This window comes from Paraburkholderia caribensis, from assembly GCF_002902945.1.
Taxonomy (GTDB): Bacteria; Pseudomonadota; Gammaproteobacteria; order Burkholderiales; family Burkholderiaceae; genus Paraburkholderia; species Paraburkholderia caribensis.
The window spans coordinates 979,076-1,035,361 of sequence record NZ_CP026101.1 but is presented as its reverse complement, the minus strand read 5'-3'; the positions used below and the strand labels follow the sequence as shown (position 1 = coordinate 1,035,361).

General features: G+C 64.5%; 52 protein-coding genes, 2 tRNA genes and 1 pseudogene (1 of these 55 running past the window's edge). 30 read left to right on the top strand and 25 right to left on the bottom strand.

Annotation, left to right across the window (positions count from 1 at the left end; translation table 11 throughout):
- Positions 1–115: 115 nt before the first annotated feature.
- From acpP to C2L66_RS04605, 7 genes are all read right to left on the bottom strand, one after another.
- Positions 116–355 (bottom strand): acyl carrier protein, encoded by a 240-nt coding sequence (gene acpP / locus C2L66_RS04640; protein WP_004197638.1) that lies wholly within the window; start codon positions 353–355, stop codon positions 116–118.
- 148 nt (positions 356–503) lie between these two features.
- Positions 504–1,253: a 3-oxoacyl-ACP reductase FabG gene (gene fabG, locus C2L66_RS04635; protein WP_054934184.1), complete on the bottom strand. Its 750-nt coding sequence runs from the start codon at positions 1,251–1,253 to the stop codon at positions 504–506.
- 66 nt (positions 1,254–1,319) lie between these two features.
- A complete protein-coding gene (gene fabD / locus C2L66_RS04630) occupies positions 1,320–2,252 on the bottom strand; it encodes an ACP S-malonyltransferase (RefSeq protein WP_060601711.1) in 933 nt (310 codons plus the stop codon).
- 95 nt (positions 2,253–2,347) lie between these two features.
- Positions 2,348–3,337 (bottom strand): beta-ketoacyl-ACP synthase III, encoded by a 990-nt coding sequence (locus tag C2L66_RS04625; protein ID WP_054934144.1) that lies wholly within the window; start codon positions 3,335–3,337, stop codon positions 2,348–2,350.
- A complete protein-coding gene (gene plsX / locus C2L66_RS04620) occupies positions 3,337–4,467 on the bottom strand; it encodes a phosphate acyltransferase PlsX (protein ID WP_035990171.1) in 1,131 nt (376 codons plus the stop codon). Before plsX ends, C2L66_RS04625 begins: the two co-directional genes overlap by 1 nt.
- Positions 4,468–4,603: 136 nt before the next feature.
- A complete protein-coding gene (gene rpmF, locus C2L66_RS04610) occupies positions 4,604–4,783 on the bottom strand; it encodes a 50S ribosomal protein L32 (protein WP_007741736.1) in 180 nt (59 codons plus the stop codon).
- Positions 4,784–4,896: 113 nt separating this feature from the next.
- Positions 4,897–5,535: a DUF177 domain-containing protein gene (locus tag C2L66_RS04605; protein ID WP_060601714.1), complete on the bottom strand. Its 639-nt coding sequence runs from the start codon at positions 5,533–5,535 to the stop codon at positions 4,897–4,899.
- 252 nt (positions 5,536–5,787) lie between these two features.
- Here C2L66_RS04605 and C2L66_RS04600 point away from each other — a divergent pair, with 252 nt between their 5' ends.
- Both C2L66_RS04600 and C2L66_RS04595 read left to right on the top strand, forming a co-directional pair.
- Positions 5,788–6,405, top strand: a complete 618-nt coding sequence (locus tag C2L66_RS04600; protein WP_060601716.1) for a Maf-like protein — start codon at positions 5,788–5,790, stop codon at positions 6,403–6,405.
- Positions 6,402–7,121: an SAM-dependent methyltransferase gene (locus C2L66_RS04595; protein ID WP_035990164.1), complete on the top strand. Its 720-nt coding sequence runs from the start codon at positions 6,402–6,404 to the stop codon at positions 7,119–7,121. Before C2L66_RS04600 ends, C2L66_RS04595 begins: the two co-directional genes overlap by 4 nt.
- 52 nt (positions 7,122–7,173) lie before the next feature.
- Here the strand turns inward: C2L66_RS04595 and C2L66_RS04590 are convergent, their stop codons facing one another.
- The 4 genes from C2L66_RS04590 to C2L66_RS04575 are packed head-to-tail and all read right to left on the bottom strand — an operon-like array spanning position 7,174 to position 10,321.
- Complete coding sequence (locus tag C2L66_RS04590) at positions 7,174–8,184, bottom strand: S49 family peptidase (protein WP_054934140.1); 1,011 nt, start codon at positions 8,182–8,184, stop codon at positions 7,174–7,176.
- A 46-nt stretch (positions 8,185–8,230) separates the two neighbouring features.
- Positions 8,231–8,623: a Rieske (2Fe-2S) protein gene (locus C2L66_RS04585; protein ID WP_054934139.1), complete on the bottom strand. Its 393-nt coding sequence runs from the start codon at positions 8,621–8,623 to the stop codon at positions 8,231–8,233.
- Positions 8,620–9,279: an HAD-IA family hydrolase gene (locus tag C2L66_RS04580; RefSeq protein ID WP_035990160.1), complete on the bottom strand. Its 660-nt coding sequence runs from the start codon at positions 9,277–9,279 to the stop codon at positions 8,620–8,622. The genes C2L66_RS04585 and C2L66_RS04580 overlap by 4 nt, the downstream gene beginning before the upstream one ends.
- A complete protein-coding gene (locus C2L66_RS04575) occupies positions 9,272–10,321 on the bottom strand; it encodes an RluA family pseudouridine synthase (RefSeq protein ID WP_060601719.1) in 1,050 nt (349 codons plus the stop codon). The genes C2L66_RS04580 and C2L66_RS04575 overlap by 8 nt, the downstream gene beginning before the upstream one ends.
- Before the next feature lie 753 nt (positions 10,322–11,074).
- On the opposite strand from C2L66_RS04575, the gene C2L66_RS04570 reads away from it, so the two are divergent.
- From C2L66_RS04570 to C2L66_RS04545, 6 genes are all read left to right on the top strand, one after another.
- Positions 11,075–14,356, top strand: coding sequence for an Rne/Rng family ribonuclease (locus C2L66_RS04570; protein ID WP_060601722.1), 3,282 nt, complete (start codon positions 11,075–11,077; stop codon positions 14,354–14,356).
- Between the two features lie 163 nt (positions 14,357–14,519).
- Positions 14,520–15,632: a GTP 3',8-cyclase MoaA gene (gene moaA, locus C2L66_RS04565; RefSeq protein WP_054934136.1), complete on the top strand. Its 1,113-nt coding sequence runs from the start codon at positions 14,520–14,522 to the stop codon at positions 15,630–15,632.
- Positions 15,633–15,645: 13 nt separating this feature from the next.
- Positions 15,646–16,269, top strand: coding sequence for a molybdenum cofactor guanylyltransferase MobA (gene mobA / locus C2L66_RS04560; protein ID WP_060601725.1), 624 nt, complete (start codon positions 15,646–15,648; stop codon positions 16,267–16,269).
- 84 nt (positions 16,270–16,353) lie between these two features.
- Entirely contained in the window at positions 16,354–17,667 is a 1,314-nt protein-coding gene (moeA, locus tag C2L66_RS04555; protein WP_060601728.1) for a molybdopterin molybdotransferase MoeA, read from the top strand.
- Positions 17,668–17,724: 57 nt separating this feature from the next.
- Positions 17,725–18,000 (top strand): hypothetical protein, encoded by a 276-nt coding sequence (locus C2L66_RS04550; protein ID WP_007741774.1) that lies wholly within the window; start codon positions 17,725–17,727, stop codon positions 17,998–18,000.
- Positions 18,000–18,485, top strand: coding sequence for a GNAT family N-acetyltransferase (locus tag C2L66_RS04545; RefSeq protein ID WP_060601730.1), 486 nt, complete (start codon positions 18,000–18,002; stop codon positions 18,483–18,485). Before C2L66_RS04550 ends, C2L66_RS04545 begins: the two co-directional genes overlap by 1 nt.
- A gap of 102 nt (positions 18,486–18,587) precedes the next feature.
- On the opposite strand, the gene C2L66_RS04540 is transcribed toward C2L66_RS04545, so the two are convergent.
- From C2L66_RS04540 to pncB, 5 genes are all read right to left on the bottom strand, one after another.
- Positions 18,588–20,072 (bottom strand): DNA recombination protein RmuC, encoded by a 1,485-nt coding sequence (locus C2L66_RS04540; RefSeq protein ID WP_060601733.1) that lies wholly within the window; start codon positions 20,070–20,072, stop codon positions 18,588–18,590.
- On the bottom strand, positions 20,069–21,058 hold the full coding sequence (locus C2L66_RS04535) for a 2-hydroxyacid dehydrogenase (RefSeq protein ID WP_054934183.1): 990 nt from the start codon (positions 21,056–21,058) through the stop codon (positions 20,069–20,071). Before C2L66_RS04535 ends, C2L66_RS04540 begins: the two co-directional genes overlap by 4 nt.
- A gap of 53 nt (positions 21,059–21,111) precedes the next feature.
- Positions 21,112–22,512, bottom strand: a complete 1,401-nt coding sequence (locus C2L66_RS04530) for a sodium:proton antiporter (RefSeq protein WP_060601734.1) — start codon at positions 22,510–22,512, stop codon at positions 21,112–21,114.
- 43 nt (positions 22,513–22,555) lie between these two features.
- Positions 22,556–23,218, bottom strand: a complete 663-nt coding sequence (locus C2L66_RS04525; protein ID WP_060602762.1) for a LutC/YkgG family protein — start codon at positions 23,216–23,218, stop codon at positions 22,556–22,558.
- A 207-nt stretch (positions 23,219–23,425) separates the two neighbouring features.
- On the bottom strand, positions 23,426–24,625 hold the full coding sequence (pncB, locus tag C2L66_RS04520) for a nicotinate phosphoribosyltransferase (RefSeq protein WP_054934130.1): 1,200 nt from the start codon (positions 24,623–24,625) through the stop codon (positions 23,426–23,428).
- A 346-nt stretch (positions 24,626–24,971) separates the two neighbouring features.
- Between pncB and fdxA the strand changes: the two genes are divergently transcribed.
- The 8 genes from fdxA to C2L66_RS04475 all read left to right on the top strand — a co-directional run bounded on the left by fdxA (position 24,972) and on the right by C2L66_RS04475 (position 29,408).
- Complete coding sequence (gene fdxA / locus C2L66_RS04510) at positions 24,972–25,295, top strand: ferredoxin FdxA (protein WP_035990147.1); 324 nt, start codon at positions 24,972–24,974, stop codon at positions 25,293–25,295.
- A gap of 112 nt (positions 25,296–25,407) precedes the next feature.
- A tRNA-Asn gene (locus C2L66_RS04505) sits at positions 25,408–25,483 on the top strand.
- Positions 25,484–25,547: 64 nt separating this feature from the next.
- Positions 25,548–25,623 (top strand) — tRNA-Asn (locus C2L66_RS04500).
- A gap of 194 nt (positions 25,624–25,817) precedes the next feature.
- A complete protein-coding gene (locus tag C2L66_RS04495) occupies positions 25,818–26,318 on the top strand; it encodes a CreA family protein (protein ID WP_054934129.1) in 501 nt (166 codons plus the stop codon).
- 77 nt (positions 26,319–26,395) lie between these two features.
- Positions 26,396–27,223, top strand: a complete 828-nt coding sequence (locus C2L66_RS04490) for an AraC family transcriptional regulator (protein ID WP_060601737.1) — start codon at positions 26,396–26,398, stop codon at positions 27,221–27,223.
- Positions 27,224–27,340: 117 nt separating this feature from the next.
- Positions 27,341–28,096 (top strand): AzlC family ABC transporter permease, encoded by a 756-nt coding sequence (locus C2L66_RS04485; RefSeq protein ID WP_409372587.1) that lies wholly within the window; start codon positions 27,341–27,343, stop codon positions 28,094–28,096.
- A complete protein-coding gene (locus C2L66_RS04480) occupies positions 28,093–28,416 on the top strand; it encodes an AzlD domain-containing protein (protein ID WP_060601742.1) in 324 nt (107 codons plus the stop codon). The genes C2L66_RS04485 and C2L66_RS04480 overlap by 4 nt, the downstream gene beginning before the upstream one ends.
- A gap of 227 nt (positions 28,417–28,643) precedes the next feature.
- Positions 28,644–29,408 (top strand): DUF4088 family protein, encoded by a 765-nt coding sequence (locus C2L66_RS04475; RefSeq protein WP_035990141.1) that lies wholly within the window; start codon positions 28,644–28,646, stop codon positions 29,406–29,408.
- A gap of 54 nt (positions 29,409–29,462) precedes the next feature.
- On the opposite strand, the gene C2L66_RS04470 is transcribed toward C2L66_RS04475, so the two are convergent.
- The 3 genes from C2L66_RS04470 to C2L66_RS04460 form a co-directional block, all read right to left on the bottom strand.
- The gene (locus C2L66_RS04470; protein ID WP_060602764.1) at positions 29,463–31,709 is read right to left on the bottom strand and encodes an ATP-dependent helicase; all 2,247 of its coding nucleotides are present in this window, start codon (positions 31,707–31,709) and stop codon (positions 29,463–29,465) included.
- Positions 31,710–31,830: 121 nt separating this feature from the next.
- Complete coding sequence (locus C2L66_RS04465) at positions 31,831–32,097, bottom strand: hypothetical protein (RefSeq protein ID WP_060601746.1); 267 nt, start codon at positions 32,095–32,097, stop codon at positions 31,831–31,833.
- 80 nt (positions 32,098–32,177) lie between these two features.
- Positions 32,178–32,624 carry a hypothetical protein gene (locus C2L66_RS04460; RefSeq protein ID WP_060601749.1) on the bottom strand — a complete coding sequence of 149 codons (447 nt, stop codon included), beginning with the start codon at positions 32,622–32,624 and terminating at the stop codon, positions 32,178–32,180.
- A 318-nt stretch (positions 32,625–32,942) separates the two neighbouring features.
- Here C2L66_RS04460 and C2L66_RS04455 point away from each other — a divergent pair, with 318 nt between their 5' ends.
- The 5 genes and pseudogenes from C2L66_RS04455 (at position 32,943) to fumC (ending at position 40,178) form a co-directional block, all read left to right on the top strand.
- Positions 32,943–33,161: an RNA-binding S4 domain-containing protein gene (locus tag C2L66_RS04455; protein ID WP_054934124.1), complete on the top strand. Its 219-nt coding sequence runs from the start codon at positions 32,943–32,945 to the stop codon at positions 33,159–33,161.
- Positions 33,162–33,377: 216 nt separating this feature from the next.
- Positions 33,378–34,760, top strand: coding sequence for an MATE family efflux transporter (locus tag C2L66_RS04450; RefSeq protein ID WP_054934180.1), 1,383 nt, complete (start codon positions 33,378–33,380; stop codon positions 34,758–34,760).
- Between the two features lie 1,010 nt (positions 34,761–35,770).
- Positions 35,771–36,729 (top strand): annotated as a pseudogene (panS, locus tag C2L66_RS04445) (ketopantoate/pantoate/pantothenate transporter PanS).
- Between the two features lie 264 nt (positions 36,730–36,993).
- Positions 36,994–38,682 (top strand): phospholipase D family protein, encoded by a 1,689-nt coding sequence (locus C2L66_RS04440; RefSeq protein ID WP_060601751.1) that lies wholly within the window; start codon positions 36,994–36,996, stop codon positions 38,680–38,682.
- 95 nt (positions 38,683–38,777) lie between these two features.
- Positions 38,778–40,178 (top strand): class II fumarate hydratase, encoded by a 1,401-nt coding sequence (fumC, locus tag C2L66_RS04435; protein ID WP_054934121.1) that lies wholly within the window; start codon positions 38,778–38,780, stop codon positions 40,176–40,178.
- Between the two features lie 58 nt (positions 40,179–40,236).
- Here fumC and C2L66_RS04430 read toward each other — a convergent pair whose 3' ends face one another.
- The 4 genes from C2L66_RS04430 to C2L66_RS41165 form a co-directional block, all read right to left on the bottom strand.
- Positions 40,237–40,743: an acyl-CoA thioesterase gene (locus C2L66_RS04430; RefSeq protein ID WP_035990128.1), complete on the bottom strand. Its 507-nt coding sequence runs from the start codon at positions 40,741–40,743 to the stop codon at positions 40,237–40,239.
- Positions 40,744–40,875: 132 nt separating this feature from the next.
- Positions 40,876–41,955: a GlxA family transcriptional regulator gene (locus C2L66_RS04425; RefSeq protein WP_060602767.1), complete on the bottom strand. Its 1,080-nt coding sequence runs from the start codon at positions 41,953–41,955 to the stop codon at positions 40,876–40,878.
- Between the two features lie 32 nt (positions 41,956–41,987).
- Positions 41,988–43,244: an MFS transporter gene (locus C2L66_RS04420; RefSeq protein ID WP_060601754.1), complete on the bottom strand. Its 1,257-nt coding sequence runs from the start codon at positions 43,242–43,244 to the stop codon at positions 41,988–41,990.
- 148 nt (positions 43,245–43,392) lie between these two features.
- On the bottom strand, positions 43,393–43,533 hold the full coding sequence (locus C2L66_RS41165; protein WP_007588226.1) for a hypothetical protein: 141 nt from the start codon (positions 43,531–43,533) through the stop codon (positions 43,393–43,395).
- Between the two features lie 188 nt (positions 43,534–43,721).
- On the opposite strand from C2L66_RS41165, the gene C2L66_RS04415 reads away from it, so the two are divergent.
- Together C2L66_RS04415 and C2L66_RS04410 are read left to right on the top strand one after the other, a co-directional pair.
- Complete coding sequence (locus tag C2L66_RS04415; protein ID WP_060601757.1) at positions 43,722–44,435, top strand: ArsR/SmtB family transcription factor; 714 nt, start codon at positions 43,722–43,724, stop codon at positions 44,433–44,435.
- 153 nt (positions 44,436–44,588) lie between these two features.
- Positions 44,589–47,318 carry a DUF6600 domain-containing protein gene (locus C2L66_RS04410; RefSeq protein WP_060601760.1) on the top strand — a complete coding sequence of 910 codons (2,730 nt, stop codon included), beginning with the start codon at positions 44,589–44,591 and terminating at the stop codon, positions 47,316–47,318.
- Between the two features lie 87 nt (positions 47,319–47,405).
- On the opposite strand, the gene C2L66_RS04405 is transcribed toward C2L66_RS04410, so the two are convergent.
- Both C2L66_RS04405 and C2L66_RS04400 read right to left on the bottom strand, forming a co-directional pair.
- Positions 47,406–48,377, bottom strand: coding sequence for a thymidylate synthase (locus C2L66_RS04405; RefSeq protein ID WP_054934116.1), 972 nt, complete (start codon positions 48,375–48,377; stop codon positions 47,406–47,408).
- A 253-nt stretch (positions 48,378–48,630) separates the two neighbouring features.
- On the bottom strand, positions 48,631–50,025 hold the full coding sequence (locus C2L66_RS04400) for a sigma-54 dependent transcriptional regulator (RefSeq protein WP_035990122.1): 1,395 nt from the start codon (positions 50,023–50,025) through the stop codon (positions 48,631–48,633).
- A 549-nt stretch (positions 50,026–50,574) separates the two neighbouring features.
- Between C2L66_RS04400 and C2L66_RS04395 the strand changes: the two genes are divergently transcribed.
- The 7 genes from C2L66_RS04395 to C2L66_RS04365 all read left to right on the top strand — a co-directional run.
- Complete coding sequence (locus C2L66_RS04395) at positions 50,575–51,084, top strand: hypothetical protein (RefSeq protein ID WP_060601764.1); 510 nt, start codon at positions 50,575–50,577, stop codon at positions 51,082–51,084.
- An 81-nt stretch (positions 51,085–51,165) separates the two neighbouring features.
- A complete protein-coding gene (locus C2L66_RS04390) occupies positions 51,166–51,717 on the top strand; it encodes a hypothetical protein (RefSeq protein ID WP_060601767.1) in 552 nt (183 codons plus the stop codon).
- On the top strand, positions 51,714–52,346 hold the full coding sequence (locus C2L66_RS04385; RefSeq protein ID WP_060601770.1) for a hypothetical protein: 633 nt from the start codon (positions 51,714–51,716) through the stop codon (positions 52,344–52,346). Before C2L66_RS04390 ends, C2L66_RS04385 begins: the two co-directional genes overlap by 4 nt.
- A gap of 29 nt (positions 52,347–52,375) precedes the next feature.
- Complete coding sequence (locus C2L66_RS04380; RefSeq protein ID WP_060601773.1) at positions 52,376–53,773, top strand: hypothetical protein; 1,398 nt, start codon at positions 52,376–52,378, stop codon at positions 53,771–53,773.
- Between the two features lie 82 nt (positions 53,774–53,855).
- On the top strand, positions 53,856–54,575 hold the full coding sequence (locus C2L66_RS04375) for a C39 family peptidase (protein ID WP_054934111.1): 720 nt from the start codon (positions 53,856–53,858) through the stop codon (positions 54,573–54,575).
- A 6-nt stretch (positions 54,576–54,581) separates the two neighbouring features.
- Positions 54,582–55,388, top strand: a complete 807-nt coding sequence (locus C2L66_RS04370) for a hypothetical protein (RefSeq protein WP_054934110.1) — start codon at positions 54,582–54,584, stop codon at positions 55,386–55,388.
- A gap of 110 nt (positions 55,389–55,498) precedes the next feature.
- Positions 55,499–56,286, top strand: the 5' portion of a protein-coding gene (locus C2L66_RS04365) for a hypothetical protein (RefSeq protein ID WP_054934109.1). The gene runs 679 nt beyond the window's last position; only the first 788 of its 1,467 coding nucleotides appear in the window; it begins with the start codon at positions 55,499–55,501; its stop codon lies beyond the right edge, outside the window.

Sequence of the window (56,286 nt, the reverse complement as noted above, 5' to 3'; positions counted from 1 at the left end):
CATTGGCATTGACGCCTGCCCTCGCTGCACCGATGGACGGCGCGACAAGGCTGCCGGCACGACGGACGCCGCGCTTTTCGCAGCAACCGAAGCAACCAGCCAGGCGCGAATGACCTTAAGCCTTGACGTTAGCGCGAGCGTAGTCGATCGCTTGCTGAACCGTCGTGATCTTCTCGGCTTCTTCATCCGGAATTTCCATGCCGAATTCGTCTTCGAGAGCCATCACCAGCTCGACCGTGTCGAGCGAGTCAGCGCCGAGGTCGTTCACGAACGATGCTTCGTTCTTGATTTCCGCTTCGGCAACACCGAGTTGTTCTGCAACGATCTTCTTGACGCGCTGTTCGATATTGTCCATTACCCCTCCAAGGGAAAAAAGTTCATAAATACAGGTGCGCGCATTTTATCAGGTTTGCATCTGTAAAAAAGCGACGCACACGGTTGCTGTAGAGCCGTTTAATCCGCACTTCGAATGGCTTCAAGGCGCGGATAGTAACCGAATTCGATTACGACATATACATGCCGCCGTTCACGTGCAACGTCGTGCCGGTGATATAACCGGCCTGCGGCGATGCGAGGAACGTCACGGCGTGTGCGATATCTTCCGGGCTGCCGAGACGGCCGAGCGGAATCTGCGCCTTCAGCGCTGTTTGCTGTTCTTCGGGCAGTGTTTTGGTCATGTCGGTGTCGATGAAACCCGGCGCGACGCAGTTCACCGTGATGCCGCGGCTGCCGATTTCACGAGCGAGCGCACGTGTCATGCCCGCCACGCCCGCCTTTGCCGCAGCGTAGTTCGCCTGGCCGGCATTACCCGCCGAACCGACCACCGACGTGATATTGATGATGCGGCCGCCGCGTGCTTTCATCATCGGGCGCAGCACCGCGCGCGACAGACGGAACACGGACTTCAGGTTCGTGTCGATGACGGCGTCCCAGTCGTCGTCCTTCATGCGCATCGCGAGTTGATCTTGCGTGATGCCCGCGTTGTTCACCAGTACGTTGAGCACGCCGAATTCCTTCACCGTCCCGTCGATCAGCGCTTCGGCCGCCGCCGCGTCGTTGACGTTGAGCACTGCGCCGCGGCCGTTCAGGCCCTCGGCCTTGAACGCGTCCGTGATTGCGGTTGCGCCGCTTTCGCTCGTTGCCGTGCCGATCACCATCGCGCCCTGACGCGCGAGTTCGATCGCGATTGCGCGGCCGATGCCACGCGAAGCGCCCGTCACGATCGCAATCTGTTTATCGAGAGTCTTTTCCATCGTTGCTTTCCACAGTGCCCTGCACATGCAGGGCTGTTCGATTCTTTGCTGCTTTCAACCAGACGTTCAGCCCGCGACGACTTTTAGCACTTCGTCGAGCGAAGCGGGATCGACGATCGATGCGCCGACCAGATTGCCGTCGATACGCCTGGTCAACCCCGCGAGCACCTTGCCCGGACCGCATTCGATCACATGCGTGACGCCCTGCCTGCCGATCGACTGCACGCATTCGACCCAGCGCACCGCGCCGGCCGCCTGGCGTACCAGCGCGTCCTTGATGCCAGCCGGCTCGTTGACGATGGCCACATCGACGTTGTTGACGACGGGAATGGACGGCACCTGCACATCGACGCTCGCCAGATACTCGCGCAGCTGATCCGACGCCGGCTTGAGCAGCGACGAGTGGAACGGCGCGGACACGGGCAGCGGCAGCGCGCGCTTCGCGCCCTTCGCCTTGGCTACTTCGCACGCCTTCTCAACGGCCGCCTTGTGACCGGCAATCACGACTTGCGCGGGCGCATTGAAGTTGACGGCTTCGACGACACCCGCCACCGATGCTTCCTTGCATACTTCGCGCACGGTATCGTCGTCGAGGCCGAGAATCGCAGCCATGCCGCCCTGACCGACGGGCACCGCGTTCTGCATAGCCTGCGCGCGGAAACGCACGAGCGGCACGGCGTCGCGGAACTTCAGCGCGCCAGCGGCGACGAGCGCCGTGTATTCGCCCAGGCTGTGGCCGGCCACGATTGCAGGCGCAGGGCCGCCTGCCGCCTGCCATGCGCGAAAGATGGCGTAAGCAGCCGTCAGCATCACGGGCTGGGTGTTGGTGGTGAGATTCAGGTCGTCAGCCGGACCTTCGGCGATCAGCTTGCCGATGTCCTGATCGAGCGCGTCGGACGCTTCCTGGAGGGTTTCGCGCACGATCGCATTGTCGGCGAACGCGTTGAGCATGCCGACCGACTGCGAGCCCTGCCCGGGAAAAACGAACGCAAATTTCATATCGTCCCCAATTCGATGAGTTCAAATGTGCGTGACGCGCACACGACGTGCGCTGCCACTTGAAGCGGCGCGCGAGGCGCCGCCGCGCGCGGTCGTCAGAAACGGATGACCGACGCGCCCCATGTAAAGCCGCCGCCGACGCCTTCGATCAGCACGTTATGACCGCGCTGGATGCGTCCGTCGCGAACGGCGACGTCGAGCGCGAGCGGAATCGACGCTGCCGACGTGTTGCCGTGCTCGTGCACGGTCACGACCATCCGCTCCTGCGGCAGGCCGAGCTTGCGGCACGTGCTCTGCATGATGCGGATATTGGCCTGATGCGGAATCAGCCAGTCGACCTGCTCGGGCCGGAGGTCAGCCTTCTGCAGCGCTTCGACCGCGACTTTCTCGAGCACGTTGACGGCAAGCTTGAAGACCGCCTGGCCGTCCATGTGCAGGAACGCACTGCCTTGCACGATGCCGCCGTTCACGTTGCCCGGCGTGCAAAGGATGTTCGAATGGCTGCCGTCAGCGTGCAGCGCGCTGGACAGCACGCCCGGCTCGTCTGACGCCTGCAGCACGACCGCGCCCGCGCCATCGCCAAACAGCACGCAAGTGGTACGGTCGTTGAAATCGAGGATGCGCGAGAACGTTTCAGCACCGACCACCAGCGCAGTACGATGTTGCCCGCTTCGGATGAAGCTGTCAGCCGTCGCAACGGCATAGGCAAAACCTGAGCACACCGCCTGCACGTCGAAGGCCGCGCCGTTGTTCTTGATGCCCAGCTTGTTCTGCAGCAGGCACGCCGTGCTCGGGAATACGAAGTCCGGCGTCGATGTGGCGACGATGATGAGGTCGATGGATTGCGGATCGACGTCGGCCGCTTCGATCGCGCGTTGCGACGCGAACAGCGCGAGGTCGCTGGTCGTGACATCAGGTTCGGCGAAATGACGCGCATGGATGCCCGTGCGGGCTACGATCCATTCGTCGCTCGTCTCGACTCCCTGCTTCGCGAGACGATCAGCCAGCTCCTGATTGGAAACGCGGTTGGGCGGCAGATAGCTGCCCGTGCCCAGCACGCGGGAATAGGTAGTGGATTGAGCCATTATGTCTTCGAGGATTGTGCGCTGTAGGGCTCGGCCGGCTGTCCGGATACCGGTCCCGCGACCGGACTCGCCATCTGGCTCGCGGAACCCGCGCCGCCGGCCTCTTGCTTCGCCTGTTCGAGTGAACCCGCGTTCTCCTCCATGGCGCGGGCAAGGCGTTCGAGAACGCCATTTTTGACGGCATCATACCCGCGTTTGATGGCCCACTCAAACGCGTAGGCGTCGGCGGAGCCGTGGCTCTTGATCACGAGCCCGCGCAGGCCGAGCAGCGCTGCGCCGTTGTATTGCCGGTGATCGACGCGTTTCTTGAAACGCAGCAGCACGGGCAGCGCCAGCACCGCCATCACCTTGGTCAACCACGAACGGCCGAATTCTTCCTTGATGATGTCGGACAGCATCTGTGCAAGCCCTTCCGACGTCTTCAGCGCAACGTTACCGACGAAGCCATCGCACACGATCACGTCGACGGTGCCTTTGTAGATATCGTTGCCTTCCACGTTGCCGCGGAAATTAAGCGTGCTGCTACGCAGCAGTTCGCCCGCACGCTTGATGGTGTCATTGCCCTTGATGACTTCTTCGCCGATATTCAGGAGCCCGATGCTCGGACGCTCCTTGCCTTCGACAGCGGAAACCAGCGCGTGCCCCATCTCGGCGAACTGCAGCAGATGCTGCGGCTCGCAATCGACGTTCGCGCCGAGGTCGAGCATCGTCGTGTAGCCGGTAGGATTGGGCAAGGCAAACGCGATCGCCGGACGTTCGATGCCCGGGAGCGTTTTAAGAACATAGCGGGAAACAGCCATCAGCGCGCCGGTGTTACCGGCGGAGACGCAGGCCTGCGCCTCGTCGTCCTTGACGCGGTTGAGCGCCACGCGCATCGACGAGTCTTTCTTCTTGCGAAGCGCGACTTCGACGGGATCGTCCATGGCGACGATCTCGGACGCGGCTACGACCGTGAGTGCCGGACTGTCGGACGCCTTCAGCTTCTTCAGCTGAGCACGAATCGCGCTTTCGATGCCGACGAGCATCAGGTGCGCATCGGGGTGCGAGCGAACGAAGTTGACGGCAGCGGGAACGGTCACGGACGGGCCGTGGTCGCCTCCCATGCAATCTATCGTGAGCTTTACAGTCATGGAATGCGACGAATTTCAGGCACAAAAAAGCGGCAATTGAATGCCGCCTTTTTGATGAACCGGGAAAATGTCAAGCGAGCCGATCGCCACGCGAAATACCAATGGGTCAAACCCAAAGGAGCGCGATGCTGGGCGATTAGTCGTTCTTCGTCTTGACGACTTTCTTGCCGCGATAGTAGCCGTTCGGGCTGACGTGGTGACGCAGATGCACTTCACCCGTGCTCGGCTCAACAGCCAGCGGCGCTGCGTTGAGGAAATCGTGCGAGCGGTGCATGCCGCGCTTCGACGGCGACTTCTTGTTTTGTTGAACTGCCATGATAACTCCTGAAAATTTTCCGAATTCTAACACAGCCCGGCACGGCAACCGCCATAGGCCACGTGGCTAAACCATCGTGACCGGCGCGCCCTGTCGCGCTCCCATGCAACTGTTCAGTGCTTCTTGCCGCCGGATTCGCCCGATTTCAGACCTTCGAGCGCCGCAAAAGGATTGGGCCGTTTGGGCTCTTCACCCTCTTCAGCTCCTCCTTCGACGGCCTCTTCGCCTTCCAGCCCGCTGGCGCCCGAGGTGAGACTCTCGTGCACTTCGGGACAGGCATCGTGTTTCGGCACGAGCGGCAACGAAAGCAGCAATTCCTCTTCGATCAAGTCGACAAGATCGAACTGGCGTGACCCAACGATCACATCGACTTCATCCTCGTCCAGGGGAAACTCTTCAGCCTCCTCTTCGGTATTGACGATCCGGTAAGTCGCATCGACGTTGAACGCCTGCTCGTACGGAGACAGGCAACGCTGACATTCGAGCCATGCGGCGCCGTGAATCGCGAGCCTCAGATACGGCTGCGGACCCTCGGTGCCGTCGTCCTGCAATTCCGGCTGTGTCGCCCCTTCGGCTTGCCAGGTGAACGCGGTGTCGCGGTCTGGCGCTTCCTGCGGGACTTCGTTTAACATGCGCGGCAGTTGCGAGACGCGCACGGTACCCGCGGCCTGACGTCCACTGCGGGCAAATTCGAACAGGTCGAGTGCACGCGGGTCGACGAGACCAGCAGGTTTGCCAGGATGTTGAGTCATGTGCGCTCCTGCGTCGGCAAGGATTTCAGCCGGGTAAGTCGTTATGCGTCGTTTTAGTGGCGCTGGAAGACGGTCTGGATATCACCAGGATGCCCATCCGGCGCGCCATTCGGCAAAGCATACCGATGAAAAGCCCAAAATCATATCCGTTTTGTCTTTTCGAGTCAAACACTTAAGGGCGCACCCGCAAGTGTGTTCGCGCCCCGCCTTTTCACCTTCAGTTTCACCCAGAGATCAAGGTTCTTTTCCAGCATGCCGGATTCCTCCAAACGCCCGCCCCGCCTGATTCTGGCGTCCAGTTCGCCGTTTCGGCGCGAACTGCTCGAACGGTTGCGCATTCCGTTCGACGTCGCCGTGCCCGCCATCGACGAGACGCCGCTCGTGGGCGAATCGCCCGAAACGACGGCATTGCGCCTCGCGCAGGCAAAAGCGCGCGCGGTCGCAGCCGCACTGATCGCTGGCGAGCGAGCGCTCGTGATCGGCTCGGATCAGGTCGCGACCTACGACGGCCATCAGATCGGCAAGCCCGGCACGCACGAAAAAGCGCTGGCGCAACTGCAAGGCATGCGCGGCCGCGAAGTGCTTTTCCACAGCGCGCTGTGCGTGTTCGACAGCGGCTCGGGCGACGCGCAAGCCGTCGACGTGGTCACGCGCGTACGCTTTCGCGATCTGCCCGACGCCGCGCTCGACGCCTACCTGCGCGCCGAGACGCCGTACGACTGCGCGGGCAGCGCAAAAGCGGAAGGCCTCGGCATTGCGCTACTCGACGCAATTGAATCCGACGATCCGACAGCGCTGATCGGCCTGCCGCTGATCGCGCTTACGCGCATGCTGCTCGCTGCGGACTATCCGCTGCTGGAGGTGCGATGAGCGGCGTTCTCTATCTGATCCCGAACACGCTCGGCGACGGCGACGCCGCCGCGCTGGACGCCGTGCTGCCCGCACCGGTTCGCGCTCGCGCGGCCGCCCTGCACTATTACATAGGCGAAAACGCCAAAACCACGCGCGCATTCCTGAAGAAAGTCGGCACGGAACGGCCCATCCAGGAAATCGAGATTCGCGAACTGAACGTCAACACGCCAGCAGGCGAAATCGACAGATTGCTGGCGCCCGTGCTTGCGGGGACGGATGCCGGGCTCGTGTCCGAGGCCGGCTGCCCGGCCGTCGCCGATCCGGGCGCGCTACTCGTGCGGCGCGCGCACGAGCGCGGCGTGAAGGTGGTGCCGTTCGTCGGGCCGAGCTCGATCCTGCTTGCGCTGATGGCGTCGGGATTGAACGGCCAGAGCTTTGCGTTTCACGGCTACCTGCCCGTCGACGCGAACGAGCGCGCGAAACGCCTGCGCGACCTCGAACAGCAGTCGCGCAAAGGAAAGCAGACGCAGATTTTTATCGAGACGCCATATCGGAATCGCGCGCTGCTCGACACGCTGATCGCGACCTGCGCGCCGTCGACGCTTATTTGTGTTGCCGTGGACCTGACGCTGGAAAGCGAGACCATCGTGAGCCGGACAGCTGCCGACTGGAAGAAAAAACCTGCGCCCGATCTTCACAAGCGCCCAGCCATTTTTCTGATTCTGGCGGCTTGAGCGAGAGAAGACGGCGGCCAGATTGCTGGCCGCCGCCTGGAAACGCCCTCGCTTAGCGAAGGTTCAACTTCCCGATTGCGGCCATCGCGCGCACGGCCCCGCTACCGACGGCTGCGCCGAACTTTTTCGCGACGCGGTCGGTGATGCTTTCCTTCACCGTGTAGTCGACGACATCGGGAGCCTTGATGATTTCGCGCGCGACATAGTCGGTGTCACCGAAACCGTCTGCGAGGCCTAGCTGGACGCTCTTCTCGCCCGTCCAGAACAGTCCAGAGAAGATATCGGGCGATTCCTGAAGACGTTTTCCGCGGCCCTGCTTCACGGCATCGATGAATTGCGCATGGATCTCGTCCAGCATCGCTTGCGCGTGTTGATCCATCTTCGGCGTATCGGGCGAGAACGGATCGTAAAATCCCTTGTTCTCTCCGGAAGTGCGCATCCGGCGTTGAATGCCGAGTTTGTCCATCAGGCCGGTAAAGCCGAATCCATCCATCAGCACGCCAATCGAGCCGACGATGCTCGCCTTGTCGACGTATATCTTGTCGGCAGCGGCAGCAGCATAGTAACCACCCGACGCGCACATATCGCTTACGACGACGTAGAGCGGAATTGAAGGATATTTCGCGCGCAATCGGCGGATTTCACGGTAGATAATTCCAGCCTGCACGGGACTCCCACCGGGGCTGTTGCAACGCAGGATCACGCCCGCCGTGCCCGTGTCATCGAACGCACTCGCCAGCGCCGCGTCGACATCTTCCGCGTTCGCGTTCGTATCGGACGATATCTCGCCGTCAAGTGTCACGAGTGCAGTATGCCGCCCCGTCGTGGCCGCAACTTTCTCGCCGCTGAAATCGAGCACGGCCCACGCAACGAGAACCAGCACGCCGAGAAACAGGAAACGAAAAAAGATCCGCCAGCGGCGCGCAGCGCGTTGCTCGTTGACGGCCGCCAGCGCAATCCGCTCGAGCGCGGCGCGCTCCCAGTTCGGCTCGTCGGCGGGCGCCCGGCGCTCGCGGCCCGCCGCGGCCGGTTCGTTCGGATCGGGAGTCAAATTATCGGACATGCATTGCCGCCGCAGAAAACGTGGTTTCGGGAAATGTAGCTGGGAATCAGGCAGATGCTGGACGCAGATCAGCATCCGGAAGCCAGAACACCGCGCGCCCTTCGGGCGTGTCGCGCTCGTCGACGCGTACCGGGCGAAGCCTGCCGCCGCGGCACGGGCCGCCTACGCACTTGCCTGTATCCGGGGCATAAATCGCGCCATGCGTTGCGCACATCAAGTATAAGCCGGACGATTCGAAGAACTGTCCTTCGTTCCAGTCCAGTTCCATCGGCACGTGTGCGCAACGGTTCAGATAACCATACGCCACGCCGTCATAGCGAACGAAGAACACCACGGCATCGCCGCCCGCGTACGTCGCGTCGCGGCGCACGCCCGCGCCGCCGTCGACGAGTTCTTCGGATGCGCAAACGCGCACCGCCTCCTGTGCGGCGTCCGTCATGCGTGCTCCCGCAGCCAGCCCGACAATGAAGCGATGCTGTCGGCGACGAATTTCGGCTCCAGCGCCGTCAACGAATCTGCCGGGTGCGCGCCGTACGTGACGCCGATGCCCGACACGCCCGCATTGATCGCCATTTGAAGATCGTGCGTGGTATCTCCGATCATCACAGTGCGCACGGGATCCTGCCCCAGTTCGCGCGTGAGCTCCTGCAGCATGGCCGGATGCGGTTTCGAGAACGTTTCATCGGCGCAGCGCGTGCCGTCGAAAAGACTCGTGAGCCGGACCTGATCGAGCGCGCGGTTCAGCCCGACGCGGCTCTTGCCGGTAGCGATCGCGAGCAGATAGCCCTGATCGCGCAGATCGGCGAGCATCTCTCGCACACCTGCAAACAGCTCGGTCGTCTGATCCTTCACCAGATAGTGGAAGCGATAGCGCTCGGCGAGGCGCGGGTAATCGGATGGGTCCAGCGTCGGCGCGGCGATCTGCAGCGCGTCGCGCAAACCCAGGCCGATCACGAAGCTCGCGGCCTCGTCAGCCGGCACGGGCAGCCCGAGATCGCGGCAGGCCGCCTGAATGCTGCGGGTGATATGGACGGTCGAATCCATCAACGTGCCGTCCCAATCGAAGACGATCAGGTCAAATTGCTCTCTAGCCATGCGATTTCGTCTCGGTTTGTGATTGTTCGTGCGTTCCCGCCCCGGCCGCCTCAGACAGTTGCGCGATGAAGCGCTTGCAGTCGGCCGGCAACGGCGCTTCGAACTGTAGCGTGTCGCCCGTCGCCGGGTGCGTCAGCTTGAGCCGGTACGCGTGCAAGAACATCCGTTTAAGCCCCGGCTGCGCATTTGCGCGTGCGAGCGCCTTGTTCAGCGCGAAATCGCCGTATTTGGCGTCGCCGACGATCGGCAGTCCCAGATGCGCCAGATGGACACGAATCTGATGGGTCCGCCCCGTTTTCAGTTCCGCTTCGAGCAGCGCGTAACCCGGCCAGCGATCGACGAGATTGAAAATGGTGTGGGACGGGAGCCCGTCAGGCTGTACGCGCACGCGCCGCTCGCCGTCCGGCAGCAGATATTTATGCAGCGGCTCCTTCACGGCGCGCCGGCGGCCCCAGTCGCTCGCCCATTCACCGTGCACACACGCGTAGTAACGCTTGTCCATCCGGTTTTCGCGGATCTGTTCGTGCAGATTGACGAGCGCCGCACGCTTTTTCGCGAGCATCAGCACGCCCGACGTCTCGCGGTCCAGCCGGTGCACGAGTTCCAGAAATTTCGCCTGCGGACGCGCCGCCCGCAACTGCTCGATCACGCCGAACGCGACCCCGCTGCCGCCGTGCACGGCGACGCCAGCCGGCTTGTCGATCACCAGCATATGCTCGTCTTCGAACAGAATTTCGAAGTGCGCCGACGGCACCGGCGCGTGCACCGCCTCGTCCGCCTTCGCGACGCGGATGGGCGGCACGCGCACCAGATCGCCAAAGGCGAGACGGTACTGCGCGTCGACGCGGCCCTTGTTCACGCGCACTTCGCCGCTGCGCAGAATCCTATAAATATGACTTTTCGGCACGCCCTTACAGACGCGCAACAGGAAGTTGTCGATCCGCTGACCGGCCGCGCTGTCGTCGATTTCGATCATCGACACCTGATCGCTTGCAACGGGGCTTGTCACCGATTTCTGGGATATTTTGCCTAACTCTTTCATTCTGAATATAATTTGCCCAGCAGTCTGCGGTGGCCGACTATATAGGATCGGCGCCTTAAACCGAATCGCGGGTGGATTGCGCAGGTGCAAGCGATAAAACGTCATTTTACTTGCGCCGGGGGCTGGTTGCTCGCCCTGAAAATGAGATGCAACAAGTTGCACGCACGATGCGCGACACGGCAGGGACGGCGCCCACAGGCACGTTCGGTCACCGTCGGCACCGTCGGTAACGGAATTTTGGTCAAAAAGAATTTGACTGGCGAGCTTCGGCAAGGGCAGCTTTCATGTCCCTTAAGCGCGAAGCGGCCGGTGGCGAAAATACGGCGTGCGCCCGAGGCGTCCTGCGGAGAGTGCAGGACATGGCGACGTCAAAATGAGGCGAGACACCCCGAGCGGGACAGGCAAGCGCAGTGAGCGAGCCTGCCCGCTGCGGCAAGACCGCAGCCTTCGAACGTGTCCGGACGCGCGCCCAACTGGCGCGCCGGTGCACGTGGACGAAGGCTGATGCTAGTCGGCTGCCAGGACCCGCGGCGTGTCGGGCCATTATTTGAAGCCGTGTTCGCATGTGCCCTGCGGCTGCGCGTCCATTTATTGGAGACGGCGCCCATATCAGGCAATTCTCCCGCCATCTTTCCCGCTCCAGCGTGCTTGTGAAAACACAATAAGGCGCGGCATGCCGCTGCCCCAAGCCTTCGGCCGGGTTCTTCCCGCGCGCCGTCGGCCGGACAGGCAGAGCCGCTCTGGAGCCGTTCAATGAAACGCATGTTGTTTAATGCGACGCAGCAGGAAGAACTGCGCGTCGCCATCGTCGATGGGCAAAAACTCATCGACATCGACATCGAAACCGCCGGGCGCGAACAGCGCAAAGGCAATATCTACAAGGGGATCGTGACGCGCATCGAGCCGTCGCTCGAAGCCTGCTTCGTCAACTACGGCGAAGACCGCCATGGTTTTCTCCCGTTCAAGGAAGTCGCCCGCCAGTACTTCCGCGAAGGCATCGACATGCGCTCGGCGCGCATCCAGGATGCCCTGAAAGAAGGACAGGAACTGATCGTTCAGGTCGAGAAGGAAGAACGCGGCAACAAGGGCGCAGCCCTTACCACGTTCATCTCGCTCGCCGGCCGCTACCTCGTGCTGATGCCGAACAATCCGCGCGGCGGCGGCGTGTCGCGCCGGATCGAAGGCGACGACCGCCAGGAACTGCGCGAAACGATGTCCCAGCTGCAACTGCCCGAAGGCATGAGCATCATCGCGCGCACGGCGGGTATCGGCCGCAGCGCGGAAGAGCTGCAGTGGGACCTGAACTACCTGATGCAGCTGTGGCGCGCAATCGAAGCCGCGTCGCAAAGCGGCTCGCAGGGTCAGCCGATGCTGATCTATCTGGAATCGAGCCTCGTGATCCGCGCGATTCGCGACTACTTCCAGCCGGACATCGGCGAAATCCTCATCGACACCACGGAAATCCACGACCAGGCACGCGCCTTCATGGATATCGTGATGCCGGACAATGTCAACAAGGTGAAGCGGTATCACGACGACGTGCCGCTTTTCTCGCGCTTCCAGATCGAGCACCAGATCGAGACGGCGTACTCGCGCACGGTGCCGCTGCCGTCGGGCGGCGCGATCGTGATCGACCACACGGAAGCGCTCGTCGCGATCGACGTGAACTCGGCGCGCGCCACCAAGGGCGCCGACATCGAGGAAACGGCCACCCGCACGAACCTCGAAGCCGCCGACGAAGTCGCGCGCCAGCTGCGTCTGCGCGACCTGGGCGGCCTGATCGTGATCGACTTCATCGACATGGAGTCGGCCAAGAGCCAGCGCGAAGTCGAGCAACGCCTGAAAGACGCGCTCAAGCACGACCGCGCGCGCGTCCAGATGGGCAAGATCTCGCGCTTCGGCCTGATGGAACTGTCGCGCCAGCGTCTGCGTCCGGCGCTGTCGGAAGGCAGCCACGTGACCTGCCCGCGCTGTAATGGCACGGGCCACATCCGCGATACCGAATCGTCCGCACTGCAAGTGCTGCGGATCATTCAGGAAGAAGCGATGAAGGAAAACACGGCAGCGATCCACTGCCAGGTTCCCGTCGAAGTCACGGCCTTCCTGCTCAACGAGAAGCGTTCGGAAATCAACAAGATCGAATCGCGCTTCAAGGTCAACGTCGTGCTGGTGCCGAACAAGCACCTCGACACGCCGCACTACAAGCTCGAGCGTCTGCGTCACGACGACGCACGCCTCGACGATCCGCGCGCGTCGTGGAAGATGGCCGAGGAAGCCGCCCGCGAACTGGAATCGGAAACGGGCTACAGCAAGCGCGCCGAAGAGGTGAAGCCGAAGCAGGAAGCGGCTGTGAAGGGCATCACGCCTGAAAAGCCGGCGCCGAGCGCGCCCGTGCGCACGCCGGCCCCCGCTGCCGCCACGGTCGAAGTCAAGCCTGCTACGGGCGGCTTCATCGGCTGGCTGAAGGGTCTGTTCGGCGTACAACCGGCGGCTCCCGCTCCCGCGCCCGCACCCGTCGAGAAGACGGCGAAGCCCGCACGCGGCGAACGCACCGAGCGCGGTGAGCGCACGGGCGAACGCGGCGGCGATCGTAACCGCAACCGTCGCAACGGCGCAGGTGGCCGCGATGCGGCGGGTCGTGGCGAAGGCGCGGCAACGCAAGGCCGCCAGGGTCAGCCGTCGCAACGCGGCGAACGTCAGGAACGCGAACCGCGAGAAGCACGTGAACCGCGCGCCGGCCGCGAGCCGCGCGAAGGCCGCGAGCCACGTGAGGCACGCGAACCGCGCGAGGCACGTCCGGAGCGCGTCGAACGGGGTCAGGAGCGTGCGGAACGCGCCGAAACCGCTGAAGCAACGCGCGGCGAGCGTCAGGAACGCCCGGATCGTGGCGAGCGCCGCGAGCGTGGCGAACGCGGTGAGCGCCGCAAGCAGCAGCCTGAAGCAGCCGACGCGCTGAGCCAAAACGAGGCTCAGGCCGATGTCGCCGGACAGGCGCAAGCGAATCTGATGGGTGGCGCAGCCCCCATTGACGACGCGCGTGATGGCGAAGAGCGTCGTCGTCGCCGTCGCGGTCGCCGTGGTGGGCGTCGCGAGCGTGACGAAGAAGGCGTGAACGTGAACACGGCCGCCGACGTCGCGGAAGCGGAAGGCGAAACGGCAGTGGCAGCATCGGCGGAAGCGCCCGTGCGCGCACCGGAACACACGGGACGTCACGAGACGCAGCCGCAAGCGGTCGAAGCAGCACAACAGCAGCCGGCACAGGAAGTGAAGCCGGTCGAGGTCGTCGTGGCAGCCGTCGCGACGGGCGCCGCCGTGGTCAGCGAATTGCACGCATCGGCTGAAACGCCGGCGCTGGCTGTCGAAAAGGCTGCGAAGGCGGAAGCCATCGTGCCGGCCGACGAAGCGCCCGTTGCAACGCGCACGGAAGCAGCCGCCGAAACGCCGGCCGCTTTCGAGCCGCAAGCAGTTGAGCCTGTCGCAACGACGCAAGCGCCCGTTGAAGCGCCCGCGCCCGTCGAGACCATTGCGGCAGCACCCGTCGCCGAAGCGCCTGTCGTCGTCGAGTCCGTCGCGGAGCCGGTTGCAGCGGCTCCGGCCCCGGCAGCGCGTGCGGAAGCAGCGCAGCCGGCCGTCGAAGCGCCCGTTGCAACGCAGCCTGTCGTCGAGCCGGTTGTTCAGCCGGTCGCGGAACCCATCGCAGACGTCGCGCCAGCGCAACCCGCAGCGGAACCGGTCGTAACGGAAACCGTAACGGAAGAGGTAACGGAACCCGCACCGACCGCCGCAGCAGCCGAGCCGCAACCCGTTCGTACGAACGGCGTATCGGCCGGCCGTCAGTCGACGCAAAGCCTCGAAGCGATGCTGGAAAGTGCCGGCCTCGTCTGGGTCAACACCGACTCGGACAAGCTGCGTGTCGCGCAGGAAGCTGCCGCGCAAGCGGTGAAGCCCGCACGCGCGCCGCGCGAGCGCAAGCCGCTTCCGGCCGCCGACACGACGCCGATGCAACAGGTCGAAACCGCAAAGCAGCCGCAGTAAGCGGTCGCTAACCTCGCCCGGCTGCAACGCCGGGCATCCCGAAAAGCCCGCCTTCAAGGCGGGCTTTTTGCTGTACCCATCCAGACGGCACCGCGCGTTTCGCCCTACTGTGACGGAAAGTGCCTTCCGCTAGAATGAAGTCTGATATCCCAAATATGTAATCATGTCCCGACGCATCATTCCTGTTGCCGACGTCAGCGCCGTCCCCGACGTCGCCGGTCCTGTGCGGACCCCGCGCGGCGAGCTGACCGATACGCTGTCGCGTCCGCTGCGCGACCTGCGCATTTCGGTGACTGACCGTTGCAACTTCCGGTGCGTCTACTGCATGCCGCGCGCGGTGTTCGACAAGGACTATTCGTTCCTGCCGCACAGCGCGCTGCTGACATTCGAGGAAATCGAGCGGATCGCAACGATTTTCGTCGCGCATGGCGTGGAGAAAATCCGTCTGACGGGCGGCGAGCCGCTGTTGCGCAAGAACCTCGAATTCCTGATCGAACGGCTCGCGCGAATGACGACGGCCGCCGGCAAGCCGCTCGACCTGACGCTCACCACCAACGGCTCGCTGCTCGCGCGCAAGGCGCGCAGCCTGAAAGACGCCGGTCTGAGCCGTGTGACTGTCAGCCTCGACGCGCTCGACGATGCGTTATTTCGCCGCATGAACGACGCCGATTTCGCCGTGCGCGACGTGCTCGACGGCATCGAAGTCGCGCGGTCGGTCGGGCTGGCGCCGCTGAAGGTCAACATGGTCGTCAAGCGCGGCACGAACGACAGCGAAATCGTGCCGATGGCGCGCCACTTCCGGGACTCCGGCGTGGTGCTGCGCTTTATCGAGTACATGGACGTCGGCACGTCGAACGGCTGGAACATGACGGAAGTGCTGCCGTCGGCGGACGTGGTCGCGCGGATCAGCGAGCACTTTCCGCTGCTGCCGCTCGAAGCGCATAGCGCCGCCGAAACCGCGCAGCGCTGGGGCTACGCGGACGGCAGCGGCGAGATCGGCGTGATTTCCAGCGTGACGCGCGCGTTTTGCGGCGACTGCACGCGCGCCCGGCTATCGACGGAAGGAAAGGTGTACCTGTGCCTGTTCGCGTCGTCGGGCCACGATCTGCGCGCGCTCGTACGCAACGGCACGAGCGACGCAGGCATCGCCACCGCGATCGCCAACATCTGGCACGCGCGCGGCGACCGCTACTCGCAACTGCGCGGCAGCGCGAGCGCTACCTCCACGACGACGCGCGAAGAACGGCGTGTCGAGATGTCGTACATCGGCGGCTGAGCCGCTCTTTCCAATGAGCATCACGCGCGACCAGATCACCGGCCTGCTGCTCGCAGGCGGTCGCGGCATGCGCATGGGCGGCGTCGACAAGGGGCTGCAGATGCTGCACGGCGAACCGCTCGCCCTCCACGTGATGCGGCGCCTCGCGCCGCAGGCCGGACCGCTTCTGATCAGCGCGAACCGGCACACGGAGCAATATGCGGAGCTAGGCGGACCGTTTCACGCAACCGTGATCTCCGACACGCTGCCCGATTTTCCCGGTCCGCTCGCCGGTCTGCTCGCCGGTTTGCGCGCGGCGTCCACGCCGTTCGTGCTGTCGGCGCCATGCGACACACCCGGTTTGCCCGCCGATCTCGCCATGCGGCTCGCCGCCGCGCTCGATCAGCAAGACGCGCAAGACGCGGGCATCGCGACCGTCACGACCATGGACGCCCGGGGCGAGACGTCCATTCACCCGGTTTTCGCACTCGTGCGCACGTCGCTTGCCGACGATCTCGAAGGCTTTCTGCAAGCGGGAGAGCGCAAGGTTCGCACGTGGTACGCACGCCACAGGGCGGTCGAAGTCGCCTTTCCGGACGAGCGCACGTTTTACAATATCAATTCACTGCAGGAACTCGCCGACCTCGAACGCGGTTGACCGGGTTTAACATTAGCAGCGCCATTTGCCGCGATTGCCGCCCGGCCGCCGCCGCACCGCATTCCGTCGCGACGCTCCCCTTTCATGACCACGCTGAACGAAACTTCGAGTTGCGTCGCACAGTACGACGCTCAAGCCATGCCGGTGTCCGCCGTACAGGCAATCGTGCGCGAATGGGCGACACCCGTGACGACCGTCGAGCGCGTTCATCTGCGTGACGCGCTGAACCGCGTGCTGGCGCAGGACATCGTCTCGCCCATCGACGTTCCCGCCCACGACAACTCGGCGATGGACGGCTACGCGTTCGCAGGCGCGGCGCTCGAAGTTCGAACGGGCGTGCCCGACGAAAAACGCGAACTCGTGCTGAGCGTGGCGGGCAAGGCTTTCGCCGGGCATCCGTTCGCGGGAAGCATCGAGCGCACGCAATGCGTTCGCGTGATGACGGGCGCGACGATGCCCGCGGGCTGCGACACCGTCGTTCCGCAGGAAGCCGTCACGCGCGACGGCGACACCATTCGCTTTGCAGCGTCGCCGTTGCGCACGGGCGCGAACCGGCGCCTCGCGGGCGAAGACCTCGCGCAGGGCGCGGTCGCGCTGAAGGCGGGTCGCATCGTGCGGGCGTCGGACCTTGGATTGCTCGCGTCGCTGGGCATTGGCGAGGTGTCCGTGCGCCGCCGTCTGCGTGTCGCATTCTTTTCGACGGGCGACGAACTGCGCTCGATCGGCCAACTACTCGATCCGGGCTGCGTTTACGACAGCAACCGCTATACGCTGTTCGCGATGCTCAAGCGCCTCGACGTCGATCCCATCGACCTCGGCGTGGTCCGCGACGAGCCCGCCGCGCTTGAAGAAGCATTGCGAACGGCTGCATCGAGCGCGGATGTCGTGATAACCTCCGGCGGCGTTTCGGTGGGCGAAGCCGATCTGACGAAGCAAATGCTGCGCATGCTCGGCGACGTCGTGCACTGGAGTCTCGCGATGCGTCCGGGCCGGCCGCTGGCGTTTGGACGCATCTGGTCGGGCGGCAAACCCGGCGCGGGCGAACCGGCAATCTTCTTCGGCCTGCCGGGCAACCCCGTCGCGGTGATGGCGGCGTTCTATCAGATCGTGCGTGAAGTGCTGCTGCGGATGTCCGGCGCGACGACTCATCCTGTGCCGCTCATCCGCGCCGCGTGCGTCGACGCGATCCGCAAACGGCCGGGCCGTACCGAATTCCAGCGCGGCATCGCGCAGCGCGACGCGCAAGGCACATGGCGGGTCACGCCGACGGGCTCGCAAGGCTCCGGCGTGCTCAGCTCGATGAGCGAAGCGAATTGCTTCATCGTGCTCGCCCACGACCAGGGCGATCTCGACCCAGGCGACGCCGTCGATATCATGCTGTTCGACGGCCTCATCTGAGCGCACGAGGCAGGCCAGTTTTTACGCAATCCACTACGACATACGGGTTTGACTTACATGAAAAAACAGATCTCGTTCATTGCACCGGGGCAGACGGCAAAGGCATTGATCCTCGTGTATCTGACGTTCAGCGTGCCTATCGTGCTGCTGGGCGTGCTGGTCGCCTTCATCCGCTATGGATCGGTGGAACTGAGCACCGTGTTCAGCGCGCTGCTGCTCAACGCGATTCTGGGTTTCATCCTGCTGTGGATTGCATGCCACGCGTACAACTGGGTGGCGTCGCGCTTCGGCGGCATCGAGATCCAGTTGAGCGACGTGCCGGAGGAAGCGTAATGCCGGCGACGATCCGCGCCGCCACGCCTGACGACGTCGGCGCGATGCTCGCGTTGATGTACGAACTGGCCGAGTTCGAAAAGCTCACGCATCTGTTCATCGCGACGGAAGACGGTCTGCGCGACGCGCTGTTCGGCGCGCGCCCTTCGGCAGAGGCGATCGTCGCGGAACGCGACGGCAAGATGATCGGCTACGCGCTGTTCTTCCATAACTACTCGACGTTCCTCGGACGGCGTGGCCTGTATCTCGAAGACCTGTACGTGCAGCCGACCGAGCGCGGCACGGGACTCGGGTCGAAGATGCTGCGTTATCTGGCGGCACTGGCTGTCGAACGGCAGTGCGGCCGCTTCGAATGGTCGGTGCTGGACTGGAATCAGCCTGCCATCGATTTTTATCAGAAGATGGGCGCGACCGTGCTACCAGACTGGCGCGTCGTGCGCATCACGGGCGACGCGCTCGATCAACTGGCGGCGAGCGCGGACTGATTGGCACGCCCGCCCGGCGCAGCGTCGCTCCCGTTCGAAGCTGCCCTTCTGGCTGGCGAGGCGCTCAACCATCGCGGTCGAGCGTTGCCAGCCTTCGCTGCGTCAAGACTCTTCCGCATCGACTCCGGACAGCGAGTCCCCAAGCAAGCCCGCCGCCCGCTCTTCGGGCAACGCCTCGACGTCGCGCAGCTTCCTGTTCATCTGACGCGTGCGCACTTCCGCCGCCTCGATCGAACGCGTGACGGTTTCGAGTTGCGACTTGGTCTTCGCCAGCACGTCGCCGAATTTGCCGAACTCCGTCTTCACCGCGCCCAGCACCTGCCACACTTCGCTCGACCGCTTTTCGATGGCGAGCGTACGGAAACCCATTTGCAGACTGTTGAGCAAGGCCGTCAATGTGGTCGGCCCGGCAATCGTCACGCGATAGTCGCGTTGCAAAAGGTCCGTGAGCCCCGGGCGGCGCAGAATCTCGGCGTACAAGCCTTCCGTCGGCAGGAACAGCAGCGCGAAGTCAGTGGTATGCGGCGGCGACACGTACTTTTCCGCAATCGTCTTCGCTTCCGCGCGAATCCGCCCTTCGAGCGCGCGCGACGCGTCTTCGACTGCGACGGGGTCGCTACGCTCCTGCGCTTCGATCAGACGTTCATAGTCCTCACGCGGAAATTTTGCATCGATGGGCAACCATACGGGCGTGGCCGCCGCATCGGGTGTCGGCTGACGTCCCGGCAGCTTGATCGCGAACTCGACGCGGTCGTTGCTCTTCGGGATCGTCGCAATGTTCTTCGCGTACTGATCGGACGTCAGTATCTGTTCGAGCAACGATTCGAGCTGCACTTCGCCCCATGTGCCGCGTGTCTTAACGTTTGTCAGAACCTTCTTCAGATCTCCGACACCCGCCGCCAAAGTCTGCATTTCGCCGAGACCGCGATGCACCTGTTCGAGACGGTCGGACACCAGCTTGAACGATTCGCCAAGGCGTTGTTCAAGCGTCGCGTGCAGCTTTTCGTCGACGGTGCGGCGCATTTCTTCGAGCTTCGTCGAGTTGTTGGCCTCGATGTCTTTCAGCCGCTGCTCGATGGTCGCGCGCACTTCCGCGAAACGCCGGTCGTTCGCCTCCGTCACCTGCGCCAGTTGCTGCTGCAACGTTTCGCCGAAACGCTTCAGCGTCACGCCCTGTTCTTCGCGCGCCTGTTGCGCCTGCTGCTGCAGGCTGTGGCGCACGGCGTCGAGTTGTTGCGCGTTCGTATCCGTCAGCTTGACGAGCTGCTGCGCAAAGCCGTCGATCTTGGCGGCCTGCACAGTCGTCATGCTAGTGAACTGGGAGGCGAGCGTCTGCTGAAACTGCGAGAAGCCGCCGCTCAATTCCGTGCGCGAGACGCGCGCCGTTTCGGAAATCTCGCCGCGCAGCTCGCGTTCAAGCCGCTCGTACTCGCGCGTCTGCGCAAGCGCCGCGGCATCGAGACGCTCACCCAGTTCGTCGAATTGCATCTGCTGATGCGCGCCACCGCTGCCGCGCATCAGCATGAACAGCGCGATCACCAGCGCGACGGCCAGTACGGCAACGGCCGCGATCAAAACCATCGTCATGAACGCGCCTTCCCGATCACATCAGGGTTGATAGGGTTCGGCGGACGCCCGGCGCGCGGACCCTCGCCCAACCCCGCGATCAGATTGTCGGCCGCGAGATTCGCCATGGCGCGGCGCGTGGCTTCCGTCGCACTCGCGATGTGCGGCGTCAGCACGACATTCGGCACGGTGAGCAGTGCCGGATTGAGCTTTGGCTCGCCCTCGAACACGTCGAGGCCCGCCGCGGCGATACGCTTCTCGCGCAACGCTTCGGCAAGCGCCGCGTCGTCGACGATGCCGCCACGCGCGATGTTGGTGAGCGTGGCCGTCGGTTTCATCAGCGCGAGTTCGGCAGCGCCGATCGTGTGATGGTTCTCAGCCGTGTACGGCAACACAAGCACGACGTGATCGGCACGGCGCAGCAGGTCCTGCTTCGACGCATATTCCGCGTTCAGTTCAGCCTCGATCTCGGGCGCGACACGCGAGCGGTTGTGATAGATCACGTTCATGTTGAAGCCGCGCGCGCGACGCGCGAGCGCCTGCCCGATGCGGCCCATGCCGATCACGCCGAGCGTCGAGCCATACAGGTCCGAGCCGAGAAAGCCGTCGTACGACCACTTTTCCCATTTGCCCGCGCGCAACCAGTGCTCCGATTCCGCGATGCGGCGCGCCGCCGCCATCATCAGCGCCCAGCCGAAATCCGCCGTCGATTCGTTGAGCACGTCGGGTGTATTCGTGCCGAGCACGTTCGCCGCGTTGAACGCGGCCATATCGAAGTTGTTGTAACCGACCGCCATGTTCGACACCACACGCAGACGCGGCGCGGCGGCCAGCACGGACGCGTCGATCGCGTCGCCCGCCGTCAGCGCGCCGTCTTTATCGGCGAGGCGGCGTTTGAGCTCGTCGGCGGGCAGCACGTCGCCGTTATGCCAGTCCACTTCGAAATGCTGCTTGAGGCGCTCGATCACATCCGGAAAGATGGGACGCGCAACCAGAACCTTTTGCATTGCCATTCTCCGAGTATCAGTCCGTAGCGCGTCCCTTCGGCGCGCGCACGGCATCAAAAGAAAATCAACGATGTTGCGATGAACAACGGTATCAGCACGATGCCCGACCACGCGAGATAGCCGAAAAAACTGGGCATCTTCACGCCGCGCGACTCCGCGATCGCCTTGACCATGAAATTCGGCGCGTTGCCGATGTAGCTGTTTGCGCCCATGAACACCGCGCCTGCCGAAATGGCCGCGAGCGTCGATGCGCCCGTGGTCGTCAACGTCTGTGCGTCGCCGCCGGCGAGGTTGAAGAACACGAGGTACGTGGGTGCATTATCGAGGAACGACGACAACAGGCCCGTCGCCCAGAAATACATGTCGTCGCGCGGCTGGCCGGCCGTGTCGTTGACGAGATGCACGATGCCGCTGAGCGCGCCCGCTTCGCCCGCGCGCAACATCATGATGACAGGCGCGATCGTGACAAAGATTCCCGCAAACAGTTTCCCGACTTCTTCGATGGGCGCCCAGTTGAATGCGTTGCCCTCACGCGCGGCGCGCGGCGTCACAGCCAGCGACAGCAGCGTCACCGCGATCAGCGCCACGTCGCGCACGACATTCTGCAGCTCGACATGCGTGCCCGCCACATCGAACGCGATGCCTGGCTTCCAGATGCCGCTCATCAACACCAGCCCGATCACCAGTGCCAGCAGCACGAAATTGATCTTGCCGACGACGCCAACGGCACGCGTATCCGGCGACGGATCAACGGGCAGCACTTCTTCGCGATGCCGGAAATAGTACGCATCGAGCGCGTAGAAAATGGCAAGCAGCACGATGCAGACGAACAGCGTTGGCAGCGCGAGATGCACGGTTGTCCAGAAGAAGCCGACGCCGTTCAGAAAGCCGAGGAACAGCGGCGGATCGCCGAGCGGCGACAGCGACCCGCCCGTGTTCGCGACCAGGAAGATAAAGAATACGACCACATGCACGACGTGCTTGCGGTTGTCGTTCGCGCGCAAGAGCGGCCGGATCAGCAGCATCGCCGCGCCCGTCGTGCCCATGATGCTAGCGAGCCCCGTGCCGAGCGCGAGCAACGCCGTATTCAGACGCGGCGACCCGTGCAGATTGCCCGTCACGCAGATGCCGCCCGCAACGGTATAGAGCACTGTCAACAACACGATGAACGGCACGTACTCTTCAAGCAGCGCATGAATGAACGTACCGAACGCCGTCGACGCGCCGAACGCGAAAGCGAACGGCACAAGGAACACGGCGGCCCATGCCACGGAAATCTTGCCAAAGTGATGATGCCAAAGCTTGGGTGCGACGAGCGGGAGCACGGCAATCGACAGCAGGACGCCCGCGAACGGCACGCCCCACCAGACGGAGAGCGAAGCACCGTCGAGACTCGCGGCCGATGCCGCAAGCGGCCAGCAAGACAGCACGAACAACAACGCGACGCCGGCCATTCGAGAACACGCGTGCTCGACACGTCCCTGCAACGGCACAGCGTTACGCGCCACGCACGACGATCGCATGCACGCGATAAGGACCGTGCGCACCGAGCACGATGGTTTGTTCGATATCGCCTGTGCGCGACGGGCCGGAGACGAAGTTGACGGCGCGCGGCAGTTCGCCGCGTTCGCTGCGGATCAGATTGAACGCTTCCTCATGACCGGCGACGATGCGCGAGGCCGGCACGATTGCAATGTGCGTCTCCGGCAGCAAGCCCGCCGACGCATAAGTGTCCGGGCCCGACAGCAGCACCAGCGTGCCCGTTTCAGCCGTCGCGCAGAAGCAGCCCGTGATGCCGACGCGGTCTTCGTCGCGCGGCTTGCGAAACTCGACGTCGATCTGGGAGCCGGCCCAGGGCAGCGCCTCGAGCGTCTGCCACGCGATGGCTTGAGTGGGAAGATTCAGTTCGGAAAGGTAACGATGCGCGGCGGCGGGTGCGTCGGCGAGCGATTCGACGGTATCGACCGTGGTCGCCATTTTCTTCGCCTGCTCGATGAAATGCGCGACGAGATCGGCCGGCAGGGTTGGGCGCGGACCTTGCGGATGACTTGCGAGATACGCCTGCGCCGCCTCGCGCTCGGACGCGGCCGGCTCGGGCTCACGCCCTTGTGCCGCGCGAATGCGCGCCAGGATGTTGCGGCGGGCCGTCGATGTATCCATGTGCAATATCCTCGTGCCGGTGGTCGTGCTGAACGTGGGACATACGCGTGCGAAATGCGCCCTGCTCATTGCGCACAGTGACGGTCGAATTATACCGGCCGCCCTTCATGCCAACACCTGGCCGAACGGCATATACCGGCACTCGTGCGAAGTGCCGACAATGCACTCACATGCTGCCGGACTGCAACGCGAAAGCGTGACGGGGCGTCACTTGCCCGCGGATTCTTCCTCAGGTTGCTCGATACCGAACACCTGGCGCAGATAGGCAAGGTACGCCTTGTCTTCGCACATGTTCTTGCCCGGCGAATCGGACAGCTTCGCGACGGGCTGCCCGTTGCACTTGACCATCTTGATGACGATCTGCAGCGGGTTATAGCCAAGGTCGTTCGTGAGGTTCGTGCCGACGCCGAAGGCGAGCTTGCAGCGCCCACGGAAGCGCTCGTACAGCTGCAGCACCTTTGGGATGTCGAGCGCGTCGGAAAAGACCAGCACTTTCGTGCGCGGATCGCAGCGGTTCGCTTCGTAGTGCGCGAGAAGACGCTCGCCCCAGTCGAACGGGTCGCCGGAATCATGGCGCGCGCCGTCGAAGAGCTTGCAGAAGTACATGTCGAAATCACGGAGGAACGCCTGCATGCCATACACGTCCGACAACGCGATGCCCAGATCGCCGCGATACTCCTTCGCCCACATTTCGAAGCCGAAGATCTGCGAGTCGCGCAGACGCGGACCCAGCGCCTGACAGGCTTGCAGGTATTCGTGCGCCATCGTGCCGAGAGGCGTCAGGCCATGCTTCATTGCATAGAACACGTTGCTGGTGCCCGTGAACTGGTCGCGCAGACCGTCCTTGAGCGTGAGGATCACCTCTTCGTGCCAGCGCCCGGAGAAACGGCGCCGCGTGCCGTAGTCGGCGATCTTGCAGTCGGCGAACTCGGGGCGCGCACCGAGCAGCTGCATCTTGTCGCGCAGGCGCTCGCGTCCTTCGCTGTAATCGGGCTGCTGCTGCGTGTTGCGGAAGTACACTTCGTTGACGATCGCAAGCACGGGGATCTCGAAGAGGATCGTGTGCAGCCACGGCCCCTTGATGTCGATTTCGATCTCCCCGTTGCCCTTCGCCGAGGGCGTGATCGAGATGTATTTTTCGTTGAGATGGAAGAGCGCGAGAAAGTCGATGAAGTCGCTCTTGATGAAGCGCATCCGGCGCAGATAGTCGAGATCGCCTTCATTGAAGCGCAGCTTGCAGAGCTTGTGCACTTCGCTGCGAATCTCGTCGATGTACGGCACCAGGTTGACGTTCGGCGTGCGGCAGCGGAACTTGTATTCGACGTTGGCAGCCGGGAAATAATGCAGCACCACCTGCATCATCGTGAATTTGTACAGGTCGGTGTCGAGCAGCGAAGTAATGATCATGATCTTGCAAACCGGGACTGCATGAAATCGGAAGACGTCAGGCCTCGTGCGCCCTCGCCCTTTCGTGTTCGCCATGTGCGCTTCGGGCTTCGCGCAGAGTCCCGCTCGAAACGGGCCCCGCACAGACGCTGTCGCATGTTACCCGAATGCGCGCCGGCGGTTGTTTGAATGCGTCAAGGCCGGCGGGCGCGGGCGGCGCAAACCGCTCGCCATAAACTAATCACCAAACGATATAAAAGGGTTGGGGCGATCGCGTATGCACTACTTGACGTTACGTTACAATACCGCTTTTGGCGTCTTGCCATCCCCCATTACCTAAAAGATATCGTTTGCAGGAGTTGCCTGAATGACTCACGTTGTGACCGAAAGCTGCATCAAGTGCCGCTATACCGACTGCGTCGATGTGTGCCCGGTGGACTGCTTTCGCGAAGGTCCCAACTTCCTCGCGATTGACCCGGATGAATGCATCGACTGCGCGGTGTGCGTTGCGGAATGCCCGGTGAACGCCATTTACGCGGAAGAAGACGTGCCCGGCGACCAGCAGCACTTCACGGAGCTCAACGCCGAGCTCGCCAAGGCATGGCCCAGCATCACCAAGACCAAGGCGCCGCTGCCCGAGGCCGACGAATTCAAGGACGTGAAGGAAAAGCTGGCGCTGCTCGAGCGTTGAGCGCCGCAAGCTGTCGTTCCAGGTCGAATCAGTCGAATTAAATTGAGATGATTCGAAGGTATTGACAGCTTCTGATACACCCCCTACAATTCCGCTTCTCTGCTTTTGTTGTTCCCCGATAGCTCAGTCGGTAGAGCGCCGGACTGTTAATCCGTAGGTCCCTGGTTCGAGCCCAGGTCGGGGAGCCAAAGAATTGCAAGAGCCCGTTAACCACAGCGGGCTTTTTTATGTAGCGACAAGTTGTATTGCTGTTCCCCGATAGCTCAGTCGGTAGAGCGCCGGACTGTTAATCCGTAGGTCCCTGGTTCGAGCCCAGGTCGGGGAGCCAAAATTCGAAGGCCCGCATTCGTGCGGGCCTTTTCTTTTTCTGCCGCCGCTTATCGGCATGCAGCTTGATCGACAAATAGATGCGCCGCAGGCGTATCGCACGTCGGCAGCCGGCGCCCGCAACCAGGTTACGATGGCGGTCTCACCGGCAGCCATCCTGGCTGTCCTGCAAACGCCCATTCTTCCGGTCACCTGATGAAACTCGCCCTGCCCTGTGCGCACAGCGCGCGCGCCGCCGTCTTCCTCGCCGCTTCGGCAGCGTTCACCTGCGCGCCGTTCGCGCAGGCCGAGGAAGTCGCCAGCGTCAATACGAACTTTCATATCACCGGCTCGGATCGCGTGGTCGTCGAGGCGTACGACGATCCCGCCGTGCAGGGCGTCACCTGTTATGTGTCGCGGGCGCGCACGGGCGGCATCAAGGGCACGCTCGGGATCGCCGAAGATCCGACCGAGGCGTCGATCGCGTGCCGCCAGGTCGCCGCCATCAAGATTCCCGAGCCGCTGCGCCAGCAAGCCGACGTATTCACGGAACGGATGTCGCTGATCTTCAAGACACTGCACGTGGTGCGGGTCGTCGATTCGAAGCGCAACACACTCGTGTACCTGACCTACAGCGACCGGGTCGCGACGGGCAGCGCGAAGAACAGCGTCACGGCCGTGCCGATGCCCGCCGGCACGACGATCCCGGTTCGCTGAACGCGCCGCAGGGCAGTCCCAGGCACAACAAGCCGCACAGGGCGCGCTAAACTGAAAGGTCCACCCGGACTTCGCTCATGACTTCGACCCGCTTCCGCGATAACGCCCGTTACTGGCGCACGCCGCTTCTGCCTGGCGCGGATCTGCTCACGGCCGAATATCACGATCACGAGTTCACGCCGCACTGGCACGACGCGTACACGATTCCCGTGATCGAGGCTGGCGCGGAAACGTATCGATATCAGGGCTCGCGCCATGTCGCCGAGGCGGGCAGCGTGCCCATCATCAATCCCGGCGAAGTACATACCGGTTCGCGCGCCATGGACGAAGGCTGGCGCTACCGCGTGATGTACGCCCCCGTCAATTTCATTCACACGCTCGCCGAGGACATCGCGGGCCGCGCGCAGCCGCTGCCGTGGTTCGATGCCGACGTGATCCGCGATGCCGACCTTGCCGTGCGCCTGTCGCGCGCCCATCAGTTGCTGGAGGCGAACGGCGATCCGCTCGTCGCGGAGACGGCGATGCTCGACGCGCTGTCGACGCTGCTCGTGCGCTACGGCCGCACGCGTCCCGACACGCCGCAACTCGCCACCGACGACGCGCGTGTCATCACGATGAAAGAGCAACTGGCCGGCGATCTGGCCACGCCGCTCAAGCTCGCCGATCTCGCCGATGCCGTCGGCCTGTCGCAGTTTCACGCGGCGCGGCTCTTCACCCGCGCGACGGGACTGCCACCGCACGCGTGGCGCAACCAGGTGCGTCTGCAGCGCTCGCTCGCGCCATTGCGCGCGGGCGCATCGGTGGCCGATGTGGCGGCGGCGGGCGGCTTCACCGATCAAAGTCACTTCACGCGGCACTTCCGGCGCATGTTCGGCGTGCCGCCGGGGCGCTGGCAATCGGCCTGAACGGGCCGCGCGCGGAAGATCGCGCCGTATGAAGCCCGACGCATCGAGGCATTGAAGCCGCACCAGGCGCAAGAACGTACAAGCCGCCGCTCCCTTGGCCCGGCTATCCTCGGCCCCATCGAGGAGAAAAGATTGACTCACCCTGCAAAACCCGCTCACCGTCTCAAGGAACTCACGGCCGGCGCACGCGACACACTGCCGATGATCATCGGCGCTTCGCCGTTCGGTGTGATCTACGGCACGCTCGTCGCTTCCGGTCCGCTGCACCTGTGGCACGGCCAGCTGATGTCGCTGGTCGTGTTCGCCGGATCGGCCCAATTCATCGCCCTCGGCCTGATAGCAGGGCACGCGAGCTATGCCGTCATCTGGGCGACGACATTCGTCGTCAATGTGCGACACGTGCTCTACAGCGCGACGCTCGCGCCGTACGTGTCGCATCTGCCGTCGCGCTGGCGCTGGGCGCTCGGCGGCCTGCTCACCGACGAAGTGTTCGCCGTCGCGTGGGCGCACTACCGGCTGCATCCGCCGGGTTCGGTCGGGCCGTACTACTTCCTCGGCTCGGGCCTGTCGATGTATCTCAACTGGCAGGTCTGGACGCTGATCGGCCTGTTGTTCGGCGCGGCCTTCCCCGGCCTGCAATCGCTCGGGCTCGACTTCGCGATGGCCGCGACGTTCATCGCGATCGTCGTGCCGCAGCTCGTCGCCGTGCGCTATCTCGCCGCGGCGGCCACGGCCGGCGCGCTGGCGTTCTTCTGGCAAGACTGGCCGTACAAGCTCGGCCTGCTGGGCGCCGTGTTCGTCGGCGTGACGGTCGGCGTGCTGCTGTCCTTGCCGGCGTTCCAGCGCACCCGCGCGGCGGAGGCATCGCGATGAACTACGTGCTTCTGATTCTCGGCATGGCCGTCATCACGTGGCTGATCCGCGCCGCCGTGTTCGTGCTCGGCGACCGCATCGTGTTTCCGCCGCTCGTGCGGACCGCGCTCGGCTTCGTGCCCGTCACCGTGCTGACGGCAATCATCGTGCCGATGACGGTCTCGCCGCACGGCACGGACGCCGAGCTCACGTGGCGCAACCCGCAGTTGGTCGGCGCGCTAGCCGCCGTTGCCGTCAGCGCCCTCACGCGCAGGCCGTTGCTCACCATCGCGGTCGGCCTCGCCGTGTTCTTTCTCTGGCAAGGCGTCCTGCTCAAGTAAGGCCGCGCACACGCCTTGCGCGCCGTTCGACCGGACGGCGCCGCCCTCAAGTTCCCTTTCGATCCGCCGATAAACACTCGTGGTCCGTGAACCCGGCAGCGTCTATCGACGGCATGCCGGCAAGCCGGACAAAACCGCGCCCGATATCGGTGCCGCCAGCGCACGGGGGCGCACGGCACGAGGCAAACGCCTCGACGGTATCGCGCGGTCGACGAAACGGGAAAAACATGGGTCAGATTACCCTTAACATCAAGGACGAAACGCTCGCATCCTTACGAAAGGATTTCGAGGCGTTCGTGCGGGTCTCAGTGAAACTGGACCCGCAGTTCGCAACGCCGTCGTTCGAGGATTTTCTGCGCGCAAAGCTCCTCGACAACATGGTGCCGCTGACGGAGCACGCCGTGCAGCGGATGCTGCAGGGCGGCCAGTACGCATGGGCGAAGCGCACGCTGGACAAGGAGTTTCCGGACGTCGTCGCGATCCTGATGAAGCAGGCGAACGAGTTTGGCTTCGGCTTCGCCGCGCGCACGGAATGGACGCCCGAGGAACTCGCGAAGCAGAGCCGCGAATGGGCGGCGGCGATCGTCAAGGAAGCAGAAGGCGCGCCTTCGCTGGTGGACCCGCTTGCCGCGCAGATCAAATCGGCGGCGCAGGACATCCAGACGCTCGAAGAAGTGATGCAGACGCCCGCGTGGCGTCTGGCCGAATCGCTGCGCCAGCGGGTGTACGAGGCGAAGGTCGCGTGCGAAACCAGCGTGGGCAGCGCCGCGCGCGAAAAGCTCGGCGAACTGCGCGGCCTGTTGCGCCTGGGCATTTCCCACGGTTCATTCCAGAAGCAGGAAGCGCAACAGATCATGGAATATCTGCGGCTCCTGAAGCCGGAGATTTTCGTCGAAGAACCGTACGACGTGTTCACGCGGCTCGCCGCCTGGCTGCGCAACTTCTTCATGCCGCCACCGCGCCCGCAGCAGCAACAGCGGCAGTCGCGCTAGGCGTTATCTCACGACACACGGCGTCGAACCCGGCGCCGTCGCATCGCGGCAAGCTCAGTCCCACATTTTTCTGAGCTTCGCCGCGATTTCTATTTTGGCTTGCGCGGCAGCGGCCAGCCCCGCTCGCGTCGGTGCCGACACGACGGGCGCGGGCGGCCACGCATGCGAATCGAACAGCGGCAACAGGTGCGCCGGAATGAAGCGTGTGCGCGACGCCCACACGTGCCGGTCGGCCAGATGCGTCTGGTTGTGCACGTAGAAGCGCTGCGGCATCACGATATGCAGGTCCTCTTTCGCGCGCGTCATCGCCACGTACAGCAGGCGCCGCTCCTCGTCGATTTCCTCCTCACTGCCCGTGCCGAGATCGGAAGGAATGCAGCCGTCGACGCCGTTGAGCACGAACACGTTACGCCACTCCTGCCCTTTCGCCGAATGGATCGTGGACAGGATCAGATAGTCTTCGTCGATCAACGGGACGCCGGACTCGTCGCTGGTGGCGTCGGGCGGATCGAGCGTCAGTTCCGTCAGGAAGCGTTCGCGAGAAGCGTACGTGCCCGCGATGCTCTCCATCTGCACGAGATCGGCCTGGCGAATGGACGCGTCCTCGTGGTTGCGCTCGAGATGCGGCTCGTACCAGCGCCGCACCATGTCGAACTCGGCGGGCCAGGGCGTCTGCCGTCCGCACGCCGACGCCATCATCGCCACGAACGGATGCCAGTCTTCGAGCGCGCGCGCCGGCGGCGCAAAGGCGGCGAGCGCGTTCGCCGTGCAGCCCGCAACGGCATTCGCGGCATCGGGCGCGCCGCCCGAGCGCAACGCGTCGGCGCGGGCGGCAATGTCATCGAGCACGCGTGCGGCTGTCGCCGGACCGACGCCCGGCAGCAACTGCACGACGCGAAAACCCGCGACGCGGTCGCGCGGATTCTCCGCCCAGCGCAGCACGGCCAGCACGTCCTTCACATGGACCGAGTCGAGAAACTTCAGGCCGCCGAACTTCACGAACGGAATGTTGCGCCGCGTCAGCTCGATTTCGAGCGCGGCGCTGTGATGCGCGGCGCGAAACAGCACCGCCTGCGCCTTCAGCTTCATGCCTGCTTCGCGCGCGGCGAGCACCTGCTCGACGATGTAGCGCGCCTGGTCCGCGTCGTCGGCGACCGTGACGAGATGCGGGCGTTGCGCTGATGCCTTGTCGGTCCACAGGTTCTTCGTATAGCGCTCGGAGGCAAGGCCGATCACCGCGTTCGATGCTTCGAGGATCGGTTGCGTCGAGCGGTAGTTGCGCTCCAGCGTGACCTGTTTCGCGGGTGGCTCGAAATGCGCGGGGAAGTCGAGAATGTTGCGCACGGTTGCGCCGCGAAACGAGTAGATCGACTGGGCGTCGTCGCCGACCACCGTCAGCCCGCGCCCGTCGGGCTTGAGCGCGAGCAGGATCGACGCCTGCAGGCGGTTGGTGTCCTGGTACTCGTCGACGAGCACGTGATCGAAACGGCTGGAAAGATCGGCGGCAATGGCGGGCTCGGCGGCCATGTGCGACCAGTAGAGCAGCAGATCGTCATAGTCGAGCACGCTTTGCTTCTGCTTCGCCTCGACATAGGCCGCGAACAGCATGCGCAGATCGGCTTCCCATTCGCGGCACCACGGGAACGCGCTGCCGAGCACGTCGGCCAGCGGCGCGCCCGTGTTCACGACGCGCGAGTAGATCGCGAAACACGCCGATTTCGACGGAAAGCGCTTTTCCTTTGCGGACAGGCCGAGTTCGTGCCGCACGAGATTCATCAGGTCGGCGGAATCCTCGCGGTCGTTGATCGTGAAGGTCGGCGCGAGGCCGATCAGATCCGCGTACTCGCGCAACAGGCGGGCGCCGACGCTGTGAAACGTGCCCGACCATGTCAGCCCCTGCGCAAGCGCCGCGCGCGTGCCGAGCGCCGCGCCCGCGATGCGCGTAACGCGCCGGGTCATTTCCAGCGCGGCGCGGCGCGAGAACGTCAGCAGCAGGATGCGGCGCGGATCGGCGCCCTTGACGACCAGATTCGCGACGCGGTGCGCGAGCGTGCTTGTCTTGCCGGAGCCCGCGCCCGCGATGACCAGCAGCGCGCCGGACGGATGCGCGATGTCGTCGGTGCCGTATTCGGCCGCTTCGCGCTGGGCGTCGTTGAGCTTCGCGAGCCAGTCGGCGGTGGCGGCGGCGGGCGCCGCTGTGGGCGCATCCGTCGGGGCAGCGGACGATGAGGACGGGGAATCGGCGACGGAAAGCACGATTGGCGGGTCGGATAGTGAGGGCGACGCATACTGTATATCCATACAACCCGCGACGACAAGCGCCCCATTTTTCATGCGCCCACAGCAACGAAAAAGCCCGGCGATCGCCGGGCTTCGCGAGGCGGCGTGGACCCGCCGCCGAACATATATCGGAAAGAACCGCTTACTGCGATTTTGCGTCTTTCACCTTTGCGTCGGCGTTCGCCTTATCGGCGTCGGCCTGCGCGTCGGCCTTCTTTTTGTCGGCCTTCGCCTGCGCGACGTCCGCCTTCTTGTTGGCCTTCGCCTGTTCCTTGGCGGCCTTGTTGTCGGCGTGCGTCATGGGCTCGGTGGCGGGATCGTGGGTCGTCTGGGCGACCGCGAGGGTCGTCATGCTGCCCGCGATCAGCGCCGCGCACAGCGCACTCATCGTTTTCCCGGTAGTTTTCATTCTGTCCTCCCTCTTTCTGACTTCAAAAGCTTGCAGGCGATCGCGGCGCCTGTCGCATCACAGGCGCCGGACGCCACTGATCAGTTATGCGCTTCGCCCGATGCCGCCGCGCCTGTCGGCTGGCCTTGCATCTCGGCCTTCAGTTCGTTCGACGCAGCCGCCTTGTCGGCCTTCTTGTTGAGCTTCGCGTTGCCGACCTGGTCCTTGTAGGCGTCCTTCGCGGCCTTTTGCTGCGCCTTCAATTGCTGCTTCGACAGCTTTTTCTGTGCGCTGTACTCGGCGTTTGCCTGAGCGTCTGCGTTGCGTTTCTGGACGAGCGGGTCGGTCGAGCCGGGCGCCGTCAGATTCTGCGGCGCGGGTGCCGGCATCTGGACGCCTTGCGCGGCGGGTGCGGCGGCGGGCGCCTGCTGGACCTGAGCCTGGGCGGACACGTCCGCGGAAGGCTGGGCAGCCGTCTGGGCGAATGCGGCAGTCGACGCCATCGCAGTCAGGGCGGTACCGATCAGGAGCGTACGGAGCTGGTTCATGGCAATCCTCTCTGAAGTTTGTCGATATCGGCACGCGGGCGGTGCGGTCGGCGCGAATCGGCCGATGCCGTGCCCGCTTTTCAGCCTGCCGGAAAAATCCAGCAGGCTATTCCACAGACCGAGGCTTTGCGAGTGAAGTTCGCCACGAAAGACGTCTGTTACTCAACGTTTCATTTCCTGACAACTGCATAACATCTGCTTGCAAATGCTCCGGCGTGTCGCCATTCATTCGCGCGCGAGCGTCGGGCGGCGCGCGATGGCTTATGATGCGAATCGCTTTTCAACGACCCTGCCGACCCTCAGTCGATCGCAACTGCCATGCCCAACCTCGATTTCACCCTGACCGGCGACTACGTCGAACTCCACAATCTGCTGAAGATTACGGGCCTCGCGGACAGCGGCGGATCGGCGAAAGTGATCGTTGCGTCGGGTGCCGTGACGGTCGACGGCCGGGTCGAAACGCGCAAAACGTGCAAAATCCGCGCGGGACAGGTCGTGCTGTTAGGCGACACGCGGATCGCCGTGCACGAGGGCTGACGTTCGCCAGACCTGCCCGGACGTCGCAACAAGGCCGCCGCGATATGCGGTTTGCATCAGTCAAGCCTTCCCGCCGCCGCAAACCCGCACCAAAAATGTGCCTGTTGATCGACAGCGCCGCGTTCCCGCAATAAGCTGTCCGTCTGGACAGAAAAACAAATGGCGCGCGGCGCACTTGCCGAGCGTGTCGCCCTTTCGCGCAACAGCGCTTCGAACATGAATCCAACCGGAATGTCCCGCGCGCTCAGCGGGCCGCCCACTCTTTCTCGTCACGCCGCCGACACGGCGCGTCTTGCCGCTCCGCTTGCCATTGCCCAGCTGTCGCAGATGGCGATGAGCGTCACCGACACCGTGCTGCTCGGCTCGCTCGGCCCTGACGCGCTCGCGGCGGGCGGCCTCGGCGCGAACCTGTTCTTTGTCGTGGTGACGCTGCTGCAAGGCGTGTTGACGTCGGTCAGTGTGAGCGTGTCGCATGCACGCGGGGCGCAGGCCGAGGACCGCGTGCCGCATATCTACTGGACGGGTTTTTTGCTGTCGTGGTTGCTGGCCGTGCCGGCGTTCGTGCTGCTGTCGTTCGCGGGGCCCATCATGACGGCGTTCGGCGAGCCAGCGCTGCTTGCCCACAACGTCGGCGAATACTGCGCGGTATTGCGCTGGGGCGCGCCTGCCAGCCTGATCGGGATCGGCCTGATGCGCTCGTTCCTGCCGGCGATCGGCGCCGCGCGACGGCTGTTGTGGGTGTCGATCGGCGGCGTGTTCGTCAATGGCTTCCTGAACTATGGGTTGATCCATGGCGCGTACGGCTTGCCGCGAATCGGCTTCCTGGGGTCGGGGGTGGCGACGACGATCACGGTATGGCTCACGGCGCTCACGCTGATGGGCCTGCTGCATCTGCGGCCGCGCTTCCGGCATTTCGTCACGGCCACGCGGCCGAACGTGCCGTTGATGGGCGAGTTGTTCGGGATCGGCTGGCCGGTGGCGATCACATACGGTGTCGAATCGATGTTGTTTCTTGCTACGGGGCTGATGGTTGGACTGCTGGGCGAGTCGCAGCTGGCGGCGCATCAGATCGCGCTGAATGTGGCCTCGGTGGCGTTTATGGTGCCGCTCGCGATTGGTCAGGCGGCGAACGTGCGCGTCGGGTTCTGGTCTGGTGCGGGGCAGCCGCTCGCCGCGCGGCATGCGGGGTTTGTCGCGCTGGGGCTGGGGGTCGGGTTTATGTGCCTGTCGGGGCTGTTCTTGATCGCGGCGCCGCGGTTCATTGTCGGACTGTATTTGCATCTGGACGATCCGGCTAATGCGCCGACTGTGGCGCTGGCCAGTTCGCTGTTGGGCGTGGCCGCGATTTTTCAGATTGTCGACGGAATGCAGACGGTGGGGTCTGGGTGCTTGCGCGGGCTGAAGGACACGCGGGTTCCGATGATTGCGGCTGCGTTCGGGTATTGGGGGATTGGGTTTCCGACGGGCTATACGCTCGCGTTTCATTTTGGGCTCGGAGCCCGGGGGTTATGGTGGGGACTCGCGGCTGGGCTTGCGAGTGTCGCGGTGTTGATGACGTTGCGGTTTCATCGCAAGAGTTTGCGGATTGTGGGGGGGTGAGTTTTTTGCTTTGCCTTCGGGCGAGGGTTTGGGGGGCGCCTCTGCGGCGCGTGCGGTTTGGTTTTTTGCTCGTCTTTGCGCTGGCATCCGCGTTTTGCTTTTGCTTTCGCTGGCATCCGCGAATTGTTAGCGTGCTTCAGGCGTCGCCGGCGGTGTGCGTTTGCCTTTGCGCTGGCATCCGCGATGCGTTAGCGCGCTTCAGACGTCGCCCCTGTGCGGGGCGGCACCTACTTTTCTTTGCCGCCGCAAAGAAAAGTAGGCAAAAGAAAGCGGCTCACACCGCCAGTGCTAATTCTTGCCTGAGGGCCCCCACAGGTTCTTACGCTTCACACGGCGACCACATGATCCACGTCCGTTGCTAACGCTCTGAATGAGCGCCTCACCCACTTCACGCACCTGCGTTTCAGCGCACCGCGCCGGACAGTCCACGGCCGCCCAGGTGGCAAACTGTGTGTAGGTTGTCGCGTCGTATGGCTTGGCGCTCTTACCGGGTGGGACTCATGCGCTATCGGTCCGGAGTGGTGCGCGTATGGCGCGAAAGCCGACACACAGTTTGCCACCTGGGCGGCACATACCATTCGCTGCCGCTGGCTCATGTATGGGTGTTTGAAGTGGGTGAGGCGCTCGTTCAGCGCGTTGGCAACGCACACGAACCAGGGCGTTGCGGTGCGAAGTGTGGGGACGTTGGGGGCCCGTGGGCAAACGTCAAGAATTGGCGGTGTGAGCCGCTTTCTTTTGCCTACTTTTCTTTGCGGCGGCAAAGAAAAGTAGGTGCCGCCCCGCACAGGGGCGACGCTTGAAGCTAGATAACAATTCGCGGATGCCAGCGAAAAGCAAAACAACGCAAACCAAACCGTCCACGCACAAAGCCTCAATACCCGAATACCGGCGCAAAAAGCAAAAGCAAAAAGCAGAAACAGCAAAAAAACCAAACCAAAAACAACCCCAACCCCGACAGGTAAAATGCCCGCCGCATCCAGGCGAAAAAAACAACCCCAAGGACCACTTCAATGCTTGCCCGCATCACCCGTCTTTTCCCGCTGTGGGCCGTGCTGGCCTCCGTAGCCGCGTACTTCTCGCCCTCCTCCGTAACGGGCATCGCCCCCCACGTCACCACGCTCCTCACGATCATCATGCTGTCGATGGGCGTCACCCTCTCCATCAACGATTTCCGCCGCGTCTTCACCCGGCCCGCGCCCGTCGTCGCGGGCATCGTGCTCCATTACCTCGTGATGCCGCTCGCCGCATGGGCAATCGCAAAAGCACTGCACATGCCGCCCGATCTGACAGCAGGCATGGTCCTGGTAGGCAGCGTCGCAAGCGGCACAGCATCGAACGTGATGATCTATCTCGCGCGCGGCGACGTCGCGCTGTCCGTCACGATCAGCGCCCTGTCGACGCTCGTCGGCGTGTTCGCAACGCCGCTCCTCACCCGCCTGTACGTCGACGCGTCGATCGCCGTCGACGTGCACGGCATGCTGATGAGCATCCTGCAAATCGTCGCGCTGCCGATCATCGTCGGTCTCGTCGTCAATCATCTCGCCGGCAAACTCGTGCGCAAGATCGAGCCCGTGCTGCCGCTGGTCTCGTGGTGTCGATCCTGCTGATCATCGCAGCCGTGGTCGGCGGCACGCAGAAGAGCATTGCGTCCGTCGGACTCGTCGTCGCGCTGGGCGTGGTGCTGCACAACGGCATCGGCCTGCTCGGCGGCTACTGGGGCGGACGCCTGCTCGGCTTCGACGAGGCCGTGTGCCGCACGCTCGCGATCGAAGTCGGCATGCAGAACTCCGGCCTCGCCGCGACCCTCGGCAAGCTCTACTTCACGCCGATCGCCGCGTTGCCGGGCGCACTGTTCTCCGTGTGGCACAACCTGTCGGGCTCGATGCTCGCAGGCTTCTGGGCAGGTCGCCCCGCCAAAGGCTCGACCGCCGATCAGGACGCAAACGCGCTGGCCCGCGAGCGCGTCTAAAGTCCGTCTACCGCTTCCCTTCCCGTTTCCTCCTGACACGCGGGCGCGTTTTTTTCACGCTGCGCCGCGTGTCGCGCAGACACGTCACCCACACGCCTCTCCCCCGCGCCAGATGCCGTCCCGGCTCATCCCATACCAGGCACGCGCGTTGCAGGGCCGGATTGTGTCGCTATCCGACCCGCATTAACGATTCCCCGTAGAATGGTCCGGTCGATAGACGACGCCAAGACGGCCATCCATGCCGCTCAAAGTGGAGGAACAAGCGTGTCGGCTAATAACACGAACGGCGCCACCGCATCGCAGCATCAACAGGATCAACGCAGTACCCGCATCTCGCGTCACGCGCCAGGCTCGATCTTGATGCGCGCGTTCGCGCTCATCGTGTCGGCGATGCTGCTGGCAGCATGCGCGGAGCGCCCGCCCGCCACCGCGTTCGACCGCCCCGTCACGCACGCCCTGCCCGCCACCGAGGCCACGCCGCTCGCCGCCGCGCTCGCCGCGCCCGAGCGCGCACATCCGGGCCAGTCGGGATTTCGCGTGCTGTCGGACGGCACGGAAGCGCTGCAGATGCGCATCGCGCTCGCGCGCGCAGCGACGAAGACGCTCGACATGCAGTACTACATCGCCGAGGAAGACACGACGGGCAAGCTGCTGCTCGCGGCCGCCCTCTACGCGGCCGATCACGGCGTACGCGTGCGCATGCTGGTCGACGATCTGAACTTCAAGGACATCGATCGCGTGATGGCCGCGCTGAATTCGCACGACAAGATCGAGATCCGCGTGTTCAACCCGTTCGGCAGCTCGGAAACGAGCTTCTATCAGCGCAGCCAGAACCTCTTCACGAAGGTCGGCGCATTCACGCGGCGCATGCACAACAAGGCGATGATCGCGGATAACCAGATCGCGATCGTCGGCGGCCGCAATCTCGGCGACGAATACTTCAGCGCGAGCCCCACGCTGCAGTTCCGCGATATCGACGTGCTCGCGGCCGGCCCGATCACGGCCGACGTTTCCGCAAGCTTCGACGCGTATTGGGGCGACAGCAACGCGTACCCGCTACGCGCACTGAACAAGCAGAAGTTCGATCCTCACGAGCTCGACGACATGCGCAACGAACTGCGCGCGCACTGGCGCAAGAACGCCGATCCTTATAACGCGAAGCCGCTGAACGCGACGCCGCTCGCCGCGCAGATCGCGAAAGAGGAACTGGGGCTCGTGTGGGCGAGCGCCGAGTTCAAGGTCGATTCGCCCGAAAAAATGAAGCTGCCCGCCGATCAATACAAGAGCCCGCCGATGCAGCGGCTCGTCGAACTGATGCACGACGCGCAGCGGGAATTTCTCATCACGTCGCCGTATTTCGTTCCGCACCAGGCGGGCGTCGACGCGCTCGGCCAGCTCGTGCAGCGCGGCGTGACCGTCAAGGTGCTGACCAATTCGCTCGCCGCGACCGATGCCGTCGCTGTGCAGGCGGGCTACAGCCCGTACCGCGTGCCGCTGCTCCAGCGCGGCGTGCAGTTGTACGAGTTCAAGCCGACGCCAGGCGACGAGGCGCCGAGGGCTGGCCTGTTCGGCTCGCAATCGAAAGCGAGTCTGCATGCGAAAACCTATGTGATCGACCGCAAGACGCTGGTCATCGGCTCGATGAATCTCGATCCGCGCTCGGCGCATCTGAATACGGAGCTGGCGCTCGTGATCCACAGCCCGCCCCTCGCCGACAAGGTCGCCCAGCTCTTCGACCAGGCGACGGCGCCCGGCGTCAGCTATCGCGTGACGCTCGCCACGCCGTCCGAGCTGGCCACGCTGCGCTACTCGGCGACGCCACAGGCGAAGCTCGTCTGGACCGACGAGGAAAACGGCCAGATTCGCCACTACAACCTCGATCCCGGCGCGGGCTTTTACCGCAACGCGCTGACGGGTCTATTCTTGTTGCTGCCAGTCGACGAGCAGTTATAACGGCGCAGTCTCACGTGCAGACGCTTTGCAAACCAGCTGCAGCGTGCGCCACTTTCCCGGAAGCCTTCCGATCACCTAGTCAAGCGGAGTAGAACATGACCGAAAATGTGCGCATGGAACGCGATACGTTCGGCGAAATCGCCGTGCCGAGCGCGAAATTGTGGGGGGCGCAAACGCAGCGTTCGCTGCAGAACTTCAAGATTTCGACGGAAAAGCAGTCGCCCGAACTCGTCACCGCGCTCGCGATCATCAAGCGCGCCGCCGCCGAAGTGAACCTGAGCCTCGGCGTGCTCGACGCGACCAAGGCGAAGGCGATCATGGCCGCCGCCGACGAGATCATCGAAGGCAAGCACCCCGACGAATTTCCGCTCGCGGTCTGGCAGACGGGCTCCGGCACGCAGACCAACATGAACCTCAACGAGGTGATCGCCAACCGTGCAAGCGAGCTGATGGGCGGCGAGCGTGGCGAAGCGCGCCTCGTGCATCCGAACGACGACGTGAATCGCGGACAATCGTCGAACGACGTGTTTCCGACGGCCATGCACGTGGCGGCTGCCGTCGGCATCGTCAAGCATCTGCAGCCGTCGCTGAAGGCGCTGCGCGAGACGCTCGATAAAAAATCGAAGGCATTCGCCGATATCGTGAAGATCGGCCGCACGCACTTGCAGGATGCGACGCCGCTCACGCTCGGCCAGGAATTTTCCGGCTATGTCGCGCAACTCGATCACGGCGCGAAGCACGTCGAATCGGCGCTGCCGCATCTGTACGAACTCGCGCAAGGCGGCACGGCCGTCGGCACGGGCCTCAACGCGCACCCGAAATTCGCCGACGAAGTGGCGGCGGCGATCGGACGTCTGACGGGCCTGCCCTTCGTCTCAGCGCCGAACAAATTCGAGGTGATGGCAGCCGCCGACGCGCTGGTGTTCGCGCACGGCGCGCTGAAGACGCTCGCGGCGAGCATGATGAAGATCGCCAACGACGTGCGCTGGCTCGCGAGCGGTCCACGCTGCGGCCTCGGCGAACTGTCGATTCCCGAAAACGAGCCGGGCAGCTCGATCATGCCGGGCAAGGTGAACCCGACGCAGTCCGAAGCGGTGACGATGCTGTGCTGTCAGGTGTTCGGCAACGACGTGGCCGTGAACATTGGTGGCGCGAGCGGCAACTTCGAATTGAACGTGTTCCGGCCGATGATCGCCCACAACGTGCTGCAGTCGGTGCGCCTGCTTGCCGACGGCATGCAGAGCTTCAACGACAACTGCGCAGTCGGCATCGAGCCGAACCGCGAGCGCATCGATCAACTGCTCAATGAATCCTTGATGCTCGTGACGGCGCTCAACCCGCACATCGGCTACGACAAGGCCGCGAAGATCGCCAAGAAGGCCCACAAGGAAGGCACCACGCTGAAGGCCGCGGCGCTGGCGCTCGGCTATGTGACGGAACAGCAGTTCGACGAATGGGTGCGCCCGCACGACATGGTCGGCAACGCGAAGCCGTAAAACCCTTCCGCGAGGCTCTCTTCGCGAACATGCAGAGAGCCTCGGCGCGCAGGCTCGCTTACACCTTGCCCTGTGCCACTTCCTCGGGCTTCAGGTCGACGATCGCATCGAGCGCGGCCTTCACGTCCATCGCGTACTTCGCTAGCGCCTTGTGCTCGTCGGTTTGCGGCTCGAACGAGGGCACGGGCACCGGGCTGCCGTTCTCGTTGACGGCCACCATCACGACGAGACAGTCGGTGGTTTGCAGCAGTTCGCCGCCTTTCGGGTCGCCGGCATAGACGGACACATGAATGTGCATGCTGGTGCGCCCCGTCGCCACGACGCGCGCGCGCAGCTCGACCAGATTGCCGACGTGAATCGGCCGACGAAAGCGGATATTGCCGACGCTGACCGTCACGCAATAGCGGCTCGACCAGACGGCCGCGCACGCGTATGCCGTTTCGTCGATCCATTTCATCAGCGCGCCGCCGTGCACCTTGCCGCCGAAATTGACCGAGGTCGGTTCGGCGAGGAAGCGGAACGTGGTTTCTGAACGATCCAGCGGCGCAGCGGTTGGCGTGCTCATCTTGACTCCCGTCACACAAATCGAAAGGAGCCGATTATACGAGCGCAATAAGGCGGCCGCTGTCCTATCGGGCGGTGGGCGTCATTCGACGCATGCGAGATGCCGGGAAGCGCCGCCCGGGCGGCGTTTGGTTCATCGCAGCGCGGACGCGAAGCGCTCGCGGTAATCGAGCGGCAACACGCCGAAACTGCGCATGAACGCGCGCCGCAAGTTCTGCTCGCTGCCAAAGCCGCAATCTAGCGCAATCCGCTTCAACGGGCGGCGCGATTCGGCCAGCGCCCGCGACGCCGCCTCCAGCCGCATCGCCGATACCGTTTTCGCGGGCGTGCGGCCCACCTCGTCGACATAGCGGCGCGCGAACGTGCGCGGGCTCATGCTCGCTTCTTCGGCAAGCCGCTCGACGGACAGGTCGCCGTTCAGGTTCGACGCCATCCAGCCGTGCAGGCTGTCGAACGCGCCGCCCGCCGACGCCTGCGCCGCGAGCGCCGCGCTGAATTGCGACTGGCCGCCCGGCCGCTTGACGAACACGACGAGGCGCCGCGCGACCTGCATCGCGACGGGATGCCCGTAATCCTCCTGGATCAGCGCCAGCGCGAGATCGATGCCCGCTGTCACGCCCGCCGACGTCCACACGGCGCGCGAATCGTCTGCCTCGACGCCATGCAGCGGCTCGCGGATGAAAATCGGCTCGGCATCGACATGCACGCGCGGGAAACGCTCCGCAAGGCGGTGCGCGTCGCGCCAGTGGGTCGTCGCGCGGCGTCCGTCGAGCACGCCCGCCGCCGCCAGATAAAACGCGCCCGTGCACACCGAACAGACGCGCCGCACGTGCGGCGCGCGCCGCGCAATCCAGTCGATCAACGCGGGCTGCAGCGTGCGCGGATCGTCGACGGGAATGCCAGGGACGATCAGCGTGTCGATCGGCTCGTCGTCGAGCGCATCGAGGCGCTGCGTGACGACGGGCAAGCCGGGAAACGTGTCGAGCACGCCGCCGTCGATCGACGCGACCGTGGTTCGATATGCGACCGGCTCAAGCCGTTCGCCAGACGCCGGCGCCACGCGGCGCGCGTCACGCACGGTCAGCTCCGCGCGATGAAACGCTTCGAGCGGGCCGCAAGCGTCGAGCAGCACGAGTTCGGGCGCGACGGCGAAAACGATGTGGCGAACCTGCGGCGCGGGCGTGTCGAGGGGTTCGTCGATAACGTGAGGCATCAATAGATCCTTGAGCGGCAGGGTTCGACCTTTCACATACCGGACGCCGCAACCACCTGTCTGCGCGACCATGCAAAGGTGATCGTCGCCAGCGCGGCGAGCGCGAGGAACGGAAAAATCGCCACGTTGATGGCGGCCCAACCGAGATGCGCGAGCATCTGTCCCGCGCATAGCGAGCCGAGCGCGGAGAACGCGAAGGTGGTGAATTCGCTCGTCGCCTGCGTCTTCGCGCGCTCGGACGGCCGATACGATTGCGCGAGCAGCGTCGTGCCGCCGACGAACATCAGGTTCCAGCCGACGCCCAGGCACGCGAGCGCCGCATAGAAATGCGGCAGGTCGGTCGAGCGCAGCGCGAGCACGCCGCACAGCGCCGACAGCACGATGCCCGCGCCGATCACGCGCAGCACGCCGAAGCGCGCGATCAGCCGCGCCGAGAAAAACGACGGCGCGAACATGCCGACCAGATGCCATTGAATGATCTGCGCGCCATCGCCGATCGAGTGCCCGCACGCGACGGCGGCGATCGGCGTGGCCGTCATCACGAACATCATCACGGCGTAACCGAGCGCGTTGTTCGCGAGCGCGGCCACGAAGATCGGCTGCCGGACGATCGCACGCCAGGGCCGCGCAGGTTCGCGGTGCGCGGCGGCATCCATGTGCGGCGCGGCGTCGCGGTAGAGGCTCGCCAGCAGCGCCATCGACAGCACGCCGAGTCCCGTCACCAGCGCATACGAGCCCGCGAACGCGACGGGCGCGAGCCAGTCCTTGCTCCACGCCGCCAGCGCCGGTCCGAGCACGGCTGCAACGACGCCGCCCGTGAGCACCGTCGAGATCGCGCGGCTCTTGGCGTCGGCGGGAACGGCGTCGGCGGCGGCGAGCCGGTAGTACTGCGCAAACGCCTGAAACACGCCGACGGTCGCCGTCCCCGCACAAAACGCCCAGAAGCTCTGCTGAAAAATCGCATACACGGAGATCGCGCCGCCCGCCGCACCGATGCCCGCACCGAGCAGAAAGCCCGCGCGACGGCCGATACGCGCCATCAGGAACGACGCGAAAACCGTCGTCAGCGCGGCGGCAACGGTGATCAGCGAAAACGGCAGCGTGGCCAGGGACTTGTCGGCGGCGAGCGTGTAGCCGACGAGACCCGTGAGCGTCAGATCGATCGAAACCGACGACGTGTAGAGCGCCTGGCAGACGGCGAGCACGCGCGCAGCGCGCCGGCCGTGCGGGTCGGCATGACCGGGTACATCAGCGCGGACGGCGGAAGCGGTGGGAATGGGTGGCGGCATCGGTGGCCTCGAGGCTGGGTGACGATGCCGGCATCGTCACATCGATTGCTCTGGCAGAAAGGCCAATGATGCATCAATTTCTGCCAGCCACGCACGTTCGGTTGGCGGCTCGCGGTTCGCGGGGTAGCGGCCAGATGCCGCGCGCGGCTCACTTGCGGAATGTGACGCCTTCGTCGATCGTGCCGTACATCGTGATGCTGCCCGACCCCGCCGACGACGAGCCCGAGCCGCCCTGCGCGCAAGCGCTGCACAGGACGACGGCGATGACCACGGCAAACAGGATTTTCATGACTGCGTTATTCGCTACACGGAAGAAAGCCTTTCGATTCTAGCCTGGCGCCTTTGACCGCCGCAGATTGTCTTGCCGGGCGACGCACGCGAGAATGCATCCGACGCTTCACGACAGCCTGAAACATCGAATGCGCATTCCGCCTAGAGTGGAGCCGTGACTAGCGCAACCAGAAACAGGAGACCCCGATGGCCGCTGCGTTTCCCTCCGAACCGAATCACTTTCCCGGTTTGAGCCGCATCGGCGCGCTGCTCGCCGATCCCGGCCGCGCCGCGATGCTGTGGGCGTTGATGGACGGCACCGCGCGTCCCGCGGGCGAACTGACGCTGATTGCGGGGCTGTCGCCGTCGGCGGCGAGCGCGCATCTCGCGCGGCTGACGGATGGCGGGCTGCTCGCGCTCGAAGTGCGCGGCCGGCATCGCTATTTCCGCATCGCGTCGGCGGAAATCGCGTCGACCATCGAGGCGCTCGCCAATGTCGCGCAAGCCACGGCCCCGCAACGCACCGTGCCGCGTCCGGCGCGCACCGTTCCCGTCGACATGCGCTACGCGCGCACCTGCTACGACCACATGGCGGGCGAAGTGGCCGTGCGGGTCTACGAGCGGCTCATCGGCGGCGGTCTGCTGGCCGTCCACGGCGACGCGCTCGAAGCGACCTCCGACGGCACGGCGCTGCTCGCGCAATGGGGCATCGACGTGTCGCAGCAGCGCGGGCGCCGCCGGCGCTTCGCCTGCACCTGCCCGGACTGGAGCGAGCGGCGCCCGCATCTCGGCGGCGCGCTTGGCGCCGCGCTGCTCGATTCGTGGTCGTCGCAGGGCTGGGTCGAACGCACCGAGCGGCCACGAATCCTGCGCGTGACGCCCATCGGACATCGTCAGTTCGACGCGTTCCTCGGCCATTGACGATCGATTCGTCCGACCAAAGCGAGCCACGCGACAACTTTTGTTACAGCGCCGTCTGGATGGCTTACAAATGACAGCGCCTTGAAACAGGGGCCAAAGGTACAGTGACTTCACACGGCGCCGCCCGACGCGGCGCCCGATGGAGCGACAACCATGAAATCACTCGCCACACCCGGTACGACATCCAGACACGCTAACCCTGGCCTTCGACGCGATGCGCGTCGGGCTTCGCTCGTGGCGCTCGCCGTCGCGGGCGCCTTGACGGCGCTTGCGCTGCAGAGCGCCGCGGCACAGGACGCGCCGCCGCCCGGCAACTATGCGCAAACCGCGCCCGACAGCGATCCGCCCGGACGCATCGCGCGCCTGAACTACATGGCGGGCACGGTCACGACCGAACCGGCAGGCGCGTCCGACTGGTCGTACGCGCAGGTCAACCGCCCGCTCACGACAGGCGACCAGTTGTGGAACGACAGGAATGCCCGCTCGGAACTGCACATCGGATCGACAGCCGTGCGCATGGGCGGGCAAACCAGCCTCGATATCCTCAACCTCGACGACAACAGCGCACAGCTGAAAGTCGCGCAAGGCACGCTGTCGACACGCGTGCGCGCGATCGCGCCGGGCTCGTCCTATGAGATCGACACGCCAAACCTCGCGCTGGGTGTGAACAGCCCCGGCGACTACCGCGTCGACGTCGCGCCCGATGGCAGCAGCACCACTGTTACCGTACGCAGCGGCAGCGCGACCGTCTATGGCGACAACGGTCAGATGCCCGTCGGCGCCGGGCAGCAGGTCACGTTCACGGGTACCAGCCTGCAACAGGTAGCCGCCGGCGGCGCGCCTGGCGCCGATCCGTTCGATCAGTGGGCAGCAAGCCGCGATGCCGCCGAGGAGCGCTCGGTGTCGGCGCGCTATGTGTCGCGCGAGATGCCCGGCTATCAGGATCTCGACGCGAACGGCACATGGCGCAGCACGCCGCAGTACGGCCAGGTGTGGGTGCCGAATCAGGAGCCGGCCGGCTGGGCGCCGTATCGCGACGGCCATTGGGCCTGGCAGGCGCCATGGGGCTGGACATGGGTCGACGACGCGCCGTGGGGTTTCGCGCCGTATCACTATGGCCGCTGGGCTTATGTCGACGATTCATGGGCCTGGGTGCCGGGACAGGCCGCCGTCAGCGAGCCGCCCGTCTATGCGCCTGCCCTCGTCGCCTTTGTCGGCGATGGCGATGGCGGCGGCAGCGACTGGGGCGTGAATCTCGCTGTCGGCGGTGCGGCGGCGGCAGGTCTGGCGTGGTTCGCGCTCGGGCCCGGCGAGCCGTGGCATCCGCACTGGGGCCGCGACCATGACTGGAGCCCGCGCTATTACGAGCGCGTGAACAACACGGTCATCGTCAACAACCGCGTGGATATCCATAACAACATCCACAACACGTACATCAACTATCGCGCGCCAGGCGCCGTGACGGCGATGCCAGCGACGGCGTTCGTCCACGGACAGCCGACCAACCGCTTCGCACATCGCGCCGATCCCGCGCAATGGCGCAACGCCCGCTTCAATGCGGGCGCGCCGGGCATCGCGCCCGTCAGGCAGAGCTTCGGGCCCGGCACGCGCAACGCCGCGTATCGTCCGCCGGCGAACGTGATGGCGCGGCCTGTCGTCGGTACGCGCAATCCGGGCGTCCCCGCTGCGTTTCATGACCGGCTGGCGCAGAGCTTCGCGCAAGGCGGCCACGGACGCGTGCCGGGCGCGGGCGAGCCGATCGTTCATACGTCGGTGCCGGCACGCTTCGGTGCGCAGACGCTCGGCGGGAATGGTCCGGTCGCGAACGTTCGGGTCGTGCGCTCGCATGCGCCAGGGCAGATGCCCGGTGCCATGCCAGGTGCGCCCGTGGCAGGTGCTGCGGGCGGCCCGGGCGCTCAGCGACCCGGCGGCCGTGCGCCGCAGGGTGAGCAGCAACGCATGCCGGGACACGGCTTCGCACCAGGACAAATGGCGGGCGCGCCGAATGGCCAGCGGGCGGGTGGCGGCGAGGCGCCGCAGGGCAATGGCCAGCCGCACAGCGTAGCGGGGCAGCCGGGGAACGGCGTACCGCGTCCGCCGCAATTTGCGGGCGGCCGCCCGATGAACGGCATGCCTCAACAGCCGGGTCAGCCCGGAAACGCGCAACGGCCCGATACCGTGGCGGGTCAGCAGCGTGAACCCATGTGGACACAGCACCACGCGCCAATGGCGCAGCAACACGGCAATCCGCAGCAGCCAGGCGCGGCACAGACGCCTGGACAGCGTCCGCCTATGTCACAGCCGGGTCAGGTCGCGCAGCAGCGCGAGCCAGCGCAAAGACCGGGGAATGGGTTCGGCGGCGCCGTTGTACAAGGACAGCCGCCGCATGGCCAGGATCAGCGTGGGCAGCCCGCACCGGTGCAGCAGGCTCAGGCCCAAGCACGTCCGGAGATGCATCCGCAACCCCAAATCCAACAGCCGCCGCGAGCCGATATGCGATCGCAACCGCAACAGCAGGCGCGTCAGGAATTCCGTCCGCAGGCCCAGGCCCAGCCTCAGCCACGTCCGGAGGCTCGTCCGCAGCCGCAGCAACCGCAACAGCAGGCTCGCCAGGAAATCCGGCCGCAGCCGCAACCTCAGCCGCGTCCCGAGTTTCATCCGCAGCCGCAGCAACCGCAGCAGCAGGCTCGCCAGGAAGTGCGTCCGCCGCCGCAACCTCAGCCGCGCCCGGAGTTTCATCCGCAACCGCAGCCTCAGCCGCAACCGCGCCAGGAGGCCCGTCCGCCGCAACAGGTGCAGCAGCCACATCCGCAACCCCAACCTCAGCCGCATCAGGACCAGCGCACGACGGGGGGCGGACACGACGAGCATCATCGCGGGTAAGAAGCGGCGTCACGCCGCAAACAGAAACGCCCGCCGCGAATCGCGGCGGGCGTTTCCCGTTCAAGTCGAAGAAGAACCGTGTACGGATCAGATCGCCATCGGCGCCGTCAGCGGTTCGTGATGGCGATAGCCGATCAGCGAGAAATCGGACGGCTCGATCTTCTCCAGCCACTCGGGCTCGTAGACGCCCGTCTTCGCATACTCGGGCACGCGCTCCGAAATCGAGAGCTGCGGGCTTTCGTACGGATCGCGCATCAGTTGCTGCTGCAACATGTCGAGCTGATTCTCGTAGATGTGCGCGTCGCCGATGAAGTACGTGAACCAGCGCGGCGTATAACCCGTCAGGCGGCCGACGAGGTGCAGCAGCGCCGCCCCTTCCGTCAGGTTGAACGGCGTGCCGAGGCCGACATCGTTGCTGCGGATATAGAGGCACAGCGAAATCTCGCGCTTCGCGACGTTCGGCAGGAACTGATACAGCAGATGGCAAGCCGGCAGCGCGATTTCTTCGAGCACGGCGGGATTCCACGCATGAAACAAAATCCGGCGGTCGGACGGATTCTTCATGATCGTGTCGAGACACTGGCGAATCTGGTCGATCGCCTTGTACAACAGCACCTTCTGCACGCCGTCTTCCTCGAACGTGGTGACGGGCGCGTAGCCGCGCGATGCCGCATCTTCGAGCTGCGCGCTCGCCGTCGCGTCGAGCACCTTGTAGGCGGGCCACTTGCGCCACTGCACGCCGTACACGTCGCCGAGGTCGTCCGGGCCTTGCCGGTAAGGATTGGCGAGCCACTGAGCGTTTTCGTTTGCGTTTCCGTCCCAGACCTTGCAGCCGAGCGCGCGGAAATCGGCGGCACTGCGCGACGCGCGCAGAAAGCCGATCAGTTCGCCGATTGCCGATTTGAACGCGAGCTTTTTCGTCGTCACGGCGGGGAAGCCCTGCTGCAGATCGAAGCGCAACATCGCCCCCGGCATGCTGATCGTGCGGATGCCGGTGCGGTTTTCCTGCCAGCTGCCGGTATCGAGGATCGTGCGGACGAGGTCGAGGTACTGTTTCATGCGGGTTCCTTCGGCAGAACGCTGGGCGCGCCGGACCGTTTCTGGGAAAACCCCGATTCTAGCAAGCCGGGCGAACGCACGTGAACGCGTCGGGCGCGCCGGCAGAACCGTCGCATAGGCAACCATCGCGAGTCTGAACGCTTCATGCACCGCAGATCGCGGCGTTTGGGAACGGACGCTTCGCAAACAAAAAGCCCGGTCAATCGACCGGGCTTTTGTCCTTACGCCAATCAGGTGGCCGCGCGGCAAGCGCTCACAGATGCGGCATGGTAGACGGCAACTCCGCGTGCGGTGCGAGCGGCTCGCTTTCCATATGCCGCATGCCGTGCGAGCACAACAGGCGGTACAGCGTGACGCGCGAAATACCGAGTTCCTGCGCGGCATCGCCCAGACGGCCGCGATGACGCAGCAGCGCCAGTTCGATCGCCTGGCGCTCGGCGGCCTCGCGCGCCTGCGCAAGCGACACCGGTACGATTTCGACATACTCGGCCAGTTCGAGATCGCGCGCCGTGATGGCCCGCCCTTCCGACATCACGATCGCGCGCCGCACGCGGTTGATCAGCTCGCGCACGTTGCCCGGCCAGCTGTAGTTGTGAAGCGCCGCGATCGCATCGGGCGCAAAGCCACGCAGCCGGCGGCTCGCATCTTTCCTGAAACGTTCGAGCATATGCCGCGCGAGCAGCTCGATGTCCTTGCCGCGCGCCCGTAGCGGCGGCTCGTCGATCTGCAGCACGCACAGCCGGTGATACAGGTCCGAACGGAACCGCCCTTCGATCATCGCCGTGTTCATGTCGACGTGCGTCGCGGAGATGATCCGCACGTCCACTTCGATCGAGCCATGTCCACCGAGCCGCTCGACCTTGCGCTCCTGAAGGAAGCGCAGCAGGCTCGCCTGGCTTTCGAGCGGCAGGTCGCCGATTTCATCGAGGAACAGCGTGCCGCCGTTCGCCGCTTCGACGCGCCCGATCTTGCGCTGGTTCGCGCCCGTGAACGCGCCGCGCTCATAGCCGAACAATTCGGATTGCAGCAGATGCGGAGGAATTGCGCCGCAATTGATGGGAATAAACGGCGCGTTGCGGCGCGACGAGCGCTCGTGAATGGCAACGGCCGTGAGTTCCTTGCCCGTGCCCGATTCGCCGGAAATGAACACGGGGGCGTCGGTCATCGCGACCTTGCGGATCGAGCGGAACAGCGCGAGCATCGCGTCGCACGACCCGACCATTTCGCCTTCCGTGCCGCCTTGCGACGCATCATTGGACGCTGGCTCGCCAAGCGAAACCATGCCATATGCATGACCGACTGAATCGACGATCCGGTCGCCCGAATAAGGCACGGTAACGTAATCGAAACAATAGTCGCGCACGAGCCGGCGCAATGCGGCGTCCTGCAACTGACCCGCCATCGTGGTGGCGACCCAGCCGACATTCGGCATGGTCAGACACGATTCGAACGCCGCGATTTCATGCTGCTGGAAACAGCTCGACAGATCGAGCAGACCACCCGCCGCCATCCCCGAGCGCACGGCGCGGCGGGCATCGCGTGCCGAACCGACGACCTCGACATGCCACCCGCGCTCATGAAAACGCGTGTTCAACTCCGCGCTGGGATCTCTTGATACGTAAATCAGTTGCCGCGTGGCGGATTCCATTATTCAGATCCTCTCGTCAACGAACGTTAAGGATGACGGCATGTGCTGATCTGGATTTAGCTTTTCAGGCACGCCTATTCGCACGGGATTCGCAAACAGCGAAAACCGAACGGCCATTCCATTCCGTACGGACAGCTGATCCCCGAAAAACGGCGCGTGTATTGAAACGGCCCAGTAGTGGGCTTTTTAAAATCGTATGCTGTGGATGAGAGCTTACTATACGCGCGAGCCGTCGAAAACAAATATGCGAACTAAATCGTTTAGCCTTGTCCGATAAGGGTTTGTGGTTCATGAGCATGCTCATTGGGGACCGATTAAAACGGTGGAAGCGCATTCACCATACTTTTTTATCAACGTACTACGCATGACTCGCGCTTAACGCATCGATTTGAAATCGGCGTGTTTTCGGGCCCAGGTTTCAGACCTGAAACGTTTACCTCCGATTTGACTCGGCCAACAGCCGCACCAATTCGCCACCTCCAATTCCATCAATGGATTGCGACAGATGGCACACGTTTCGCTAAATGTCCCTCACCAAGGAGAGACATCATGCGACTCGCTTTCCGCATCGACTCGAACCACATTTCACTACTGCCCGCCGGCGTCGCCGTGTGCGTCGCACTTGCACTGTCGTCAATGTCAGCTGGCGCAGCTGATACGGCTGATACATACGCACAGGCACCCTTCGCGGATGCGGCAAACGTGACGGCGCCCGCCGCGCAGCAGACAACCGAAGTCGTCGCGGAAGAGACGCCGGACGTGATCGCGGACACAACGACGGGTGTGGATGTTGCTAACGGAATTACCCCGAATGGCTCACAGTTCACGAACGTGCCGGCCGACAGCGCCGCGACGAGCGACTTCGCGCTGGACGACCAGATGCTGTCGCGCCAGCGCGGCGGCGCGGCGGGCATGGTGATGGTCGCGGCGACGCCGCAGTTGCTGCGCGGCTCGGCCGTCACGCTGTGGGACGAAATCGCGCCGCCGTCGCCGCTGCCCATTCCCATTGATGCCGCGCGCGCCGCACAAGGTAACGTAGCGAACTACCAGAGGAAGTAACACGGCAACACGACATTGCAGACAAAAGAGATCAGTGCAGACTGTTTCGCACTCCAAATTTGATAGTCGGGGACATACAACATGATCGCTTCATGGGGGACGCTGTGCAGCCGCGCAATGGGTGCAATTAGCACGTTTGGCGCGCCACGGCTCGCGACACGGCTGACCGTCATCGGCGGTCTCGCCGGTCTCGCCGGTCTGTCTGCCGCCGGCTTCGCCGGCCCGGCCTTCGCACAGGCCGCGAACCCGGGCGACATCGTCGTGCAGCGCGAGATCGCCCCGCGCATCGCCTATGCGCCCGTGCCGAAAGACCAGAACCCCGTCAGCGCGCGCGTCTCGACCTTCCCCGCCACCACCTTCAACCCGACGATGGCGCAAGTCGCGTCGGATGCCGACCTGACCAACGCGCACGGCTCGACGGGGCTCGACAGAAGCGTCGCGGGCGGCGCCGGCCTGCAGGCCGTCACGCGCATCCTCACGGGCAACACCACGAACAACAACGTCGCGCTCAACTCGGGCGGCATCGGCCAGCCGGCGCCGGGCGTCGGCGGCAACATTTCGTCGTCGGTGACGGGCGCGCTGGCGCCGCTGTCTACCGCGCTCGGCGGCGCGCTCGGGGGACTCGGAAAATGAATACGCTACTTCGCCTGCTTCCACTACTCGCGGCACTCGCGCTCGCCGCCGGACAACCGTCGTACGCGCAGCAGGTGGGGCGCGTGAGCGGCGACGTGAGCGGCGACGTGAGCGGCGACGCGAGCATCGCCACGGGCGCCGCCGTCAGCGCGACGGGCGCAGTCACGGTGAATCAGGCTGCGGGCCTGAACAACGCGCAGGCCAACCAGCTGACGATCACCAACGGCAACGCCGTCGCGAACGACAACGCGAGCATCCAGAGCGCCACTGCGCGGGTGCGGGTGCCGAGCGCGCGCGCGTCGATCGAAGGCAACGCATTTTCGAATTCGTCCGGAGCGGTGATGGTGAACCAGTCTGCGGGCGCAGGGAACCTCCAGCGCAACAGTGTGCTGCTCGGCACTGTGGCGCCTGGGGTCGAGACCGTCCCGGATGGGGTGCTATCCGCGACGGCCGCGAACAACGGCGGTCACGGTCGAGCGGTCCCACCACAAGGCGTCCGCGAGACCAGCATTTCCAGCGATGCCTTCAAGAACGTCAATGGAATCGTGCAGATCAACCAGACTGCCGGAGCCGGCAATGCCACGGCGAACAGTTTTGTGCTCCGTCCCCCGGCGGGCACGCTTTTCTAACTGACCATAACCAGTATCGGAGCGAAACCATGAAGCGCACTCTCATTGCAGCAGCCGTTCTCGCAGCCGCTTCCTCCAGCGCCTTCGCGAGCCCGCTGAAGAACCCGTTCATTTTCAATGCGACGCTGGTTGGAGAAGCCGTCGGGATCGAAGGATTCGTCACGCTGTTCGGCTGCGTCGGCGTCTCCAGCACGGCGGGCGCAGTCGTCAACAATTCGCAGCACGCGTACGCGAACGCCTCGCTCAGCCCGAATGCGCAGTCGTACACGTCCGGCTCGATCACGACGCGGATCGACAACAGCTACAAGTCGATCAATAGCGGCGGCAGCGCATGGGCATCGCGGTCGACCTCGCACTCGTCCGAGTCGTATGGCGCGCAAGGCCATCAGGCATCGTCGGCCTATGCGTATGGCAGCCAGAGCAGCTCCGTCAAGGGCGGCGGCTTCGAGTTCAGCGCACAGGCGGCGTCGATTGGCGGCAGCTTCAGCCATGAAAGCCAGAACGCCGGCGGTCACATCTCGGCAGGCGGACATGCAGGCGTCAGCTACGAAACGGGTTCGCACTACAACCCGTGGACGGGCGACTCCTCGGGTCATGCCAGCATCTCGGGCGGGCTGTCGGCGGGCTACAAGGAATCGAGCTACCGCAACAGCGAGCAGATTGGCGGATCGTTCGGCGCAGTCGAAGCCTCGGGCCAGGGCAAGGCGTGGGGCTACGAGGCCAGACAGGGCTCGGGTTACAAGGCCTACGCCGAACAGTCGAGCGGCTATGAAGTCGAGAAGTCGAAGTCGCACGACAGCGTCGCTGCGCAATGGGGCCTCAACGCGTCGACCGCGAAGACGGACGTCGAAGTTTATGGCTCGGTCACGCAGCACATCAACACGCAGAAGGCGGGCAACCTGACGGCGACCACGGGCAGCAACGCCGCGCAGAACGTGAGCGGCAACATCGGCGTCAACATTGCGGAAGGCGTCAACAACGCGCAAAGCAACGACGCAGCGCTCGCTTCCGTCGATGCCGGCAACGTGTTCGGCAATGCCCAGGTCTTCAACAGCCAGAGCTCGGGCGGCAAGGCCAGCATCAAGAACTTCAACGTCAACGCCTCGGTCGGCGACGGCTCGCTGCAGTACGCGTCGGGCAATGTCGGCGTGAACGTCGCGTCGGGTATCAGCAACGTGCAGAACAACAGCATGGCTGCTTCGACGTCGACGGTCTCGCGCAGCCACGGCAGCGCGGCCATGGTGGCAACGGATGAGTCGTCGCAAACGGCGGGCGTGGACTTCCGTGGTTCGTTCGAAGGCACCGCGATGCTCGGCGCAGGCGCGCTCAGCCATGCGACGGGCAACATCGGCGTGAACATCGCGGGCGGCGCGGGCAACGTGCAGCACAACGGGCTCGCCATCGCTTCGATGAACACCAGCCGCTAAAAAGAGGCAGCTGAAACAGGCAGCCATACGGGATGCGCCGGCGGCCAATGCAGCCGCCGGCGCGACTTGGCAGGAGACCAGCATGTCCCGGTTTGACCGGTTCCCGGCGTTACGACCCGCCGCAACTGCCCTTGTGCTCACTACTTGCGCCTTGTGTGCGCGAGTGCACGCACAGGCGAGCGTCGACACGTCTACCCTCGCAGGTATTCCGCTTACAAAAACGGTGCACTCGATGAGGGACCTGCGTTACCGCCATATCGTCAGCCAGCAGTTCGATTACAGCTGCGGTGCGGCGGCGCTCGCAACCCTCCTCAAGTACGGCTACGGCATCGACATCCCCGAGACAGACCTGATCCGCCGGATGATGGTTTTCTCGACGCCCGAGGTCGTGGTGAAGAACGGCTTCTCGATGCTCGACATGAAGAAGTTCGTCGAGACGATCGGGCTGCGGGGCCGCGGATTCCGCGTGAACACGGACGCGCTGTATCACCTCCAGGTGCCCGTCATGGTTCTGATGAACCTCGACGGCTATGAGCATTTCGTGATCGTCAAGCACGCGCAGGACGGTCGCATCTTCATCGCGGACCCCGCTCTCGGCAACCGGATATTGCTCGAGGAAGACTTCGCGAAGACATGGAATGGCCTCGTATTCGCAGTCGTCGGGAAACCTTTCAGGGAGGATTCCCCGCTGTTGCAGGACAACGAGTCGCTGGCCTTGCGGCTGCGCGAGCGCGCGCTCGCCAACGGCACGGCCGCGACTCCCTTTGTCGAATACGGCTTGATCAAGGCAGACCTGTTCTGACCACCCATGAAGCACTACCTCAATCAGCCCGGCCGCACCTGTCTCGCGACATTGATCGCTACGGCTTGCGGCCTCGCCACCAGCGCTTTCGCCGCCGACGCCTCGAGCTCGCGCGACGTGGCGCCGGCGGCGATCCAGTGGCAAAGCGTCGGGGATGACGTGCTCGCCCAGCAGACCGGAAAAGGCGCGGGCGGACAAATGATCTCCGGTTTCGTATTGAACGTACTTTCGCAATGGCAGTTGCCGAACGGCGCGAACGCGCTTGCGCAAGGCAGCCTCTCCGTTGCACGCGATGCGGCGAACGCGCTGACGGCCAACGTCAACACGCTCGCGCGCGTCACCGACGGCCGCGGCAATCCGGGCGCAGACCCGAATGCCCGGACGATCGGCGGACAACGCATCGCGGTCAACGGCGTATCGCAGGTCACGCAGGTGGCGGGCGATCGCAACGCCGGCTTCAACACGGCGACGATCGACTTCAACAACAATCCGCAACTGCTGACAGGCGGCACGAATGCGCAGAGCGCGGCGGCATCGAACGCGTCGGGCAACCTCAAGGCGGGCATCTCGTTCGGCAACGGCGGCGTGACCGTCGCGCTGCAGACGCCTGCCGGCATCGCATCGCAAACCATTGCACCCAGCAACGCGCAACAGGCCGGCGCGATCGCCCAACTACTGCAGATTGCAGGCAATAACCAGCAAGTCGCCAACCAGTTGCAGCTCTCGTTGCAGACGGCACCGATGTCGTCCGCGATGCTGCGCCAGGCCGGCGTACTACAAGCCCTGCAAAACGCGGTAAATGCAAGGAGATAGGGCGGGCCGCCACCCGCCGGCAGGCGTCATCAGGAGGAGAAGTTACAGAAAGCGGCAGCACGAAGCATAAGAACCAGCCAAGTACTGCCAGTTTCACCGGGGGAAGAATAATGATGATCGATACAACAGGCAGGAAGCCGCGAGTTCGACTCGCGGCTATACCTGCTGCCGCGATGCTATTCGCGTTGTCGCAGGGGGTTGGCGCACAAGCCATCAACAACCAGTCGCTCGAAGAGCGGCTCAACACGCTGATGCGCGTCGTCGACGAGCAGCAGCGGCAGATTCACTCGCTCGAGCGGCAGGTCACGAATCTGGAAATGTCGCAGCGCGGGCGCGGCGCGCCGGGCTATGGCGCACCAGCCGGCAGCGAAGCCGTTGCCGAGCAGCCGGGCGCGGACGGCCTGCCGATGCCGCTGCCGCCGCTCGCCCAGGTGACGCCGGGCGCGCCCGCGCCGGGCAACGCGACGGGCACCGCGACGGGCGTGCCCGTCAATCCGCCCGCGCCGGAAGGCTCGACCTCGGCGGGCTCGCCCGGCACCAGCAATCCCAACGCGCAGGCGAGCGGCCCCGGCCTGCCGGAAGGCGCCGTCGGGCAGACGCAGAAAGCCGCCGAGCCAGTGCGCACGCAGGCCGAGGAAGCCGTCGTGCAGCGCGAGCACGCACCGCTCTTCGATCACAAGCTGACGCTGGACTGGGGTATCAGCGATACCTACTACGACCGCCGGCAGCTGCAGCTGTCGGGCTTCCTCGCGCTCGACGCGATCTTTCTCGGCAACATCAATCTGGGGCAGACCAAGTCGCACCAGGTGATGGCCGATCTCGACGTGCGTTACGGCCTCACGGACCGCATCAGCGTCGATGTCGACGTGCCGTATGTCTACCGGCACAGCCAGTTCAT

What these genes read in the sequence shown, in the direction of transcription:
- acpP (WP_004197638.1), bottom strand. Translation starts at nt 355, where the DNA reads ATGGACAATATCGAACAGCGCGTCAAGAAGATCGTTGCAGAACAACTC.
- fabG (WP_054934184.1), bottom strand. Translation starts at nt 1,253, where the DNA reads ATGGAAAAGACTCTCGATAAACAGATTGCGATCGTGACGGGCGCTTCG.
- fabD (WP_060601711.1), bottom strand. Translation starts at nt 2,252, where the DNA reads ATGAAATTTGCGTTCGTTTTTCCCGGGCAGGGCTCGCAGTCGGTCGGC.
- C2L66_RS04625 (WP_054934144.1), bottom strand. Translation starts at nt 3,337, where the DNA reads ATGGCTCAATCCACTACCTATTCCCGCGTGCTGGGCACGGGCAGCTAT.
- plsX (WP_035990171.1), bottom strand. Translation starts at nt 4,467, where the DNA reads ATGACTGTAAAGCTCACGATAGATTGCATGGGAGGCGACCACGGCCCG.
- rpmF (WP_007741736.1), bottom strand. Translation starts at nt 4,783, where the DNA reads ATGGCAGTTCAACAAAACAAGAAGTCGCCGTCGAAGCGCGGCATGCAC.
- C2L66_RS04605 (WP_060601714.1), bottom strand. Translation starts at nt 5,535, where the DNA reads ATGACTCAACATCCTGGCAAACCTGCTGGTCTCGTCGACCCGCGTGCA.
- C2L66_RS04600 (WP_060601716.1), top strand. Translation starts at nt 5,788, where the DNA reads ATGCCGGATTCCTCCAAACGCCCGCCCCGCCTGATTCTGGCGTCCAGT.
- C2L66_RS04595 (WP_035990164.1), top strand. Translation starts at nt 6,402, where the DNA reads ATGAGCGGCGTTCTCTATCTGATCCCGAACACGCTCGGCGACGGCGAC.
- C2L66_RS04590 (WP_054934140.1), bottom strand. Translation starts at nt 8,184, where the DNA reads ATGTCCGATAATTTGACTCCCGATCCGAACGAACCGGCCGCGGCGGGC.
- C2L66_RS04585 (WP_054934139.1), bottom strand. Translation starts at nt 8,623, where the DNA reads ATGACGGACGCCGCACAGGAGGCGGTGCGCGTTTGCGCATCCGAAGAA.
- C2L66_RS04580 (WP_035990160.1), bottom strand. Translation starts at nt 9,279, where the DNA reads ATGGCTAGAGAGCAATTTGACCTGATCGTCTTCGATTGGGACGGCACG.
- C2L66_RS04575 (WP_060601719.1), bottom strand. Translation starts at nt 10,321, where the DNA reads ATGAAAGAGTTAGGCAAAATATCCCAGAAATCGGTGACAAGCCCCGTT.
- C2L66_RS04570 (WP_060601722.1), top strand. Translation starts at nt 11,075, where the DNA reads ATGAAACGCATGTTGTTTAATGCGACGCAGCAGGAAGAACTGCGCGTC.
- moaA (WP_054934136.1), top strand. Translation starts at nt 14,520, where the DNA reads ATGTCCCGACGCATCATTCCTGTTGCCGACGTCAGCGCCGTCCCCGAC.
- mobA (WP_060601725.1), top strand. Translation starts at nt 15,646, where the DNA reads ATGAGCATCACGCGCGACCAGATCACCGGCCTGCTGCTCGCAGGCGGT.
- moeA (WP_060601728.1), top strand. Translation starts at nt 16,354, where the DNA reads ATGACCACGCTGAACGAAACTTCGAGTTGCGTCGCACAGTACGACGCT.
- C2L66_RS04550 (WP_007741774.1), top strand. Translation starts at nt 17,725, where the DNA reads ATGAAAAAACAGATCTCGTTCATTGCACCGGGGCAGACGGCAAAGGCA.
- C2L66_RS04545 (WP_060601730.1), top strand. Translation starts at nt 18,000, where the DNA reads ATGCCGGCGACGATCCGCGCCGCCACGCCTGACGACGTCGGCGCGATG.
- C2L66_RS04540 (WP_060601733.1), bottom strand. Translation starts at nt 20,072, where the DNA reads ATGACGATGGTTTTGATCGCGGCCGTTGCCGTACTGGCCGTCGCGCTG.
- C2L66_RS04535 (WP_054934183.1), bottom strand. Translation starts at nt 21,058, where the DNA reads ATGCAAAAGGTTCTGGTTGCGCGTCCCATCTTTCCGGATGTGATCGAG.
- C2L66_RS04530 (WP_060601734.1), bottom strand. Translation starts at nt 22,512, where the DNA reads ATGGCCGGCGTCGCGTTGTTGTTCGTGCTGTCTTGCTGGCCGCTTGCG.
- C2L66_RS04525 (WP_060602762.1), bottom strand. Translation starts at nt 23,218, where the DNA reads ATGGATACATCGACGGCCCGCCGCAACATCCTGGCGCGCATTCGCGCG.
- pncB (WP_054934130.1), bottom strand. Translation starts at nt 24,625, where the DNA reads ATGATCATTACTTCGCTGCTCGACACCGACCTGTACAAATTCACGATG.
- fdxA (WP_035990147.1), top strand. Translation starts at nt 24,972, where the DNA reads ATGACTCACGTTGTGACCGAAAGCTGCATCAAGTGCCGCTATACCGAC.
- C2L66_RS04495 (WP_054934129.1), top strand. Translation starts at nt 25,818, where the DNA reads ATGAAACTCGCCCTGCCCTGTGCGCACAGCGCGCGCGCCGCCGTCTTC.
- C2L66_RS04490 (WP_060601737.1), top strand. Translation starts at nt 26,396, where the DNA reads ATGACTTCGACCCGCTTCCGCGATAACGCCCGTTACTGGCGCACGCCG.
- C2L66_RS04480 (WP_060601742.1), top strand. Translation starts at nt 28,093, where the DNA reads ATGAACTACGTGCTTCTGATTCTCGGCATGGCCGTCATCACGTGGCTG.
- C2L66_RS04475 (WP_035990141.1), top strand. Translation starts at nt 28,644, where the DNA reads ATGGGTCAGATTACCCTTAACATCAAGGACGAAACGCTCGCATCCTTA.
- C2L66_RS04470 (WP_060602764.1), bottom strand. Translation starts at nt 31,709, where the DNA reads ATGGATATACAGTATGCGTCGCCCTCACTATCCGACCCGCCAATCGTG.
- C2L66_RS04465 (WP_060601746.1), bottom strand. Translation starts at nt 32,097, where the DNA reads ATGAAAACTACCGGGAAAACGATGAGTGCGCTGTGCGCGGCGCTGATC.
- C2L66_RS04460 (WP_060601749.1), bottom strand. Translation starts at nt 32,624, where the DNA reads ATGAACCAGCTCCGTACGCTCCTGATCGGTACCGCCCTGACTGCGATG.
- C2L66_RS04455 (WP_054934124.1), top strand. Translation starts at nt 32,943, where the DNA reads ATGCCCAACCTCGATTTCACCCTGACCGGCGACTACGTCGAACTCCAC.
- C2L66_RS04450 (WP_054934180.1), top strand. Translation starts at nt 33,378, where the DNA reads ATGAATCCAACCGGAATGTCCCGCGCGCTCAGCGGGCCGCCCACTCTT.
- fumC (WP_054934121.1), top strand. Translation starts at nt 38,778, where the DNA reads ATGACCGAAAATGTGCGCATGGAACGCGATACGTTCGGCGAAATCGCC.
- C2L66_RS04430 (WP_035990128.1), bottom strand. Translation starts at nt 40,743, where the DNA reads ATGAGCACGCCAACCGCTGCGCCGCTGGATCGTTCAGAAACCACGTTC.
- C2L66_RS04425 (WP_060602767.1), bottom strand. Translation starts at nt 41,955, where the DNA reads ATGCCTCACGTTATCGACGAACCCCTCGACACGCCCGCGCCGCAGGTT.
- C2L66_RS04420 (WP_060601754.1), bottom strand. Translation starts at nt 43,244, where the DNA reads ATGCCGCCACCCATTCCCACCGCTTCCGCCGTCCGCGCTGATGTACCC.
- C2L66_RS41165 (WP_007588226.1), bottom strand. Translation starts at nt 43,533, where the DNA reads ATGAAAATCCTGTTTGCCGTGGTCATCGCCGTCGTCCTGTGCAGCGCT.
- C2L66_RS04415 (WP_060601757.1), top strand. Translation starts at nt 43,722, where the DNA reads ATGGCCGCTGCGTTTCCCTCCGAACCGAATCACTTTCCCGGTTTGAGC.
- C2L66_RS04410 (WP_060601760.1), top strand. Translation starts at nt 44,589, where the DNA reads ATGAAATCACTCGCCACACCCGGTACGACATCCAGACACGCTAACCCT.
- C2L66_RS04405 (WP_054934116.1), bottom strand. Translation starts at nt 48,377, where the DNA reads ATGAAACAGTACCTCGACCTCGTCCGCACGATCCTCGATACCGGCAGC.
- C2L66_RS04400 (WP_035990122.1), bottom strand. Translation starts at nt 50,025, where the DNA reads ATGGAATCCGCCACGCGGCAACTGATTTACGTATCAAGAGATCCCAGC.
- C2L66_RS04395 (WP_060601764.1), top strand. Translation starts at nt 50,575, where the DNA reads ATGCGACTCGCTTTCCGCATCGACTCGAACCACATTTCACTACTGCCC.
- C2L66_RS04390 (WP_060601767.1), top strand. Translation starts at nt 51,166, where the DNA reads ATGATCGCTTCATGGGGGACGCTGTGCAGCCGCGCAATGGGTGCAATT.
- C2L66_RS04385 (WP_060601770.1), top strand. Translation starts at nt 51,714, where the DNA reads ATGAATACGCTACTTCGCCTGCTTCCACTACTCGCGGCACTCGCGCTC.
- C2L66_RS04380 (WP_060601773.1), top strand. Translation starts at nt 52,376, where the DNA reads ATGAAGCGCACTCTCATTGCAGCAGCCGTTCTCGCAGCCGCTTCCTCC.
- C2L66_RS04375 (WP_054934111.1), top strand. Translation starts at nt 53,856, where the DNA reads ATGTCCCGGTTTGACCGGTTCCCGGCGTTACGACCCGCCGCAACTGCC.
- C2L66_RS04370 (WP_054934110.1), top strand. Translation starts at nt 54,582, where the DNA reads ATGAAGCACTACCTCAATCAGCCCGGCCGCACCTGTCTCGCGACATTG.